This is a genomic window from Vibrio sp. E14 (assembly GCF_020515785.1).
Lineage (GTDB): Bacteria > Pseudomonadota > Gammaproteobacteria > Enterobacterales > Vibrionaceae > Vibrio > Vibrio diabolicus.
Genome location: NZ_JAHPJI010000006.1, coordinates 1 through 57,671 on the forward strand (window position 1 = coordinate 1; position 57,671 = coordinate 57,671).

Sequence of the window (57,671 nt, forward strand, 5' to 3'; positions counted from 1 at the left end):
GCTTCTCAGAGGTTAGCTTAGAGGGACATAAACCTCTGATTACATATACTCCGAAGGCTCGGTAAGGCTACATAGCGGCTGCGGTTATGAACCTTAAGGCTTACGTTGTGTTAACTTACAGATGTACTAGGGGGGCGTTAGCTTCCGAGTTCGTTTCTCCTTCGATTGCATCGCCCCCTGACGTTTACACAAAACGTGATTTAAAAAAGTTCATTTTTTAAGAGAGACGACCGTACCAGTTGCCTGCGTGCGTTCGGATTACGGGTAGACCATCTTTTGCCGCTTTCTTTGCATTTTTCATTGAACAGACAAACCATGCTTTGACTTCAGGTATGCGGTGATAGTTGTCTATCTCGTTAAGTTCAACTTCTGGTAGGATAAAATCTTCAACTAATGTAGTTTGTTCCATGTTGTTATACCTTTGTAATTTTACTTTTGTGGAATAGCAGAGTAAGCAAGCATGTGAACTCTCTCGTTTAGAGGATGACCATTGTGTGCTTTTACCCACTCCCAAGAAACATTCATTGATTCGTTCAGTTCGTCCAATTTCTGCCATAAGTCTGCATTAAGGACGGGTTTTCTGTCACTCCTACGCCAACCATTACGCTTCCAGCAACGTATCCATGTAGTGATTCCATTTTTTACATATTGGCTGTCTGTGTGGACAGTTATAGGGTTATTCGGATATTTCTTATATATGACCTCTAATGCTTTGATTGCTGCCGTTAGTTCCATTCTGTTGCTGGTGGTCTTTCTTTCGTGTCCAGAACGTTCTAGCTCTTTGTCTGCTCTAGTTAGTATGAATGCCCAGCCGCCTAAGCATTTCTGCGTAATACACGAACCGTCTGTGTAGGCGTTAATTACTTCTTTAGCGTTGCTAGTTACTGTTGTTTCCATTTTTCTCCTTACTCTTCTTTGATTCTGCGTAGAGGCGCTTAACCGTTGATTGAGAGATGTTAAGCTTCTTTGCGGTTTTGGATATGGACAGTCCTTCATTCCTTAGCTTTGCCACTTTATCTGCACTTGCTTTGGCAGGACGACCAATAGTTTTACCTTCAGCCCTTGCTCTTGCTTGACCCTCAATTGTTCGTTCTCTAATACGATCTTTTTCAAACTCAGCAAAAGCTAAAAACATTTTCAACATTAACTGACCTTCAGGGCTGTTTAGGTCGTTATGTGGTAAATCTAAACAGTGGATATTGATACCTTTGTCCATCAAAAGCTTGATCGTTTGTTGTACATCTATGTTGTCACGTCCTAAACGGTCTAGCTTTAAGACCACCAGCGTGTCACCTGCAACAAGCTTGTGCTCAATAAGAATCCTGAAGCCTTTACGTTCCAAAGCACAAACACCACCTGATACAACATCTTCAACTACAAAAGCTTCGTTGACTTCATATCCTCTGTCTTTGAAGGCTTGTATTTGGTTCGCTGTTGTCTGCTCTGTTGTAGAGACTCGACAATAGAAATAAGTCCTCGTACTCATTAGCCCTCGCATACCACTCTGAAAAAGTAGTATGGATTTTATGAGCCTAGGTCAAAATGTCAAGAGGGTACTTATGAGACGTTTTTGTCTCATACTATGCGGGTAGGTTCGAAAACGAATGGTTTTGAGCTAGGCGTACCTGTTTAGTCTTTGATACCAATAAAAGCAGAACATTGGTCTTAATGAATTTGTTAGTAAATTACTTGGGCGTAGTCGTTTGGGTATCCCTAATTCACTAGTTAATGGATGTGTGCTCTGTTGCTTAGCATTGAGAGTATTAGTTAGAATGTAAATTTTTCTGTAGGAGCCTCTGTTGTGCAATGGATTATTGATAATAAAGAGTGGTTGTTAAGCGGTATCTTTGTAGCTGTAACGTTAGCTTTGGTTGGATGGTTCTTTTCCGCTCGAGGTAACAAACAAACTCAGAAATCTGGGAATAACTCAACCAATATACAAGTTGGTGGTGACTTGCGGATACGTGGTGGAAAAGATGATAAATAGACAGAACCAAGAAAGTGGGGATGGCTCAACGAACCTTCAAGCTCAGAACATGACTGTCGTTATGGGAGTGGATGAAAAAAGAGCTAGAGAAATTTTTCAGGAGATGAGCCTTCAGCAGAGAAATGATTACTCACAAGAGGCACTTATCGTTGCCACCGAAAGGGTGGAGGTTTTTGAAAATACTTTAATGGAAAAAATGGAGCAAGTTGAAGGAGCTCTGGAGGCATTTGCAGACCCTAGCTTTCAGATCTTATTGGTGGAAGCTCAGAAAACTGCTGCTTCTAGTGAAAGGGTGGCAGACTATGACATGCTGTCTGAACTGTTAATACATAGATTCCAAAAGGGAGAGAACCGTAAAGTTAGAGCTGGTATCAACCGTGCAGTTGAAATTGTTGATGAAATATCGGATGACGCTCTTCGAGGATTGACTGTATTTCATTCAATTTCATACTTTTACCCTGTTACCGCTGAACCAAGTCAGGCTTTAGATGCTCTGGAAAATCTATTTGAGAAGTTATGCGATGGAGACCTACCTAAAGGGGACGAATGGTTGGATCACCTAGACATACTAGATGCCGCAAGATTAAATACATTCATAGGTTTGAAGACGCTAGAACAGTATTATCCGGAGAAGTTGGCGGGATTTATTGATGTTGGAATAAAAAAAGATTCGGATAATCACAACAAGGCTATTGAGATATTAAAGGGCGTTAACTTATCCGAACAAATCTTGGTGCAACACGCTTTTGATAGTGACTATCTAATGTTACCTGTGCCCAACCAAAAGGAAATCGCATCATTGACTATAAACCACAAAGTTATGAGCAATGGTGTGCCCACAGTCATTAAAAACCGAATTTCAGACAATGAAATAGAAGCGTTAAATGCAGTATATAGCTTATACGAGAATAATGCGTCTAAGAGGCAAGCAAACATTGATGCTCTTATGAACGAGTGGGATAAACGTCCACACCTTAAAGCTCTAAAGGATTGGTGGAATGAGTTAGGCGTGAGCGTGCAGATTACTGCGGTTGGAAAAGTATTAGCTCATTCTAATGCTCAGCGTTGTGACAAAACACTGCCTCCTCTTAACTAGATGGTACAAAAAGCTGGTACAGAGTTAAGAATTTAAATATGATTAAGATGTTGATATTAAATGATTTAAATTCGGCAGCTTGCAATCGAGAGTTCGAATCTCTCACTCACCGCCACATTTGAGCCCTAGCAGAAATGCTGGGGCTTTTTCGTATTATGCGATAAGTTCAATCCCAGAGCTGTATATCGTATTGATTCTCAATTACTCGTTGAGTCGGCAACCCCTTCAAAAAGCCTCCTTTTTATTCACCTTTTGTTACACATTTTCCATACAGGTAGTGCGTTTTTATTCGCATGTTGTGATGAGCGTTCCTTATTAAATTTTCCACAAAATCAATTAATTGTTGAAATTAGAACGCTTGTCAAAAAGTCATCAGATATCATGTTTAATAGAGTCTTTTACCTAATGGGATACTCTATTTGTTTGATATAATTTCTGGCAGTTTGTATACCATAATTAAAGAGAGTCTATTCATGTTCCAGAACTTAACGATCAAGCAGAAGATAGTGATTCCGCTGTCACTGATTATTGGATTGTTTATTGTGAGCTCTGTATTAAACGTTATGACAAGTTGGAAACAATCTGAGTTGAGTGAAACACTTAACGAACAGATAGTGCCGAACTTATTAACGATTGAGGATGCTTACCGCGATCTTTACCAAGCGACATCTGCAATTCAAGGTGTTGCTCTTTCTGATACTCAAACCGATATTGACCACCACATCGGTGAATACAAAGACAACGCATACAAAGCGCTGCCACGTATGGAGAAAATGATTGAGCTATCGCAAGCTGGCGTGATGTCTTCTTCACACGGTAATGAAGTGAGAAAGCTTGTCTCCCTAGGTGAAAAATGGTTGGCGAGTTATGAAGCGATGTTGCGTTTACCTCAATCACAATGGCTTGGTTACTACAACGAACACAAACACACCTTTGAAAATCAGTTTATCGAGGTAAGAGCGCAACTTAATGTTGTGAAAGATGCGATAGAAGAAAAACAAAGCCTATTGAAAGATGAAATCTCAGCAGCCGCAACAAGAGCTCAGGTAATTCTTGAAGCGGGCATTGTGATTGTTATTCTGGCCGCTATTGCGATGGCGTTTTTGTTGTTGCAAACCGTCGTGAAGCCTATCAACGATATCAAAAATGCGATGACAGAAATTGCTTCTGGTGAAGGTGATTTAAGCCAGCGAATCGATGTAAAAACACAAGACGAAATTGGCAATTTAGCGAACGCGTTTAATCAGTTTGTGTCTAAAATCCAAGCGACAGTTTCTCAAGTAATTGAAAGTTCGAATACCTTGCGTAATGAGATGGAAAATCTTAGCTCGTTGACCACGACCATCGCGAACTCGACCGTTTCTCAGCAAAAAGACAGCGAGGCGGTAGCAGCGGCAGTGCATGAAATGCAAGTCACCAGCAGAAATGTCAGCGATAGCGCTAACGAAGCTGCGGTTGCGAGCCAAACAGCGAATGATGAACTTACCAATACCAATGTTATTTTGGATCAAACCGTTAGCTCAATTCGTAGCCTCGCAAGTGAAATCGAAAGTGCAAGCCACGTCATTAACACATTGGATCATGATGTGAGTAACATTGCTTCTGTATTGGATGTCATTCGTGGTATCGCAGAGCAAACGAACTTATTGGCGCTTAACGCAGCGATTGAAGCGGCTCGTGCAGGAGAGCAAGGGCGAGGTTTTGCTGTTGTAGCAGATGAGGTTCGCTCGTTAGCCAGTCGCACACAACAGAGTACGGGTGAAATCCAAACCATGATTGAAAAGCTACAATCTGGTGCGGGACAAGCCGTAGAAGTGATGCGTGGTAGCCAAAATAGCAGTGATGAAACAATTCAATCGGCAGGGAGAGCGAGTCAATCCCTTTCTGAAATCTTGAACGCGATTTCACGTATGAACGAGATGAACACACACATTGCAACGGCTGCAAGCCAGCAAAGTACGGTAAGTGACGAAGTAAATAGCAACGTACAAGGCATTGCGGATAGCAGTACATCTATTGTGGAAATCGTAAATCAAGCGCAAGCATCTTTAGCCATGTTATCAGAGCAAACCCAGCGCTTAGATCATCAGGTTAGTCAGTTCAAAGTATAAGCTTGAGAACTGCAGTCTCACTGACGAAATAACCCGCTTCTTAGCGGGTTATTTTTTAGATAAGGGTCGAACCTGACTTTTGAAGGCTCGACTATATTTACATTCCTCTTTTACTTAAATTTGTATACCAGAGGGGCAAATAATCCTAGACAGCGGTGACAAACTCTGTACAGCGTGATGATGCTTTTATCATCACTTTTGCTGCTTTTATCATCACTTTTGCTGCTTTTTAACCATTGCAATTGCTCACAGGAAAGTGTGATTTCCAACCCAAAATCTTCAAATTTGAGAACTTCATTACACCTTTACCATAAACGTTTTTCGTAAGCGTATAGAACTGTAAATTTTGTTGTATGTACAACACTGGGTAATTATCATCCTAATTAATTTGTTCTGGATATACATCCGTTAGTCATCATTAAGTCATTCTAGAAGTTTTTAGCAAGGAATCTTGAAGGCTTGTAGGTAAAAGAGAGAAAAATTCATGAGACGTAAAACCACGCTATCTCTGCTGATTGCGTCGAGCCTTTTTGTGGTTGGATGTCAACCTAGCGAAGAAGGATCGAGTCAAGGTAGTGGTCCTGCGCCCGCAACCGAAGTTGAAGTGTTAACGGTGGAGCCAACTCGCCAAGCGTTAACTGTTGAGTTGCCAGGTCGTAGCCGTGCATTCAAAGAAGCGGAAGTTCGTCCGCAAGTTACAGGCATTATTTCAGAACGAAATTTTGTTGAAGGCGGCCTTGTTGAACAAGGACAGTCCCTATATCAAATTGATGATTCATCATTTCAAGCGGATTTGCTGAGCGCTGAAGCGGAATTAATCCGAGCTCAAGCAGCGGCAGAATCGACCCATGCCACAGTGAAGCGTTACAGAACCTTGATCACCAAAAAGTCCATCAGCCAACAAGATTTGGATGAAGCAGAAGCAGCATACAAGGAAGCGCAAGCACAGGTCCTAGTCGCAAAAGCTAAGATCAATACGGCAAAAATCAATTTAGATTACACGCAAGTGAAAGCTCCGATTAGCGGTGTGATCGGTAAATCGAGTGTGACGGCGGGTGCGTTGGTTACGGCTAACCAAGCAGCCAAATTAGCGACCATTCAGCAGCTTGATCCTATCAACGTTGATATTGTGCAATCATCCGCGCAACTGCTGCGTTTAAAAGCGGCTCTTTCCCAAGGTCATATGCAAGAAGATGACTCTGCGCAAGTTACATTGATGCTTGAAGATGGCAGCACGTACGAACATAAAGGCACGATGAAATTTACCGAGGTCAATGTGAACGAAAGTACGGGTAGCGTGACGCTTCGTGCTGAATTCCCAAACCCTGACGGTTTGTTACTTCCAGGAATGTTTGTTCGTGCGACGGTTATTACTGGTGTTGACCCTGACGCGATTCTGATACCACAAAATACCGTTTCTCGCGATGCGACAGGCAAAGCGACAGTGATGATGGTGAATGGTGAGAACAAAGTTGAAGCGAGACCAGTGAAGACAGCCGAAGCGATCAATAATCAATGGCGTATCATTGATGGTTTGAAAGCGGGCGATAAAGTCATTACTGCTGGGTTACAAAAGGTAGGTCCAGGCAGTCCTGTAACTATCCAAAACGGTGAACAGGAGTAATCATGGCACGATTTTTTATCGATCGTCCGGTATTTGCTTGGGTTCTCGCGATTCTAACGATGTTGGCGGGGGTAATGTCATTATTCAATTTACCCGTCTCGCAATACCCAACGATTTCACCGACAACGATCACCATCAGTGCACGTTATCCAGGTGCATCAGCGAAAACCGTTGAAGACTCGGTAACGCAGGTTATCGAGCAAAATATGACGGGATTAGATTATCTTCGCTACCTATCATCGAGCAGTGATGCATTCGGTAATGCGACAATTACCCTGACGTTTGATAGCGAAGCTGATCCTGATATCGCGCAAGTACAGGTGCAGAACAAGCTGCAATTGGCATTGACATCATTGCCGATGGAAGTACAAAACCAAGGTATCGTCGTGAATAAATCCAACACGGCGTTTCTCATGGTGGTGGCAGTTTATTCTGAAGATCCTGACTTTACAGAAAACGATATCGGCGACTTTGTTGTAACGAATATTCAAGACCCGATAAGTCGTGTAACTGGCGTAGGACAAGTACAGGCGTTTGGTGCGCAGTATGCGATGCGAGTTTGGCTGGATCCATTTAAGCTTACGCAGTTCAACTTGACCGCAATCGATGTAGCAAATGCTATCAGTGAACAGAACGCGCAAGTTTCTTCAGGTCAACTTGGTGCAGCACCTGCGCAGGAAGGTCAGCTGTTGAATGCAACGATTTCGTCTGCAAGTCGTTTGAGCAGTGTGGAAGAGTTCCAAAACATCATTCTTAAGTCTGATGCCAGTGGTTCGAATGTTTATTTGAAAGATGTAGCTCGTGTTGAACGTGGTGCAGAAAGTTACGATATTCGAGGCCAATATAATGGCTTCCCAGCATCGGGGTTAGGTATTTCATTAGGTACTGGCGCAAACGCGCTTGAGACAGCTAATGCGGTGAAAGAGCGTTTAGAACAACTGAGTGCTACGTTCCCAGAAGGGTTGCAGATTGCTTACCCATTTGAAACGACTCCATTCGTCAAAGCCTCGATTCAAGAAGTGGTTAAAACGCTATTAGAAGCCATTCTTCTTGTGTTCTTAATCATGTACCTGTTCTTGCAGAACTTCCGTGCGACGATCATTCCAACGATCGCAGTGCCTGTCGTACTGCTCGGCACCTTCGCTATTTTGTACGCGACTGGATTTAGCGTAAACACGTTAACCATGTTCGCGATGGTTCTGGCTATCGGTTTGCTGGTGGACGATGCCATCGTTGTGGTGGAAAACGTCGAGCGTGTGATGCATGAGGATGGGTTAGAGCCCAAAGAAGCGACCAAAAAATCGATGGGGCAGATCACTGGTGCTCTGATTGGTGTGGGTCTGACGCTTTCTGCGGTATTCGTCCCTATGGCGTTTATGTCTGGTTCTACAGGGGTTATTTACCGTCAGTTCTCGATAACGATTGTGGCGGCGATGACACTTTCAGTTTTGGTAGCGATAATTCTGACTCCAGCATTATGTGCAACATTACTGAAAAAAGGCGATGCTGAGCTTCTAGAAAAGAAAGGCTTCTTTGGCTGGTTTAACCGCAAGTTTGATGCGATGACAGCTGGCTATGAAACCGGCGTTGCTAAACTCCTCAAGCGCACAGGTCGTATGTTGGTTGTATTCTTGGCAATGAGTGCAGGTGCGGGCTGGCTGTTTATGAACCTTCCGACGTCATTCTTGCCGGATGAAGACCAAGGCACGGTATTCTCAATGGCCATTTTGCCGCCTAACTCAACGCAAGAGCAGACGGAAAAAACACTTGAGAAAATGCGCGACTTTTACCTTGTGGATGAGAAAGACAACGTGAAATCCGTCTTCTCCGTTGCGGGCTTTAGTTTTGCAGGCCAAGGCCAAAACATGGGGATGGCATTTATCGGTCTGAAAGATTGGTCAGAGCGTGAAGCGCCGGGTGCTGATGCAGCTTCCATTACGGGTCGAGCGATGGGGTACTTCTCAACCATCAAAGAAGCACTGGTGTTTGCATTTGCACCTCCTGCGATTCAAGAATTGGGTAACTCGACAGGCTTTGATTTCTATCTTCAAGATTCGTTGAACAAAGGTCACGACGCATTAGTCGCTGCGCAAGGTCAACTGCTTGGCATGGCTGCACAAAACCCGAAATTTGTCGGTGTTCGTCCGAACGGCCAAGCAGATGCGCCAATGTACAAAGTGAACATTGACCACGTTAAACTGCGTGCTCTGGATGTTAGCATTAATGACGTCAACCAAATCCTGTCAGCGGCATGGGGCGGGGCGTACATTAACGACTATATTGATCGCGGTCGAGTGAAAAAAGTCATGATGCAAAGTGATGCGGAATACCGTATGCAGCCAAAAGACTTCGATTCGTGGTACGTGCGCAACTCAAAAGGTGAGATGGTGCCTTTCTCTGCCTTTGCGAGCGGAGAGTGGACGTATGGTTCACCTCTTTTGCAGCGTTTTGATGGTTTGCCAGCGATGAATATCCAAGGCGGCGCAGCTCCTGGCGTCAGTACTGGTGAAGCTATGGCAGAAATTGAAGCAATGGTAGAAAAGCTACCAGAAGGCTTCACGGTGAACTGGAATGGTATTTCGTATGAAGAGCGCCTTTCCGGAAACCAAGCGCCAATGTTATATGCGCTGTCTATCCTCGTCGTATTCTTAGTTCTCGCCGCTTTGTATGAAAGTTGGTCAGTACCTTTCGCCGTGGTGTTAGTTGTGCCTCTTGGTGTGCTTGGTGCTGTGCTCGCGGTAATGACGCGAAGTATGGACAACGATGTATTCTTCCAGGTGAGCTTATTAACGACGGTCGGCTTGGCAACTAAAAACGCCATTCTGATTGTTGAGTTTGCGAAAGATTACTACGAGAAAGGTGCTGGCCTTATCGAAGCAACCCTGCATGCCGTTCGTGTTCGTCTGCGCCCAATTATTATGACATCGCTTGCCTTTGGTCTAGGTGTAGTACCGCTTGCTATCAGCTCTGGCGTGGGCTCAGCAGGTCAAAATGCGGTAGGTACTGGTGTACTTGGTGGCATGATCAGTGCGACGATCTTAGGTATATTCTTTGTGCCAATCTTCTTTGTGGTGGTTGAGCGATTGTTTGATCGACGTGCGAGAAAAGAATCGGAGGCAGAGTTGTCTGAGACTAATCCTAAACCGGCTCAGCAAAGCGAGTAAGACTTGGTTGCTGTAACTAAGTTATACTGGTGATAATAAACACGATAAAAGGGCGCTTCGGCGCTCTTTATTTTATGTTTTCACTTGGTGGTTACCGTCTTTGACGCAAACTTGAAGGGGGAGCGTTTTGCCTTATGCAGAATCTGCTTACTCCTTCCGACCGAATGAAAGCCTAAAGAAGAACAAACGACGATGAAAGATCAGAAAATCTCCCCAATTTCCGTTTTGGATCAAAGCCCTATGTTTGTCTGCGGTGTGATGCAGCGAATGTATCGCAACCGTGCTCAAGCTGAGCTCTCTCGGCAAAATTTAATGACACTCGAGATGGCAAGTGCACTGGCCGCTTTGGAAGAGTTTCAACCCATGAGTCAGCAAGCGTTGGCTGACGCGGTTCGAACTGAGCGAAGTGTAGCAAAGCGAATGGTGGATAATTTGGAAAAGCGAGGGTTTGTTCAAGTTTCTAAAAGTAAATCGAATCAGCGTCTCAAAATGCTCAGCATGACAAAAGAGGGGGCAAACGCTTTAAAGCAAGTGCATCAAATCATGACGAACTTACAGAAAGAATTTTTTGCTTGTTTGTCTGAATCAGAAGCGAGTGAGTTTTTTCGTTTGGTAAGAAAGCTCACTTTTGCAAATCACGACCAGTAGCTTATCTTAATACTATCTAGCGCGCCTTTACTTTATCGGTGATCAATTATATTAAGTCGTAAAACTTAAGAAATAGAATGCCCAAAGTACACGTGACGGTAGAAAGTACCGTAGTGAGTGCGATGATATTTGCGGCTAATGTGGCATTGCCTCCCATCGAACGTGCCATGACATAACTGGCCGCTGCCACTGGGGAAGCGTTCATAAAGAAAAGAATACCTAACTCAATTCCTCGAAAACCTACTAAGTAAGCACCAATAGTGATCATTACGGGTGCCACGATGAGCTTGTAACTGCTTGCAAACCAAGATGGACCTTTCTCTTTTCTCATCAAGCTAAAATCGAGTGAGCCGCCCGTACACAACAGCGCTAAAGGTAATGTCATTTTGGACAAGTAGTCCCCTGCATCAATAACAACATTCGGCACTGGAATAGAGAGCAAATAGAAAGCCATCCCTAGGACGATTGAGATTATCAGTGGATTCCTCGTCAGTGTTCGGCCCATCATTTTTGCGGCTTGTGGGACAGAAGTTGCGCCTTTGGGAGATAAGCAAATTACCGCTTGGACGTTGTAAATAAACGTGGTGACCGCGACATAAAGCGCTGCTAACGCCACACCTTGAGAACCATACGCATTGGCAACGTACGCGATGCCAATAATACCTGTGTTTGCTCGAAACCCACCCTGGATAAGAACACCTTGGTCAGGCGATGCTTTGAACAGAAGCTTGACCGAAAGGTAGGTGAAAATGAAAAACGAAATGCTAGCGATGACGCCGAAATTGACAAAGCCACTCGCCGCGGAAAAATCGTGTTCTGAAGCCACAATACTGACAAATAACATCGCAGGTAGCGTAACTTGAAACACCAGTTTGGAGCCTACTTCGATAAAATTATCGTTGATCAGTCCGATGCGTTTGAACACCACGCCAAGTATTAACATTAAGCAGATAGGGCCGGTTATCGACAAAGAGAATTGCAACTGATGTAGAACAGCTTCCATGTAAGTACCCGCAGCAAAAGAAAAATATTCCTGCTGTCTATTAAGCCATAAACTCTGGGAGACAGGACAGAAAAGTGATGAAATTTTCCTCTTTTGTTGTTTCCAGAACCATTTGCATTCCAAGTTATGGACGAGGTCCCAGTTTAACAAAGCTGCACTGGTTCTATGCGCGATATGTTGGTTTACTACTTATCGTGATGCATCCACATGCGTATTAAATAAAAGGGTTGGTCATTGTGGTTATGGATAGGAGTTCATCGATGAAAAGGAAACACAACAAAACCGTACTTTGTGCATTTGTCTCAGGTTCGGTGTTTGGTGCAGCTTTAGTCATTGCGATGTCTTTACCAATGTAATCGTTTCTGTAGGCTCTTTGAATACTCACGCTAATTCAATACAAAAACAGATTGAGTTCAGCTTGATGTACTGTTAGTTTGAAAACATGAAAATACACGTTAGCCCTTCATCAACAACCTTCTTTTGGTGGCGCTCTAAATAGAGCGGCACGGAATAGTCACATTCTTAAGCTGCTGGATGGTAGCTAAGAGTGTTTGATCTTTTTATCTCCAGTAGCGATCTATTAAATACTTGGAGATAAATATGAACACCATTCAAAGTACACCACAGCGTGAAATTATCCTGACCGGCGATCGAGCGACAGGTCCGTTACACCTCGGGCACTATGTCGGTTCATTGCAACAACGAGTCAAATTGCAAACGGAGCATGAGCAAACGATCTTAGTCGCAGACATGCAAGGGTTGACGGATAACGCCCACAATCCATCAAAAGTATCCTCCAATATTCTCAATGTCGTTGCGGATTATTTGGCCGTTGGTATCGACCCCACACAAACCACGATCACGTTGCAATCTCAAATACCAGCGTTAGCAGAGTTAACGATGTATTACAGCAATCTTGTCTCTATTGCGCGTTTAGAGCGTAATCCCACGGTTAAAAATGAGATTCAAAGTAAAGGCTTTGAACGCTCTATTCCCGCTGGTTTTTTAACGTATCCAATTTCTCAAGCTGCCGATATTACGGGGTTCCACGCGACGTTGGTTCCGGTAGGTGATGACCAACTGCCGATGTTGGAGCAAACTAATGAAATCGTAAGAAAAATAAACCACCTGGGTGGAAAAGAGGTTCTTAAAGAGTGCCGTCCTTTACTTAGTGATGCACCTCGTTTGCCGAGTACTGATGACAAAAATAAGATGTCTAAAAGCATGGGGAATGCAATCAACCTAGGGGCGTCTGAAAAGGAGATTTCTGCGGCGGTGAAATCTATGTATACCGACCCCAATCACCTGAAAATTGAGGACCCTGGCCAAGTCGAAGGTAATATCGTATTTACCTACCTCGATGCCTTTCACCCTGATAAAGATTACGTCGAACAGCTAAAAGAGCATTATCGACGAGGTGGGTTAGGTGATGGTTTGACCAAGAAAGTGTTAGAAGAATGCCTACAAGAGATGCTTCGTCCTATTCGAGAAAAGCGTGCCATGTATTTGAATGATAAAGCACAGCTGATTGATATTTTAAAACAAGGTAGTCAGCGTTCTCGTGAGAAAACTGAACAAGTGCTATTTGATGTGAAAGATGTATTTGGTTTGAATTTGTTCTGAATTAAAAGTAGAGAGTTGAACATAAGGCACGACGGCTTATTAGCAACGTGCCTTTTTTAGCTCCCAGTCAGTCAAAGCTGATTGTTAAGAAGAAAAAAATTCACGACGAAAATCCGCTACTTCTTGTTGGTAATAGGTTTGCCATTCCGGTTCTGACAAATTCGAATGGCTTGTGGCTCTCTCTTTTCTGAGTCTGGACTCAAGTTGTTGCAATGCTTGTTGGTAATCTCTGACTTGCTCTTTTTGCTCGGCAATTTGTTGCTCACGAGCGTGAATCTCTTCGCTTTCGTCCTTCGTTAAGTAAGTTTTTTCCAGCTCTGCGATGATGGTTTGGCGATCTGGAAAGCTCATGCTATTGGGTATTAGGGCGACTGCACGCTCATATTTTGCTTGGTCGTTTGTAAGCCCGATAGCCTCTGCATTTTCTTGCCAGTCTATGATGAGTTGCTCAAAAGCTTGCAAAAAGCTTTCTGGACTTTGCGTGTTGAGCTGTTGGGCCTCTAAATTGAAATCGTATAGGGCGAACTCATCCGCGAAAATAACATCAGCCAATTCCCCCCAGATGCTTCTTGCTTCGTTCTTCAGCTGTGCAATACGCGACGCCAGTGATTGTTGCTCATCAAATAACAAATTTCCTACACTCTCTTGCCATTGACTGTTGAGTTGATGGTAGTTCGCCAAAAGCTGAAATCGTGCTGAAGATAAATATGGCTCGAGCAAGGCTAACTGTTCCTCACAGTCGCGGTTCGACATGCACTCATGCCAAAATGACTCAAGCTCTGCGATGAGTTCTCTCCCTTTGAGCAGAGTTAGTCTCTCAGTCGTTATTTGAGTCGCAGAAGGGAGCTCTGCGGTCTGTGGTGAAGCATCTGCACTGGGAGCGATATTGCTTGTTTTTAGTGATGTACTGGGGACGTTCTTATTTTTTGTCTTTGGAGCAGAAGCGGACACGGCCGCTTCTTGCTGCCCATCCTGACTGAAAGTTAAAAACATCATGCCCGCCATAATGGCGGACATGATTATCAACGCGATTTTCTTCATGGCTTGATTGTTGCGCTAACTGGGAAATGGTCAGAAAGATTGTAGTGTTTCCATAAACTCTCTGCGGTTGTGCGCGGCACGTCTACACGGTTGTCATTGAATGATTTCACCCCGTATTCACTACTCACCATAACATAGTCAAGGTATTCCACGTTTTCGCCACCTGATAACGCTTCACCTGCGAAGTTATTGATGCGGGGATCAAAGGTTGACTCCGTGTATCCAGAATACTGAGGCTCTATGGCGCTTAAGTTAGCGATCATTTGTTGGTAGTCACCAGAGAACTTTCTTTTGTTTACGTTAAAGTCGCCGCTGTATACCACAGTTTCGCTTGAAGGAATGTTGAGAGATTTAGCGAGTGCGCGGATTTGTTTGAACTGGCGCTGACGATACTCGCGAGCGGTGTCTGTATCGAAAGATGCGGTATGGGTAGCAAACACATGGTAAGCCTGACCACCTTTAATAATTTCCGCATAATTCACGCCTTTGTCGGCAAAGCAGTCTGTGCCAGAGCAGTCGGGGAAGACATATTGCGCTTCATTCACGATAGGATAGCGACTGACAATGATCACCCCACCATCATGAATATTAACGCCTTCTTTATCTAACATCTTAGTTTGGTACGGATATTCCTTAGCTAACTCACGTAGGAATGCTTCACGACCGCTTGCAAACACTTCTTGCAGCGCTAATACATCATAACCTTTGACGTACTGAGGAATCAGTTCGTAACGATCACCGATGTGCGATGCAATAGCCGTAAGAGCCCAGATGTTGTATGTCATCAACTTAAGGTTTTGTTCTTCGTTATCGACAGATTCATTTACTTTGCTTGGCGTGATGGTGTAATAAAGATCGTCGTATCGAGCGGTACTGTCTGACTTAAATGCCAGTTCGGTTTCTCGGATGCCAAAAGCGTTAGTGTTGGCACGATGAATATTACGATCATCTTTAAGAGATAAATCGACATCGGACGCCGATAAGCCATATTCAATGGTTGAATTATACCAATGACCTTCCATGACCTGATTGAGTGTTATGCTTTCACCTTTAGGGCTAGAAACCACAGTTTCAAAACGGTAAGTTTGGTTTGATTTCACGCCTTCCCAACGATTGAAGCTCAATACAGGTTTGGTTTCCCACGGACCAAGTACTTGCACATGTTGCTGCCACTCTTCTCCGTATTGAAGTAAATCACTGCCTTCGTGCTTTACTTGAATAGTTAAAGGCTGATCAGAGTTATTGGTTAGATAAACATCTGTATCTGCAATGCTTGGCAATGCCACCAAGCCACTTAATAAAAGACCCCACTGCGATAATTTCATCTTATTTTTCCATCATTTGAACTAGAGCAATCATTCTTGTTTATAAATATTACTTGCACGTTAAATATGGATGACATCGAAGCCAGTACTAAAAATTGTTATCAGAATGTGATCTTTATTCAATGGTGAGGAGTCGGGGTAGAGAGTTAATGGTTGCTTAAGCGGTTGTAAATAATAGCGATGGTTAACGAATCGTACTCACTGCAATCAAGTTGTCATCTTCGCTCTATAAGTTGTGCGGCGTCATTCATCCAGCCACATGGCTAGAACTTAAATTGATAGATGGAGCACCATGGCTAGAGCAGTAAATCCAATCGATGAAACCATCATTAAATTACTACAAGACCAAGGTTTGATTAGAAGCGAAGCAGAAGCTCGTTTAAAGAAAGAGGTATACCGCTTACAGCCTAATGAGATTGAAAAAGTCAAAAATTATGCCCAGCACTTTGGCATCAACGCTAAAGAAAAACTCATCGATGAGATCTTAGAGTTGCGCCGGGAAGCGCTCATAAAAAAATGTAGACACAATACGGAGCATGCGAGCCTATCTCTAAAATAGCACGTGATAAAAATATCAATTACTGGTCAAGATTTGATCTTTCAGGCCGATGTATATAAGAGCGCTCAATGATATCGAGCGCAAAAAACAGTGTGTTTTAGAGGTTAAGCTTTCACTTAAGTGAGAGGTTTGGAAAGGCTGCAGGGAGAAAGTGCATGCGTATTAAAGACTTAAGTGTCGTAAAGAAAATATCGGTTAGTTATTTAACCGTTTTTGCCGTGTTTGGTTTAGTGTCAGTAATGTTGGTACAAGGTTTGTTAACACTGAATAAAGACATCTCAGTGCTAACGGATAAAAGCTTACCTTCTGTTGCGATTTTGAAAGGTATCCAAGTTGATATTACTAAAGTGCGCAAAGATGAGTTCTCTTTATTGCCAAACGCAAATCACCCCAAAATTGGTGAGTGGTTAAAAGGCCTCGACCAATGGCGTTCTGATGTGCAGGCTGGTATTGCAGAATACGAAAAGCTCGACCTTAATCAGCGTGAAACGCAGTCTTTTAACGTTTTTAAAGAAACTTGGAATCAATACATCAAGGAAACGAAGACTTACAACGCACTGCTAAGCCAAGGTGATGCTGAAAGTGCAAATGATGTGATTTTATCGAGTTTCGATACTTACTCAAAAGCGTTGAGCAGCTTGGATGATACCCTCGCGTTGAACGATGAGTTGGTGAATTTGATTGGCGAAGAAGTACAAAATGAAGCGGCATTTACACAATACAGCGCTGCTGTTGGTGCGCTTGTCGTCGCATTGGTCATGGTAATGTCTGCCATGTTGCTTTCTCGAGTCATTTGCGGGCCTGTTGATCGAGCATTGGAATTCGCTTCCAAAATCGCCAAGGGTCAATTGAATAATCAAATCGACGAAAGTGAATTGAGCAAGGACGAGTTAGGAACGTTGCTCAAAGAGCTTGTCGGTATGCAAACAAACTTACATTCGCTGGTTTCTGAGATTAATGACTCAACGATTCAGCTAACGGCAGCAGTAGAGGAGGTGAGTGCTATTTCTTCTCAGACCGCTTCTGGTATGCAAAATCAACAAATTGAACTTAGCTCGGTGGCTTCTGCGATGACAGAAATGCAAGCTGCTGTAAGTGAAGTGGCACAAAATACCGAAGTTGGCGCGACCTCCGCTTACTCGGCAACGGAAGTGGCAAAGCAAGGAACGGCGACGTTACAACAAACTATCGCAGTAATTGAGCGTGTATCACATACGATCCAAGAGTCTGATGAACTGGCACGTGAGCTTGAATCTAGCTCAAACAATATCAATGTGGTCGTAGATGTGATCCGCGGGATTGCGGAGCAAACAAACTTGTTAGCACTGAACGCCGCAATTGAAGCTGCTCGGGCCGGTGAACAAGGACGTGGGTTTGCTGTTGTGGCAGATGAGGTTCGTTCTCTGGCGCAACGCACTCAAGACTCCACTTCACAAATTGTGGAAATTGTTAATCAACTACAAGAGAGCAGCAGCAAAATAGGGCATTCAAGCCGTGATTGTCAGGAGGGCATTTCTCAGTGTGTTGAGCAAGTCAATGACGCTGATAGCCAGATAAAAGAAATTGAACATTCTGTCGATAACATAGCGCAAATGAGCACACAAATCGCAACGGCTTGTAGTGAGCAGAATTCTGTATCCGAAGAGCTGAATCGAAGTGTGGAGCATATTAATAGTGCCTCAACAGAGATGGCTGAGGGAGCTTCGCAAACGGCTGTGGCTTGCCAGCAGATCAGTAGACTAGCGCACAACTTGAAAACTCGAATGGGTTCATTCCAGCTCTAGTTGTTGTGTTTCAGCTTTATTCCTAACCTCATTGCTACAAAAAATAAGCCGGACGAAATGTCCGGCTTATTTATTCTCTGCCTATATAAATAAGTTCAGAGCATGCTCAATCTTGGGAGAATATGCTCGCTAGGCTGGAATACCACTATGGAACTTAAAATCTGTATCTGGCGTAGAAATTAAATCTGCCTCAACTCGGCCAAAATAGGCTATGCGTTCGCTGATGTCTTTCCCCGCGATTTGCTCTGCCAATACAAGATAATCTTGATAGTGGCGCGCTTCTGAGCGCAGTAAAGAAACGTAGAATTTTGCGATATCGTCATCCATATGTGGTGCTAGTTTGGCAAAACGCTCACAAGATCGGGCTTCGATGTACGCACCAATGATGAGCTTATCGATCAGCGTTTCCGGTTCATGAGTCTTCATATGCGAAATGAGCCCTTTAGCATAGCGACTTGCTGGAATATTTTTATACTCAATTCCACGACTTTCCATGATCTCTAAAACCTGATAAAAGTGGTGTAACTCCTCTTTAATCAAAAGCACCATTTTATCGATCAAATCTTGGCTGTAAGGTGAGTTGGACTTAGCCATGATCGCTTTGGAAATATTGCTCTTACCTTTTAAAGTTTCTAGTGAGCCTACATTGCGATAAGCAAAATTTTCATAGGGTTTAAACCAGTCAAGCAGAGCATGTGAACTGGATTGGTCAACGGCATACTTACGAATTAAAAACATCGCAGATTGGCCAGCTTTTAGCTCACACAGTAGGTGGTCTAATAAAATGGTTTGAAGATTTTCTGGTTTCTTTGCTTCCTCTACCCATTCATCAGGTGTGCTGCATTGCAGAAATTGGTTAATGGGAGCAAGAAGATCTTGATAGGCGTCTAGATTCATCATTTTAATTTTAGTACTTCACATTCTAATTGGGCATATCCGCTATCTTACGGATAGAAAAAAGGCTGCGATTGCAGCCTTTATTGACCTTAAGTGAATGTTACCACTTTTTCTTCTCGCCGAAGAGTGCTTCCATGTCATTGTCGCGCTCTTTATCGGCGATCTGCTGCATTTCAGCATCACTTTTATCTTGGCGTTTTTTATCTAGGTCGCCCAACATGTCTTCAAGCTTCTGTTTCGCTTGAATCGAGTAGGGGTCGCTCTTTGTACTCAATGCATCGATACCTTTGCGTAGCAGTTGAAGTGCTGTACCAGGTTGACCTCGAGCGATTGAGTCGTTTGCTCTTTTAATGACGTTTTCGATGTTGATACGAATCTGCATCGTTTCTAAACGCGCATTTTCAGCGACATAAGTCTGGGTGTCGATACGGCCTTTATTGTGTTCGTTACGGATAGTATCGCGAAGGCGCTTCACCAACTTAAGCATGACGATGGCTTGTTTATCACTGCTCGGCATTTTGAACGTGGTACTCTCGCCAGTGGGACCATTCTCTTTCAGTTGCTCAATCTGTTGCTTCATGTTTTCGATACGTTGAGCAAGCTGCTTATTCTTCGGGTCAAGCTCATGCATGCTTTCTAGCGCGTCAAGAATACGATTGTTTAGACACAGCAACAGCTCCTTGCTAAAAGGGATATGGTGCGCATGACCAATCAACTCTTCAGTGCCATCAATCAAGGCAACATAGCGTGCGGACTCCTGTCTTTTCGCAGTCTCTACCTTGACCTTATACTGCAACATAATGTTATAGCCTAGGATCAACACCAGTAGGATGGCTACCAAAGCGATTATTAAACCAATATTCATATCTTTGCGTCTGCTTTACTTTTCTACGGCTAGCGTTAAAGAATACATGAATCTTATCTTACTCGGCACCCTATTTGTTTGATTATTTTGTCTCTCCCACGTTTTAGCTACTGATAGAAGTCACATCATAGAAATTCAGTCATTTATTGGCTCAACTTTGTGCATATTGTTTCTATGTTGAGGATTATCAGTATGTGATTGAGGTATAAGTTAGAAATTACTGTTCATTTCGATTTGAACGCGTTATAACTAATTATTATATCGCTCGTCCGAGTGGCCAATAAATTCTCTCATGAACAAGTAAGGGATTACGATGAAACTGCAGCAGCTGAAGTATATTGTTGAGGTTGTAAACCATAATCTGAATGTATCCGCGACGGCAGAAAGCTTGTATACCTCTCAGCCAGGTATCAGTAAGCAGGTTCGGTTGCTGGAAGATGAGTTAGGCATTCAGATTTTTGAACGTAGCGGTAAGCACTTAACACAGGTGACACCTGCTGGTGAAGAAATTGTACGTATCTCTCAAGAAATTCTCGCTCGTGTAGAAAGTATCAAAGCTGTAGCAGGGGAGCACACCCACCCAGAAATGGGGACGCTGAATATCACCACGACACATACGCAAGCGCGTTATGCTTTGCCGGATGTCATCAAAGGCTTCACTTCTCGCTACCCAAAAGTGTCATTACACATGCATCAAGGTACGCCGTCACAAATGTCTGAGGCAATTGCTAAAGGTACGGCGAACTTTGCGATTGCGACAGAAGCGCTTCACTTATATCAAGATGCCATCATGCTGCCTTGTTATCACTGGAACCGTTCAATTGTCGTGCCTAAAGATCATCCATTAGCGAAGAAAGATAAGGTAACGATCAGCGATCTTGCCGCTTATCCATTGGTCACTTATGTGTTTGGTTTTACGGGTCGTTCAGAGTTAGATACCGCATTTAATCGTGAAGGTTTAACCCCGAGAGTGGTGTTCACTGCAACTGATGCGGACGTTATTAAAACGTATGTTCGCATGGGTATTGGTGTCGGCGTAATTGCTAGCATGGCTGTGGATGAAGAGCAGGACAGCGATTTAGTCGCAATAGATGCGAGCCATTTATTCGGGGCTAGTACGACAAGTATTGGCTTCCGTCGCGGCACATTCCTGCGCTCATACATGTTCGATTTTATGGAACGCTTTGCTCCTCATTTAACTCGCCCAGTGGTAGAGCAGGCGATTTCGTTGAAATCTAATGCAGAAATCGAAGAGATGTTTAAAGACATCGAGCTCCCGGTGAGATAACACTTCATTGATGTTTCGATTCCCTCTACAATGCGCTCGTTGTAAGGGGAGTTATGAAAACGCAATTTCAATTTATTAATGACTGCTTATTGGAAAACGAATCGCTATGGCGGTTTGAACCATTTAAAAGTAGCATTCACACCTCATTACCTTGGCAAGAGCAACACCCTCAGTTGTGCCAGTGGTTAGTGTCTCTTTCTCCCTCTCAAATCGAAGAGTATAAAGCGGAACCTGAACTCGCCTTAAAAGCGATAAGCGCGTTCGTGCCTCAACTCGAACAACTCGCTTATCACACGCGTTTAGAGTCTTTAACCTCAAATGGTTTGGCACTCGCTCGTGGTTTAGACAACGGCATTCCCGGACGTAAGCTGGAGCAAATCAGCTCGATGGGTGAAGCTGCAATTCAACAACACTGTGGCGAAGAATGGTTAGAGTGGTGTTCAGGGAAAGGTTATTTAGGACGAATCCTGGCAACACAAACCGATCAGCCTGTGACCAGTTTCGAATATCAACAAGCACTGTGTGATTCAGGGCAACAAGCTGCGAATGAACACCATTGGAAAATGACGTTTATTCAAGGTGACGCGTTTGATAGCAAAGCAAAAGCGGTATTCAAGCCAAAGCAACACGCGGTGGCACTGCATGCGTGTGGTGACCTCCATGTTCGTCTAATGCAGTACGGCAGTGAGAATGGGATTGCTGCGATGACCATCTCACCTTGTTGTTATCACTTGATTCAGTCGGAACAATACGAGCCGATGTCGAAACCGGGGAGGGTTTCTTCTCTCTCATTGTCTAAGCAAGAACTGCGTATCCCGTTACAGCAAACGGTGACAGGGGGGGAGCGTGTACGTCGCCATCGTCAGCAGGAAATGGTGTTTCGTCTTGGCTTCGATTTGATTACTCGACGAGCGTTAGGCATGGCAGAATATCAACCTGTCCCCAGTATTCGTAAGTCGCAATTAAGTGAAGGCTTTGAATCTTTGTGTCGCTGGGCGGCGGAGCAGAAAGGTATCGTTCTTTCTCAAGAAATCGATTTCGATCATTTTGAAAAGTTAAGCGAACAACGCTTCTGGCAAATGGAGAGAATGAGCTTAGTGCAACTGGTTTTTCAACGTCCATTGGAGATCTGGCTCGCATTGGACAAAGCACTTTATCTTGAAGAACGTGGTTATCGTGTTAGATTGTCAGAGTTTTGCCCTAAATCAGTTACACCTAGAAATATTTTAATTTGCGCATATAAGAATTAGTTATTTTTTATAGCTAAACGCTCTATATGAAAAAGCCCACTTACGTGTGGGCTTTTGTAAACAAAACGTGACAAATTGTGTTTTATTTTGTCATTAATTGAACATAGCGATAGCTTGAGTTGGTTCAACGTATTCCAAGTCAAAGCTTTCTGCTACTTCTTTACATGTTACTTTTCCGTGAATAACGTTTAGACCTTCAAGGAAGCCTTTGTCTTCTAGAAGTGCCTCACGGTAGCCTTTGTTTGCGAGTTTCACAATGTAAGGGAGTGTTGCATTGTTCAATGCGAAAGTTGAAGTACGTGCAACCGCACCAGGCATATTTGCTACGCAGTAGTGAACCACTTCATCAACGATGTAAGTTGGATCTGCGTGGGTTGTTGCGTGAGATGTCTCGAAACAGCCACCTTGGTCAATAGCCACGTCAACCACTGCCGCACCAGGTTTCATCTTAGCAATGTGCTCTTTTGTTACCAGCTTAGGCGCTGCTGCTCCAGGAATTAGAACTGCACCGATAACAAGGTCAGCTTCTAGAACATGCTTCTCGATAGCGTCTTCAGTAGAATAAACCACTTTAGCGCGACCTTGGAATTCTTCGTCAAGCTTACGAAGTGTATCTACGTTGCGGTCTAGAATGGTTACGTCAGCGCGAAGACCAACAGCCATACGAGCTGCGTTTGCACCAACAACACCACCACCAACGATGACGACTTTCGCTGGCTCAACACCAGGTACGCCACCTAGTAGCAGACCACGACCGCCGTGTGATTTTTCCAATGTTTGCGCGCCAGCTTGGATAGACATCCGACCTGCCACTTCTGACATTGGTGCTAACAGTGGCAAACGACCCATATTATCTGTTACAGTCTCATAGGCTATACAGACAGCTTTGCTCTTGATTAGCTCATCAGTTTGTGGAAAATCTGGTGCTAGGTGTAAATAAGTAAATAAAATTTGCCCTTCGCGGAGCATTGCTCTCTCTACTGCTTGGGGTTCTTTTACTTTTACAATCATGTCTGCTTGCGCGAATACGTCTGCAGCATGAGGGAGAATGGATGCGCCGACAGCGATGTAATCATCGTCTGAAAAACCAATGCCGGCACCTGCATTGGTCTCAACTAAAACTTGGTGACCATGTGAGATGAGTTCTCTCACGCTTGCTGGGATCATACCAACACGATATTCGTGGTTCTTGATTTCCTTAGGTACGCCAATGATCATCCTGTATCCTCTTTCTATAATGGTTGTATTAACTGTTTGTAGGGTGTTATTGTCGAATTAATAACTAGTATAGTTATAGATTTGTAAAATTTGGCACCAAATATTAAAAAGTTGTAGTATATTTTTTTGCAAGGAAGTAATAAGGTGGAATAAAAAATGGCAGACAACTATAAAAAGCCGTCCAAGGAACTAGACCGTATCGACCGCAACATTCTTAATGAACTGCAGAAAGACGGTCGTATTTCAAACGTTGAGCTTTCAAAACGTGTGGGACTTTCTCCAACGCCATGTTTGGAGCGTGTACGTCGCTTAGAGCGTCAGGGTTACATCACAGGATACACTGCATTATTGAATCCGCAGTTCCTGGATGCGTCACTATTAGTATTCGTTGAGATTACATTAAACCGTGGTGCGCCGGATGTATTTGAGCAGTTTAACTCAGCTGTTCAAAAGCTAGACGACATACAAGAGTGTCATCTTGTATCAGGTGACTTTGACTATCTTCTTAAAACCCGTGTATCAGATATGGGTGCTTACCGCCGACTATTGGGCGATACGTTACTACGTCTACCTGGCGTAAATGACACTCGCACATACGTTGTAATGGAAGAAGTGAAACAATCTAACCAGCTTGTGATCAAAACTCGTTAATTTCTTGCAAAGAAAGCGGTATATGCTTCCGCTTTCGCCAGAGAGTAATTGGGTTTTTCTCTTTGATATGGTTAAATCAATTTACCGAGCGGCTTGATGCCGCTCGGAATGTTTTGCAATTTCCTATTTCATTTCCATATTCAAGTTGATTTATGTTCAAAGAGAACGCAAAGAAAGTCGAAACCATTATCAAAACCAGTGAAGAGCCCCAGTCTTCACGCTTAAATGGCTTCCAACGCTTAAAAGAGTGCTGCTTTATCGTTGGCGTTCTTAGCTCGGTATTGCTTGCGGTTGCACTATTTACCTTCAGTCCGGCCGATCCTTCTTGGTCCCAAACCGCATGGGGAGGGGAGATCGACAATGCTGGTGGCCTTTTCGGCGCTTGGCTTGCGGACACACTATTCTTCACATTTGGCTCTCTCGCTTATCCAATCCCTTTCTTGCTAGCTGCGGCTGCATGGGTGATTTGCCGTAAACGAGGAGAAGATGAGCCAATTGATTTCATGTTATGGGGTACGAGGTTACTCGGCCTTGTCGTCCTTATAATGACTAGCTGTGGTCTAGCCGATATTAATTTTGATGATATTTGGTATTTCTCGTCCGGTGGTGTCGTCGGAGATGTGTTGTCTAGCCTAGCTTTACCTACATTGAATGTACTTGGCACGACATTGGTACTGCTGTTCTTATGGGGAGCGGGTTTTACTCTCTTTACTGGCATCTCATGGCTTAACATCGTTGAGTGGCTTGGAGATCGTGCATTAGCGCTAATTGCGGCGCTTGCAAATAAGATAAGAGGCTCTGAGCAAGAAGTTTTAGAACCTCAGCTAGATGAGTTCGTGGAAGATAAAGTCTCTACGCCTAGACATAACGTAGACCATGACATTGATGATGAGCCGCTTCCTCATTTAACGGCGTTCGATGTCGATGAGCCGAAAGAATCGGCGCCTGCGCATGAATATCCTATTTATATGCCTCAAGCTAAACCTGAGAAGCCAGCGGAACAAATGATGGTGGAACCGACGCCGCCACAACACAAGGCTACGGTTAATGCTGCGCCAGTTTATGCTCAACCTGAGCACCAAACGCAACCTGTCCATGCGGTGAATACTGATAACGTTGATCCGCTTCTGGAGCGTACCAAGCAGCTGAATGTCACGATAGAAGAGCTTGAAGCTGCAGCGCAACAAGCAGATGACTGGGGAACTGAAGAACAGGCAGCCCCATCATTTGCAGACACTTACTCTTCCTATGTAGAGCAACATACAGCTACAGAAGAACCGATCAGTGTTGAACCAGATTATGCGGAGTACGAACAATTTGAAGCAGAGCAAGTACAGCAGCCAAGTATTGAGCATCCTGTGCATGAAGAGCCTGTAATTGATTCCGCTGCGCTAGATAGCATCACGGAGCAAACAGAATCGAGTCAACACATTGAACCTACGATCTCTGATTTTGACGTGTTAGACGATGAAGACGAAGTGGAGTCACAGTCTGTACAACAAGTACAGCCAGCTCCAACAACACCTCATCAGCAAGTGGCAACACCTTCAACAACATTTGAACCTGCACTTCAAAAAGCGGAGGTTGAAGAGGTTCAAGACGGCGACGAAGATGTAGCGGCATTCCAAGACATGGTTTCTAGTGCGCAAGCCAAAGTAGCAGCGACACAGAACCCATTTTTGGTACAGAAAGAAGAAAACCTGCCTGTTCCGGAAGAGCCACTTCCAACGCTCGAGTTGCTTTACCATCCAGAAAAACGCGAAAACTTTATCGACCGTGATGCGCTAGAGCAGGTCGCTCGATTGGTTGAGAGCAAGCTAGCGGACTACAAAATCAAAGCCGACGTGGTGGGGATTTATCCTGGTCCAGTGATCACTCGCTTCGAGCTTGATTTGGCGCCGGGGGTAAAGGTAAGCCGTATTTCTGGTCTTTCAACTGACTTAGCGCGTGCATTGTCTGCAATGGCTGTACGTGTTGTAGAAGTAATCCCTGGCAAGCCTTACATCGGTTTGGAACTGCCAAACATGAGTCGTCAGACGGTCTATTTATCTGATGTAATCAGTAGTCCTCAGTTTGAGCAAGCAACGTCACCAACAACGGTTGTGTTAGGTCAAGACATTGCGGGCGAAGCTGTTGTGGCTGATCTCGCGAAGATGCCTCACGTGCTAGTAGCAGGTACAACCGGTTCTGGTAAGTCGGTGGGTGTGAACGTGATGATTTTGAGCATGCTGTATAAAGCTGGCCCAGAAGATGTACGCTTCATCATGATTGACCCGAAAATGCTAGAGCTTTCTATTTACGAAGGTATCCCTCATCTTCTTTCTGAAGTTGTGACTGATATGAAAGACGCATCAAACGCTCTACGTTGGTGTGTGGGTGAGATGGAACGTCGTTATAAATTGATGTCGGCATTGGGCGTTCGTAATGTGAAAGGCTTTAACGAGAAGTTGAAGATGGCAGCAGAAGCAGGTCACCCAATTCATGATCCATTCTGGCAAGAAGGCGACAGTATGGATACGGAACCGCCATTGTTAGAAAAACTGCCGTACATCGTTGTTGTTGTCGATGAATTTGCTGACCTGATGATGGTGGTGGGTAAGAAGGTAGAAGAACTGATTGCACGCTTGGCACAAAAGGCGCGTGCGGCAGGTATTCATTTAATTCTTGCGACTCAGCGTCCATCGGTGGATGTTATCACGGGTCTGATTAAAGCGAATATTCCAACTCGTGTTGCGTTTACGGTATCGACTAAAACAGACTCCCGTACAATCCTAGATCAAGGCGGCGCAGAATCACTGCTTGGTATGGGTGATATGTTGTATCTACCGCCGGGCTCAAGTCATACAACTCGTGTCCACGGTGCATTTGCATCAGATGATGATGTTCATGCTGTTGTAAACAACTGGAAAGCGCGTGGTAAACCGAACTACATTGAAGAGATCATCAGCGGAGATCAAAGTCCAGAAAGCTTATTGCCAGGTGAGCAAATGGAAGCGGATGAAGATGTGGATCCACTCTTCGATCAAGTCGTTGAGCACGTAGTTCAGTCACGTCGAGGTTCGGTTTCCGGTGTTCAGCGCCGATTTAAGATCGGTTACAACCGTGCCGCCCGTATTGTTGAGCAACTCGAAGCACAAGGTATCGTGAGTGCACCGGGTCACAACGGTAACCGCGAAGTTTTGGCTCCTGCGCCACCAAAAGATTAATGAACTTGTGTTACTCACCTCAGTCCAACAGAGGTGAGTAACTTTAGGTCTTTGACCCTCTGATAGGTATCTGAATGAAAAAACGATTTTCAGCGAAATTTTTCTCAGCGCTAGTTTTAAGCGTTTCTTTCTTCTCAGTTGCGAATGCAGCATCTCCCAAAGACGAACTCAATAAACGTCTCGCAATGAACGAAGGTTTCAGTGCCGATTTCTCCCAGCAAGTGATCAGCCCTGAAGGTGAAACGGTAATGGAAGGTGAGGGCACGGTTGAAATCGCTCGTCCAAGTTTGTTCCGTTGGAGTACGACTTTCCCAGATGAAAACCTTTTAGTATCTGACGGCAAGACGTTGTGGTATTACAGCCCATTTATTGAGCAAGTAAGCATTTACTGGCAAGAGCAAGCGACCGAGCAAACACCATTTGTGTTGTTAACTCGCAATAGAGCAAGCGATTGGGATAACTATAAGATTTCTCAGAAAGGTAATGAGTTTACGCTCATTCCAACGGCAATTGACTCTACTCAAGGCCAATTCCAGATTAATATTGATACAAAAGGTGTAGTGAAAGGCTTTAACGTCATTGAGCAAGATGGTCAGAAAGGGCTGTTTACTTTTAGTAATGTTAAGCTTGGTAAACCAAAGGTAGACAGATTTACATTCACAATTCCAGATGGCGTGGAAGTGGATGACCAAAGGAATTAATTGGTAGTGAGTAATTACACGTTAGATTTCTCAGGGGACGAAGATTTTCGTCCCCTTGCTGCTCGTATGAGACCACAAACTATCGAACAGTATATTGGACAGCAGCATATTTTAGGTCCGGGTAAACCCCTACGCCGAGCGCTAGAGGCTGGACACATTCACTCGATGATTTTGTGGGGACCACCTGGCACAGGTAAAACGACATTAGCGGAAGTGGCAGCAAACTATGCCAACGCCGAAGTTGAGCGTGTATCTGCGGTGACGTCTGGCGTTAAAGAGATCCGTGCTGCGATCGACAAAGCGCGTGAGAACAAAATGGCAGGTCGCCGCACTATCTTATTCGTGGATGAGGTGCATCGCTTTAACAAATCACAGCAAGATGCGTTTTTACCACATATTGAAGACGGTACGGTTACGTTTATCGGTGCGACCACAGAGAACCCTTCGTTTGAGTTAAACAACGCATTACTCTCGCGTGCTCGCGTTTACAAGTTGACTTCTCTTGGCCAGAGCGAAATATCGCTGGCGCTTGATCAAGCGATTAACGACAAAGATCGCGGCTTGGGGAATATACCAGCACATTTCGCCGATAACGTATTAGATCGCCTAGCAGAGCTAGTTAACGGTGATGCTCGCATGTCTCTCAACTACCTTGAGCTGCTATACGATATGGCCGAAGACAATGCGCAGGGTGAAAAAGAAATCACGCTTAAGTTGCTTGCGGAAGTGGCGGGAGAAAAGGTCTCTCGCTTTGATAACAAAGGTGATATCTGGTACGACTTAATCTCTGCGGTTCACAAATCCATTCGTGGTTCAAATCCAGACGCCGCTTTATATTGGGCTGCACGTATGATCGCTGCAGGTTGTGATCCGCTCTACATCGCTCGCCGATTACTTGCGATAGCATCGGAAGATGTTGGCAATGCGGACCCTAGAGCCATGCAAGTTGCACTCTCCGCGTGGGACTGTTTTACACGCGTTGGTCCAGCAGAAGGTGAACGCGCGATTGCGCAGGCGATCGTTTACTTAGCGTGCGCGCCAAAAAGTAATGCGGTGTACGTGGCATGGAAACAAGCGCTCACAGATGCTCATAACTTACCTGAATATGAAGTGCCTCATCACCTTCGAAATGCACCTACCAGTTTGATGAAAGACATGGGTTATGGAGCAGAGTATCGTTATGCTCACGATGAGCCGGGTGCCTATGCAGCCGGTGAGCAATATTTGCCACCAGAAATGGCGGATCGTAAGTATTATCAGCCAACAAATCGCGGTCTAGAAACCAAAATCGGCGAAAAGTTAGATTACTTGGCTAAATTAGACGCAAATAGCCAACAAAAGCGCTATGAAAAGTAGGCGTTTTTGGATACATTTGTTCAGTAAATTTTTTTAACGCGTACGCTTGGAAAGTGCGCGTGATTTCACAACAAAAAGCATAGGATTAACAATGCTGGATTCTAAATTACTTCGTACAGAGCTGGATGAAACAGCTGCTAAACTGGCGCGTCGTGGCTTTAAGCTAGACGTAGAGACTATTCGTAAACTTGAAGAACAACGTAAGTCCATTCAAGTAGAAGTAGAAAATTTACAATCCACGCGTAACTCCATCTCCAAACAAATCGGCCAAAAAATGGCGGCTGGCGACAAAGAAGGCGCAGAAGAGATCAAGAAACAAATCGGTACTCTAGGTAGCGATCTTGATGCGAAGAAAGTTGAACTTGAGCAAGTAATGGCTCAACTAGACGAATTCACGCTTTCTGTACCAAACATCCCAGCAGATGAAGTGCCAGATGGCAAAGATGAAAACGACAACGTTGAAATCTCTCGTTGGGGTGAGCCTAAGACTTACGACTTCGATTTGAAAGACCATGTTGACCTAGGTGAAATGGGTGGCGGTCTAGACTTCGCAAGTGCAGTTAAGATCACTGGCGCACGTTTCATCGTGATGAAAGGCCAATTTGCTCGTCTACACCGTGCAATTGCTCAGTTCATGCTAGATCTTCACACAGAAGAACATGGCTACACTGAAATGTACGTACCTTACCTAGTGAACTCTGACAGCCTATTCGGTACTGGTCAGCTTCCTAAGTTCGGTAAAGACCTTTTCCACACAGAGCCTCTAGCGGAAAAAGTAAACGACGAAGAGCCACGAAAACTGTCTCTAATCCCTACGGCAGAAGTACCTGTAACGAACCTAGTTCGTGACACGATTTCTGACGAAGCGGATCTACCAATCAAGATGACAGCTCACACGCCGTGTTTCCGTTCAGAAGCGGGTTCATACGGTCGTGATACTCGTGGTCTGATTCGTATGCACCAGTTCGACAAAGTTGAGCTTGTACAAATCACTAAGCCAGAAGATTCAATGAATGCGCTAGAAGAGCTAACAGGTCACGCTGAGAAAGTTCTACAACTTTTAGAGCTTCCTTACCGTAAAGTGGTTCTTTGTACAGGTGACATGGGCTTCGGCGCTCGTAAAACTTACGACCTAGAAGTTTGGGTTCCTGCTCAAGAAACTTACCGTGAAATCTCTTCATGTTCTAACATGTGGGACTTCCAAGCTCGTCGTATGCAAGCGCGTTTCCGTCGTAAAGGCGAGAAGAAACCTGAGCTTGTACACACGCTAAACGGTTCTGGTCTAGCTGTAGGTCGTACAATGGTTGCTATCCTAGAAAACAACCAAGAAGCAGACGGTCGCATTGCAATCCCTACAGTACTTCAGAAGTACATGGGCGGCGCAACGCACATCGGTTAGTGCATTAGCCACTAGAACACCAAAACCCAGCCATAGTGCTGGGTTTTTTGTTATTTGCGTCGAGTGAAAATACGTTGTTATGTAATTAGCACACGCAATAGTGAAGAGCTCGCCCAGAATCTGGCAGTACGAGACAAATGATATTTTTCTAAACGGTTTTTCACGTGACAAGCTAATGGCATCATTTGCCCTTGTTGTTAAACGTTATGCCAGTAAATCATCTTTCATTGCTTGTTATTTTTGCGCTTACTTTGCTCGTTAGTAAGAGTGTTATCGCAAGTGAACTTATTCAGCCTCAATACTTAGATAGTGAGCGAACCGATCGCTTTTTCGCGCGCGAAATAGCGCAACCTTCCAAAGAAAATATGCAACTTCGTAACTCACTCGATTGGGGCTATGAACTTGAATTGAAACGTGCATCTGATGAAGAAAAACTAGTATCTAATTGCCAAGACTTAGCTACGGCAAACTCTACGGGCTTTACTGCGGCAAAAGCCTATGAATACGGCGCGTTTAAAGCATATTTAACTCAGTGCCAAACATGGAGTGAGATGGCAAAGTTAGCTGCCTCTAAGCGCTCATTTATATCAGACTTTAAGTTAGACGATACCTTTCCTAATTTCGCTCCAAGTGCACTTGCTTTTGTTATTTCTGACGAAAGTGCAGAGAAAGCAAAGACACTATCAACGTGGGATGAAGCAGACCATATCCAAAGAACTCAGGTCATCAGTGAAGTCAGAGCAGAGTATTACGATTCGACTGATGGCTTTCAGGTTATTACCGTTACCGCAAAAGGTGATTACAACGCTGACGGCATCGAGGATATCGTTATTGAGAAAGAGAATAGTGTACTCAGTGGCTCGTATTCATCTTCACACGGATATGTATTAACCCGTATGTCTGAACAAGCGCTATTTACAGTGTTGGCTGAATGGTAATGAAACGATTGGCGGTCACTTTGGGTTTAAGTGTTGCGATGATGAGCACGTTTGCTGTTGCTAACACCTCGCCCAGAAAAGTCTTTGAATGCTCAGTGAACCAAACTATGAACTTTAGTATTTTTATAGAGCAAGGCAAAGGTGGGATTATCTTTAATGAGTCCATTGAGAATCAAAGCTCTGTTTTACAGCGGATAAGACCTCAAGATTATCGTGTTGAACATTATCATCGAGCGTTGGTAGATGAGAAGTCTTTGGAATTTAGTATTGGTGAGCGCGTCATATTAGTCAGTGAGTACTTTAGTGAGGAGTTTAATGAGGCAGAGAAGATACTCAGTGTTACTTTGAGAGAGCCTGAGCAAACGCAGTATTTTGAATGTGAGGAAGGGAGTATGAGTAACCTTGCATTGCTTTTCCATGAGAGTGCCGAATAATCGATTACAGAGTGATTATTACCAAATCGTAATAGTGTTTTCGAATTTACCCTAATTATCTTGTTATTTGTAGGCGATATAGTCATCCACCTTAACACGGTAAGTAGATTTTTCTCATTCAAGTAACGAGGAGGGCTTGTGGCCGTAGGGTGGGCAAACGACGATAGCGTCAGCCAACAAATTCAACATATCATCGACGAGCGAGTAAAGACAGTCAACTCCGATAACTTTACTGTTCTAATAAATAAAGAGACGGTTTGAGTCTCATACTCAAACCGTTTTCATGTTGAATTGGATTATGAAGCGAAGCAATCTTTACGTTGCAACGCTGCATCAATCGCGTTAACGAGCTTCTCAATATCTTCCGGCTTGCTGATAAATGGCGGCATCATATATATCAGCTTGCCAAATGGGCGAATCCAAACTCCGTGTTCAACAAACAAGGCTTGGATGGTTTCCATATTCACAGGGCGATGCGTTTCTACAACACCAATAGCACCCAACCAACGGGTGTTCTTCACCAAGTCGTATTCTTCAAGTTTTGGTAGTAACTCAGAAAACAACGCTTCGATTTGTTGGGTTTGTTGCTGCCAATTACCTTGCTCAATCAATTCCAAACTTGCGGTGGCAACAGCACAGGCGAGTGGATTCCCCATAAAGGTTGGACCGTGCATAAAACACCCAGCATCACCACCACAAACGGTATCCGCAACGTGTTTGCTCGCCAGAGTCGCAGAGAGTGTCATGTAGCCGCCAGTGAGTGCTTTCCCGACACACAAAATGTCTGGCTGGATATCTGCGTGTTCGCAAGCAAACAGTTTACCGGTACGCCCAAATCCGGTTGCGATTTCATCTGCAATCAATAACAAACCGTGTTTATCACAAAGCCTACGCACACCTTTGAGAAACTCTGGATGGTAGATACGCATGCCGCCTGCGCCTTGAACGATAGGCTCAAGGATCACTGCAGCGAGTTCTTGATGGTGCGTTTCAATCTTATGCTCGAAGTCGGTAAGGTCTTCTGGCTTCCATTCATCCCAAAAGCCACAAGTTGGTGACTCCGCAAAGATATGTTCAGGCAAAAAGCCTTTGTAGAGAGAGTGCATTGAGTTGTCAGGATCGGTAACCGACATGGCCGCAAAGGTGTCGCCGTGATAACCGTGTCGCAAAGTAAGAAACTTCGGTCGGCGTTCGCCTTTTGCATGCCAATATTGCAGTGCCATTTTTAAGCTGACTTCTACGGAAACGGAGCCTGAATCGGCAAGGAATACATGTTCAAGATTACTTGGTGCTAGGGATAGCAACTTCTTACACAAACTGATTGCTGGCTGGTGGGTAATCCCGCCAAACATCACGTGAGAGACCTTATCGATTTGCTGGTGAGCGGCTTGATTTAAGTGCGGATGGTTGTAGCCGTGGATCGTCGACCACCAAGAAGACATGCCATCGACCAGCTCAGTACCGTCTTCCAATTTAATGTGAACACCATTTGCCGATGCCACTGGGTAGCAGGTCAGAGGTGTCAATGTCGAAGTGTAAGGATGCCAGATATGCTGGCGGTCGAAGGCGAGATCCATGTGCGATTCCAATAACAATTAAGATTAAAAAATAAACAGGTGTAAACTTTGTTGTTTTGTGTTGTGTTGACAGTTTATCGAGACTCAGTAGACTGTCAACACAACAACAAAAGTGACTAAAGGAATACACGTGGAAGTTCGTCATAACTGGACGCATGCTGAAGTGCGCGATCTCATGGAAAAACCATTCATGGATCTCCTATTCGAAGCGCAGCTTGTACATCGTCAATATCAACAAACCAACCATGTTCAAGTAAGCACGCTTCTGTCGATTAAGACAGGTGCTTGTCCAGAAGATTGTAAGTACTGTCCTCAGAGTGCTCGTTACACCACAGACATCGAGAAAGAGCGTTTGATGGAAGTAGAACGCGTACTCGATGCTGCGCAAAAAGCCAAAAATGCTGGTTCTACTCGATTCTGTATGGGTGCAGCATGGAAAAACCCGAAAGAGCGTGACATGCCGCATTTGACCGACATGATCAAAGGCGTGAAGGGCATGGGTTTAGAAACGTGTATGACATTAGGCATGCTGACGCCAGATCAAGCAAAGCAATTGGCAACTGCTGGTCTGGATTACTACAACCACAACCTAGATACCTCACCTGAGTTCTACGGCAACATCATTACCACCCGTACTTACCAAGACCGTTTAGATACGCTTTCTCACGTTCGTGATGCTGGTATGAAGATTTGTTCCGGTGGCATAATCGGCATGGGTGAGAGTGCCAATGACCGAGCTGGTTTGTTGGTTGAACTGGCTAATTTGCCAGTACATCCTGAAAGTGTGCCAATCAACATGCTGGTTAAGGTGAAGGGTACACCATTGGAAGAAGTGGACGACGTTGAGCCGTTCGACTTTATTCGTCTGATTGCAATAGCACGAATCATGATGCCTCAATCAGCCGTTCGTTTATCCGCTGGCCGTGAAAACATGAACGAACAAATGCAAGCGCTATGTTTTATGGCGGGTGCAAACTCCGTCTTCTATGGCTGCAAACTTCTGACGACCCCAAATCCTTCTGAAGATAAGGACATGATGCTGTTTAATAAGCTTGGCATTAACAGACAAGAAGTGTCTCAAAAACCTGATGAAATTGAAGAAAACGAGTTGCTGGACCGCGTTGTAGAGCGCGTGGCTGCTCGTCCAACAAAAGACGACCTTTTCTACGATGCCAGCGTTTAAATCTCGTATCGAGTCCGCCCTTGCCGATCGTAAAGCACAGGGGCTGAATCGTTCGATGAATGTGGTGTTTTCCGGCAACCAATCGATTTTGGAATACGAAGGCAGACGCTACATCAACTTCTCAAGTAATGATTATTTAGGCTTGGCCAATGACCAAGCGCTCGTTCGTGCTTGGCAGCAAGGCTTGAGTGTATACGGCAGTGGCAGTGGTGCATCTCCAATGGTCACAGGTTTTAGTGCAGCGCACAGCAATTTAGAAGCGGCACTAACCGAATGGCTGGGTTACGAAAGGGCAGTCCTGTTTGGCTCTGGATTCAGCGCTAACCAAGCTTTGTTATTCACCTTGCTAGAAAAATCAGACGTACTCATCCAAGACCGTTTGAACCATGCCTCTTTGATGGAAGCGGGGGCGTTGTCACCAGCTAAGATGAAGCGCTTCAAGCACAATGACATCGAACACCTGAAGTCGCTGATTAATAGCGAAGACAACCATCTAGTTGTGACTGAAGGGGTATTCAGCATGGACGGTGATTGTGCCCCACTTGCTGATATAGCTGAAGTCGTTCGCAGTCATGATGCTTGGTTCGCCGTCGATGATGCACACGGTATCGGCGTTCTTGGCCAATCTGGTGGTGGTTCTTGCGAGTTGGCAGCGGTTAAACCCGAGATACTGATCGTGACTTTCGGCAAAGCGTTTGGTATGTCTGGCGCGGCTATTTTATGTGACCGCGCAACGGGGGACTTTTTAACTCAGTTCGCTCGTCACCATGTGTATTCCACGGCGATGCCTCCGGCACAAGCCTATGCGCTCACGCATGCTGTCTCGATGGTTCAAGAGCAGTCTTGGCGACGTGAAAAGCTCACAGAGTTAAGTGAAGTGTATCGAGATAGTCTCAGCGACGTTGAGGGCTTTGTTGAGACTCAAACTTCGATTAAGCCGTTTGTGATTGGTGAATCTGATTTGGCTTTGCGAGTAGCAGGTGCTTGTCGCCAAAACGGTATTTGGGTTACTGCTATTCGTCCTCCAACAGTTCCGAAAGGGACGTCTCGTCTGCGAATCACACTCACTGCTAATCACACTGACGAACAAGTTAAAACGCTTTCAATGGCATTGAAGCAAGCATTAGGAACGCCGTAATGGATAATGCAGAGCAAATGAAGTTGGATTGCTTACTGCCTAATAAACAAGCGATCGCCGCTTCCTTTAGTAAGGCGGCTGACACGTACGACAAACATGCCGCTTTCCAGCGTGATGTCGGCCATCGCTTACTAGACAAACTTCCGAATGACTTAACTCATCAACGTGTTTTGGATTTAGGATGTGGTACGGGCTATTTTTCTCAACTTCTTCAAGAGCGTGGCGCTGAAGTGTTTTGTGTGGACATCTCTCAAGAGATGTTAAGCAAAGCTATGGTGCGCTGTGGCCATGAACGAATGAATTATGTGCTAGCCGACGCAGAAAACTTGCCTTTCGACGATACAAGCTTCGACTACGTATTCTCTAGCTTGGCTTTGCAATGGTGTGCCGATTTAAGTTATCCCCTGAGAGAAGTTCGTCGTGTACTAAAAGCTAATGGGAAGGCGGCTTTTTCTACCCTAGCTGAAGGGTCACTGTGCGAGTTGCGAGCATCATGGAAAAAAATTGATGCATATCAACACGTCAATAACTTTCTATCGCTCAATCAGGTAAAAATTGCGTTAGCGCAATCTCGATGTGACAACCATCAACTAGACTTGACCACCATCACAGTTTGGTACGACTCAGCATTTTCAGTTATGCGCGACCTCAAAGGTATAGGTGCAAATCACGTAAGCGGGCGCTCACATGGTTTAACCAGTCGAGAGACTTTGTTGCAAGTTGAGCATGAGTACCAAGCGTTTAAAAATGATCAAGGTCTTCTACCTGCAAGTTATCAGGTTTGTTTTGGAGTAATACATCTATGATTGATGCTTTTTTTATTGCTGGTACGGATACTGATGTAGGAAAAACGGTAGCGTCTAAAGCCATTTTGCAAGCGTTGGCAGCAAAAGGACTAAACACTATTGGTTATAAACCAGTGGCAGCAGGGAGTGATAAGACTGAAGCTGGATGGCGTAACTCTGACGCCTTACATTTGCAAGCGGCCGCGACACTTGATGTCGCTTATGATGATGTGAATCCATACGCTTTAGAATTGCCAGCTTCTCCTCACATCGCGGCAAAACATGAACATGTCGAAATAAAATACGGACTCCTAAGTGAAAAGCTGGCTCAACACAAGCAGCAAGCTGATGTCGTTCTCGTTGAGGGCGCTGGTGGTTGGCGTGTGCCTGTGTCAGATACCGACTGTTTATCTACTTGGGTACAAGCAGAGCAGCTACCCGTGGTCTTGGTGGTTGGTATTAAATTAGGTTGTTTGAGCCATGCTTTACTCACGGCTGAGAGTATTAAAGCGGATGGCTTGAATCTTGTTGGTTGGGTGGCAAACCGAGTTAACCCTGGCACTGAGCACTATGCTGATATTATCGAGATGCTTGAAGCGCGTATCGGTGCGCCTAAGCTTGGCGAAATCCCATACATTCCAAGTGCTAAGCGCAAAGAGCTAGGCAAGTACATTAATGTCGAGCCTTTGCTAAATACTGACTGATTGTGTTTAAAATACTAAAAAAAGGGCTGCGTAATGCAGCCCTTTTTTTATTGGTGTAATCTATAACATCAGATTACTTATCTTGGCTAAGCCCCATCAATGCTTGCTGAGTTTCTGCAACACGCTGAGACATATGATGATCGGTTGAAATACCAAGTTGTTGCTTCGCCTCATCCTCTGAGATGCCTAGATGACAACGTAGTAAATCAATAGCCATTTGATAGTCGTTAGTTTCTACCATGGTTTTTCCCTCAATACATGGAAGTTTTGAGCTTACCTAATGTACCTTTTTAATGTACTTAGAGTGGCTCTGTTTTGTTCATCTCACTTGAATCTAGCATGTCCATGTCGCCGCACAATAAGACCAAAGTCTATAGCGGGGCTAACATACTGTTTTTGGTCTAGTAAAATATTTCTAGCTAAGTTGCCTAGAGGTGATAGATTTAACATCAAGGTCATCCATTGATAGATGAGGTGCGATTCAAAGTGCTTTTCATCACGGTAAGGAATGAATATGAATGGAGGTAATGGCTTTTATCAGAACGTGCCTAGAAATCGCTTGAACATAATCTTTCAGTCTCGAAAACAAATGTTGCAATTTATTGCTTAACCTTGTTTTTATCGCGGATAGACTATATCTATAACGCACGGAGCATGAAACTTAGCGGAATTGGCTTTTACAGCGATTACCACCTGTTCCTTATAACAATCCGTTTTAAAAAAACGATAAGCTTCCTCGGAGAAAAGTAATGAAGCGAATTATGTTATTCCTAGCAACTAACCTAGCTGTCGTGCTAGTGCTTAGTGTTGTTCTGAATATTGTTTACGCTACCACTGGAATGCAACCTGGCAGTCTTTCTGGTTTGCTAGTTATGGCCGCCATATTTGGTTTTGGTGGTGCACTTATTTCGTTGATGATGTCAAAGGGCATGGCACTGCGCTCGGTTGGCGGTATGGTCATTGAAAGTCCGCGTAACGAAACTGAGCATTGGTTAGTCGAAACTGTGGGTCGTCAAGCTCAGCAAGCGGGTATTGGTATGCCAACGGTGGCTATTTATGACTCACCAGATATCAATGCATTCGCGACGGGGGCAAAGCGAGATGACTCTCTTGTCGCGGTTTCCACTGGCCTTTTACATAATATGACTCGTGATGAAGCAGAAGCGGTACTGGCCCACGAAGTGAGCCATATTGCAAATGGTGACATGGTCACGATGACATTGATGCAAGGCGTTGTGAACACGTTTGTTATCTTCCTATCCCGTTTTATCGCCAATATTGTGGCATCGAACGATGATGAAGAAGGTCAAGGTACAAACATGATGGTTTACTTCGGTGTATCTATGGTGCTTGAGCTAGTGTTTGGTTTTTTAGCAAGCTTTATTACCATGTGGTACAGCCGTCATCGCGAATTCCATGCCGACGCAGGTGCTGCTCACTTAGTTGGTAAAGAGAAAATGATCGCGGCATTGGAACGTTTGAAGATGAGTCACGAATCTCAACTTGATGGCACAATGATGGCATTCGGTATCAATGGCAAGCAGTCATTGACTGAGCTACTGATGAGCCACCCTCCGCTAGATAAACGTATTGCAGCGTTACGTAGTCAGCAATACTAGTTGTAAAAACTGACAGCGCACGCGAAAGTAATCGTTAATTTCCTGAAAAGGCTTGGTTTTGACCAAGCCTTTTTTTTTGATCGATTGATCGCTTGCGAGATCCATCACGTATCTACCTACAGAAACAAAGTTATACAAAATTATTTTTGTACAACTTTTAAAGAATGAACTATCTTGTACATATAATAATTTTGTACAACTTGATGGGCATGTAGGAGTAAACACATGGACATACAGTCTGTTGGCAATATCTATCAAAAGCTGAATAAAGCGAACTTACATCTGCTTAAAGACGTATATCACCAAGATGTCGTTTTTGAAGATGCTGCTCATCGTTTAGAGGGGTGGCCTGCACTTTCAGATTACTTCACATCATTATATGCCAACGTCATAAGCTGTGACTTTGTTATCCACGAACATCAACAAGTCGGAGATACTGGCTTCCTAACGTGGACCATGGATCTTCAGCATCCCAAACTTCAAAAAGGTGCACCTATCCTCGTTAATGGTGTGTCGCATCTTAAATTCAGCGAAGGCAAAGTTATTTATCACCGAGATTACTTTGATCTCGGAGAAATGCTTTACGAAAACTTACCTTTACTTGGCTCAGTCGTAAAAACCATCAAGCAGAGGTTAGGACAATGAACAATACTATCTTAATAACTGGCGCTACCTCCGGAATAGGGAAGCAATTGGCTTTAGATTACGCGAACTCTGATTGGAGCGTTATTGCTTGTGGGCGAAACAAAGACGTTCTTGCTGAATTGGGGGCTGCTTCTTCTAATATCCATACATTACAGTTTGACGTGACAAACCATGAACAAACTCAGCATGCGCTGTCCAGTTTGCCTTTCACGCCGAGTACCTGGGTTTTTAATGCAGGGGATTGTGAGTATATGGACAACGGTGTGGTTGACGCGAAACTCATGGCGCGTGTGATGAATGTAAACGTCGTTGGTGTTGCCAACTGCGTAGAAGGTTGCCAACCACACTTAGATAAAGGGCATCGCATCGTTATCGTGGGTTCTATTGCTTCAGAAGTCGCGTTGCCAAGGGCTGAAGCCTACGGCGCTTCTAAGGCCGCTGTGAGCTACTTTGCTCGCACATTAGCTGTTGATTTGAAGAAGAAGGGCATTCAAGTGGTGACCGTGTTCCCAGGCTTTGTGGAAACCCCGTTAACTGACAAAAATGACTTCGAAATGCCGATGATTATTTCTACGCAGCAAGCCTCGAACTCTATCAGAAAACAGTTGGCTGCCAACAAGACTCACATCTATTTCCCCGCGAGGTTTACCAATATTTTACGTTTTATCTCGTTACTTCCATACAGTTGGCAAGCTCGTTTAACTGCTAAACTCGTATCATAAGAAGGAATAAAAATGAAAACAGTAGGAAGAAAGAAGGTAGCGATTGTGGGAACCGGAATTTCTGGCCTTACGTGTGGTTACTATCTACATAAAGAGCATGATGTCACCGTATTTGAAGCTAACGATTACATTGGCGGGCACACCGCGACGGTGGATGTAAAACTCGATGGTAAAGAATATGCGATTGATACGGGCTTTATTGTTTACAACGATCGCACTTATCCTAATTTCATCAAAATGATGAACGAGATTGGTGTCGAAGGGTTGCCAACCCAGATGAGCTTTAGTGTAAGAAACGACGGCAATGGTTTGGAATATAACGGTCACACCGTGTCGACATTATTTGCTCAAAAGCGTAATTGGGTAAATCCTAAGTTCTATCGTTTTATCTTCGAGATCCTTCGTTTCAACAAACTTGCCAAAAGCGTCGCTAGCAAACAATCGAGTCATTCTCAGACGCTAGGTGAGTTTCTTGATGAGCACAACTTCAGTACTTTCTTTTCAGATAACTACATTTTGCCGATGGGCGCTGCAATTTGGTCTTCGACTTTAGCGGACATGCGCGCATTTCCGCTGATGTTTTTCCTTCGCTTTTTCTTAAATCACGGATTGCTTGATGTTACTAACAGGCCGCAATGGTATGTAATTAAAGGTGGCTCTCGTGAGTACATTCCACCTTTGACTCAAGGCTTTATCGATAAAATTCGACTCAATAGTCCGGTAGAAAAAGTGCTACGTAGTGAGAATGGTGTGGGTTTAAAAGTCAACGGTGAAATGCATTGGTTTGATGATGTCATCTTTGCTTGTCACAGTGATCAAGCGATGAACATGTTAGGTGACATTAGCCCAGTCGAGCAAGAGGTGCTGGGTAATATGGCTTATCAAGCGAATGAAGTGGTGCTTCACACTGATACGAGTTTACTTCCAAAGCGTAAAGCAGCGTGGGCTTCGTGGAACTACCTACTGGAGGGCAGTGAAGACGAACAGCAACGTCTCCCTTCGCTTACTTACAACATGAATATTCTCCAACATGTTCAATCTGAGCACACATTCTGTGTCACGCTAAATAGCACTGAGCAGATCGAACCGAGCAAAGTATTACGGACGTTTACCTATCACCATCCAGTGTTCTCCACCGACTCTATCGCTGCACAGCAACGTAAAGAAGAGGTGCAAGGGCTGAACAATACTTGGTTCTGCGGCGCTTATTGGTACAACGGTTTCCACGAGGATGGCGTTCGCAGCGCATTGGACGTAGTGAAAGGGCTTGAAGAGAAATATCGCGTTCAAACTGCTGTCAACTTAGAAAAAGGTGCAGCGTGATATGGATAGCCAAATGAACAGCCAGTTGTTTGTTGGCAACGTTCGACATCGCAGGTTCACGCCGATAAAACATGAATTGAACTACTCATTGTTTATGCCAGCTATTGACGTCGATGAGCTAAAAAAACTAGAGGAAAAAGTTTGGGGTTTTGGCTCTCGTTGGTGGCATTGGGCACGCTTTAAACGCAGTGACTATGTTGGTGAGGGCTGCTTAAAGGTGGCCGTGCACGACAAAATTGAAGAGTTAACAGGTGTTCGTTGTACCGGCAAAGTCATCGTTGTTTGTCATTTGCGCTATTTAGGACTTTATTTTAGTCCGGTGAATTTCTACTACGTTTATAACAAAGAAGGGGAATGGAAATACCTCTTAGCTGAAGTCAGCAATACACCTTGGAACGAGCGTCATTACTACGCAGTCGCTGCTGAGCAAAACGATGAAAACTTTGGATGGGAACAAGAGAAAGCCTTTCATGTTTCTCCGTTTAATCCAATTGACCAACAGTATCACTGGAAGATTAAACCACTGACGGACAAGTTAAGGATTCATCTTGAATGCCACAAAAGCGAAAAGCACTTTGATGCGACGATGACAATGAAAGCTCAAGTGTTTTCGAGCAAAAGCTTATCGAAGTGTTTGATCGTTACGCCAATACAGACGGTAAAAGTAATGGTTGGTATTTATTGGCACGCATTAAAACTTTGGGTGAAAGGCGCGCCTTTTTATTCTCATCCTAAATATTCAACACACGACGAAATAGAAGCCGACACTAAAAAAACAGACAAAAAAAATAAAAAGCACAAGGAGAATTCTGCATGTTAAATACCAGTTCTATGATATTGCCGCGCAAATTGACGACAACACAAAAGGCGGCTCGCGGAGTTATTTTTCAATGTCTGCAAAAAATGGAAATCGGCTGCTTAACTGTTATTGAAAGCTTTAAGACGGAAACGAAAGAAAGAAGCGAGCGCTTTAATGCGCCCAACGGTGAATACAGCGGTCAGCCTGTTGTGGCGACGATTGAGGTAAAGCATCCTGGCTTTTACTCGCGAATCTTGCAAGGTGGCAGCATTGCGGCGGGTGAGGCTTATATGGATGGTTGGTGGGACAGCCCGGATCTAACCTCGTTAATGAAACTTATGGCTCTCAATATGCGAGCGCTAGATAAACTTGAAGAGAAAGGAAGTTGGCTGACTAAAATACTGTACAAGTTCAGTCATTGGGCCAACCGCAATTCTCAAGAGAACTCTCGTAAAAACATTCATGCGCATTACGACTTGGGCAACAATTTGTACGAGTCATTTTTAGACGACAACATGCTGTACTCATCGGCCTTATATGTGCAAGACAACGATACTTTGGAACAAGCGCAAATCAACAAAATGGATCGTTTGTGCCAGCAACTTGAGCTTCAACCATCCGATCGAGTGATTGAGATCGGTACAGGGTGGGGGGCTATGGCCATTTACATGGCAGAGCAATATGGTTGTCATGTAACGACAACGACGATTTCTGAAGAGCAGCATGCTTACGCTGAACAAAAAATTAGAGAGCGAAATTTGGGCGACAAGATCACTCTATTAAAACAAGACTATCGAGACCTTTCGGGTCACTACGATAAGTTAGTCTCGATAGAAATGATCGAAGCGGTTGGAAAACAATTTTTGCCTTCCTACATCAAGCAATGCCAATCATTACTCAAGCCGGGTGGTTTAATGGCAATTCAAGCCATCACTATCGCTGACCAGCGTTATGATTACTACAGTAACAACGTTGACTTTATCCAGAAATACATCTTTCCAGGTGGGTTCTTACCTTCGGTTACATCTTTAACTCAAGCTGCGACCAAATACAGTGACTTGGTGGTGAGAGACTTATTTGATATTGGTCTGGACTATGCGAAAACCTTGAGCGAGTGGCACTCTAGATTTAATCAAGCTGAAGATCACGTACGCTCTCTCGGTTATGACGACCGCTTTGTCCGCATGTGGCGCTACTACCTGAGCTATTGTGAAGGTGGGTTTTTAGCTCGAAGTATCAGTGCCGTTCACATGACATTCCAGCGACCTTAAACCGTTATGAAGTTGCTGATTGCCTCTACATGGTTCCAGCTCTGTTGGTTCTCTGCAGTGCTTGGGACCTATCAATGGCAGTGGCTAACACTGATCTTAACATTTATTACTCTTGTCTATTGTTGGAGGACGGACGCTTCTGCCTTGAAGCACATCGCGAGTATCGTTTTGGCGGGTGTAGTGCTCGATACGCTCAATCAACAGTTTTCTGTTTTTGTCTTTCCAACACAATGGTTACCCATTTGGTTGTTGTGCCTTTGGGTTCTGTTCTCTTGGTATGCCTATCAGCTCAAGCCTGTTTTGTACCGTTTCCCAAAAATCTACGTATCAATTGTAGGTGGCGTTGGAGGAACCGTCAGTTACTACGCCGGTTACAAGCTCCAAGTCGTTGAATATGGATTTAATACCAGCGTTACGTTGGTCATTCTATTTGCTGAATGGTTTGCCATGACGCTTTTGATACTCAAGGTATACGGATATGAAAAGCTTGAAGAGAGATTTAACCCAGATGCTGATTAAGGTAGTTGCTTCTCTAGTAGTTATGGGCTCCTTTGCTCTACAAGCTCAGCCAGTTGGAAACAGTGAAAACGCAGATAAGCTGAGTTGGAAGGGGTGGAAAACTGTCGGTGAGGCACAACTCACATGGTTCATCTTCGATATATATCAGTCTCGACTAAGAGCACCCGATGGAAAGTTCATTGTAAATGGCGATGTATCACCACACCCTCTGGCATTGGAAATTAACTATCAAAGAGACATCAGCAAGCAGCAGTTGCTTGATGTAACTGATGAGCAATGGGCAAAGCTTGGTTTTGCTGAATCATATCGAAAAAGTTGGATCAGTGAACTAAACCGTATGTTCCCTGATATAAAAAAGGGGGATGAGCTTACTTACTTAACCGATGGTAAAACTGGTCAGCTTCTTTACCGACAAGCTGGCATTGCACAAATTAAGACAGTCGGCTTCGTTCAAGATGAGCGAATGAACGATGCGTTTTTGTCTATATGGTTGTCACCTAATACAGAGTTCCCGAAACTTCGAAAACAATTAATAGGGCAGGTTAGATAGTGCTTAAACGAATTTTAAAATCAATCGCCTTGGTCGCTGCGGCCTTACTTTCAGCATGCTCAGCGGATATCGATCATTATCAATCTTCTACACCGACTTTTGATTTATTCGGCTATTTTGAAGGCGATACAAAGGCGTGGGGGATGGTCCAAGATTACACTGAACAACAAACTCGTCGTTTTGAAGTCGACATCGTGGGTACTGTGGAAGGTAACACGTTGACGCTGGTGGAAGACTTTGTGTTTGATGATGGAGAGGTTGACCAGCGAATTTGGGTTATTACCAAATTAGAAGATGGACGCTATGAAGGTAAAGCAGAGGATATTATTGGTGTAGCCACAGGGATTGAGCAAGGCAATGCGTTGCAGTGGCAGTATGAGTTTGAGTTGCAAATGGATGACTCAACAGTAGCGGTCGCTTTTGATGATTGGCTTTATCGTCAGGACGAGAAGCATGTTTTCAACCTCACCAAAATTAAAAAGTTTGGTATAGAGGTCGGGACAATAACCTTATTCTTCCAAAAACAGCCATAATAGTTGAGGGATTTATCCTCTTGCATTACTACCAAATAACCGAAATTATTTCTTCCTAACTAAAAAGGTTGACGCTTTCACGTCAACCTTTTCAATTGCAGATCATCAAGGTGTGATTACAGCTTATCTGTCAGCTCAACCGCTTGACCAATGTAGTTCGCTGGCGTCATCTCTTTCAGACGTGCTTTCTCGTGCTCAGGGAGCTCAAGACCGTCGATGAAGTTGCGCATTGCTTCGCCATCTACACGCTTACCACGAGTTAGCTCTTTTAGTTTCTCGTATGGCTTCTCGATGCCGTAACGACGCATAACTGTTTGTACTGGCTCAGCTAGTACTTCCCAGTTCTTGTCTAGTTCAGCAAGAAGTGCTTCACGGTTTACTTCTAGCTTGCTGATACCTTTTAGCGTAGAAGTGTAAGCGATGATTGCGTAGCCAACACCAACACCAAGGTTACGTAGAACCGTTGAGTCAGTTAGGTCACGTTGCCAACGAGAGATAGGCAGCTTTTGTGCTAGGTGGCCGAATACTGCGTTCGCAAGACCTAGGTTACCTTCAGAGTTTTCAAAGTCGATTGGGTTAACTTTGTGCGGCATTGTTGAAGAACCGATCTCACCAGCAATGGTTTTTTGCTTAAAGTGGCCTAATGCAATGTAACCCCAAACGTCACGATCGAAGTCAATCAGGATAGTGTTGAAACGAGCGATAGCGTCGAACAGCTCAGCGATGTAATCATGCGGCTCGATTTGTGTTGTGTAAGGGTTCCAAGTTACGCCTAGAGACTCTGTAATGAATTCTTCAGAGAACTTGTGCCAATCTAGCTCTGGGTAAGCAGAAAGGTGTGCGTTGTAGTTACCTACTGCACCGTTGATTTTCGCTAGGATCTCAACGTTTTCGATTTGCTTGAATTGACGCTCCATACGGTACGCCACGTTTGCCATTTCTTTACCCATTGTAGATGGAGAAGCAGGCTGGCCGTGTGTACGAGATAGAAGAGGAATGTCGCGGTATTCAACTGCGAGTGCTTTGATAGCGTCAATTAGGTTACGGATTTCTGGAAGAATCACTTGCTCACGTGCTTCTTTTAGCATTAACGCATGAGAGGTGTTATTGATGTCTTCAGAAGTACATGCAAAGTGGAAGAACTCATTAACAGCGTGCAGTTCAGGAACGTCTGCTACTTTCTCTTTTAAGAAGTACTCAACCGCTTTAACGTCGTGGTTAGTTGTACGCTCGATTTCTTTAATACGGCGTGCATCTTCTTCAGAGAAGTTAGCAGCAAGGTCGTCTAGGAATTGGTTAGCTTCTGCGCTGAATGCTGGCACTTCTGCAATTTCAGCAGTAGCCGCTAGCTTCTGTAGCCAACGAATTTCTACGATAGTACGGTATTTTAGTAGACCGTACTCGCTGAAAATTTCGCGTAACGCAATCGTCTTACTTCCGTAACGGCCGTCTACTGGTGAAACAGCAGTCAATGCTGACAGTTCCATGATGTTCTCCTGAATTGGGTTTCTAAATTTCGTGAGCGTTATACCAATAACTGTGGCAATTGTCACGAATATTGCGCAAACGTTTGCGCGGGGTTTGTTTTATTCGAAAAAAAGTAGCTCGCGATAAACGCGAGCTAGCAGAGTATTCTACATTCTGGCTAACAGGATTTGAGCCTGTTCGACCATTTTCTTTCGGCCAAAAATTAGATGACGACGTTTACCGCCTACTTGGCGCCACAGAACAGCACTACGAATGCCAGATAGCAGTAGAGCACGGACTTTGTGTTGGCTGGTCGTTTGTTGCAGTACAGAAGGCGTGCCTGTTACTTGAATGCGTGGTCCAATAGGGCTAACAACATCCAAGTAGATGCTCGCTAAATTGCTGATCATTTGATCATCTAGCAGTTCAAAATGCTCTGACTGGCGCTTGGCCATCTGGATACGGTCACCAAGCTGGGACATGGCATCGTTGCGAGCGCTTAACTTACGCTCTAGCGCCATTAAGCTAATGATGTAACGAGTGATCTCACTGCCTGATGGGGTGCTATCAATCCCTTTAACCAGACACTCTAGACCGAGCTTTAGATCGGCTTCGCGACCGAATACGCCAACGGTGTTAGCAGGGTTTGTGTTCAAAATAGCGTTAATTGATGTTTCAAAAGCATCTTGATCACAATGCCCGTTTCTCGCAACTTGTTGAACCAAAGCGACAGCTTGGCAAATACCAGCGAAAGCGATAGTACGGTCATAAAGTGTATTCGCCACGTAACGACTCCTAAGCTTGAGAATATTTAATGCGTTGCTCGATGATGCCGCCACCTAGACATACGTCATCTTTATAAAACACTGCTGATTGACCAGGCGTCACTGCAATTTGTGGTTCATCAAAGATCACTTTAATGTTTTCATCATCGATCGGGATGATTGTACAAGGAATATCTTCCTGACGGTAACGAGTTTTCACTGTGCACTTCATAACATCGCGAATTGGCTCACGATCTACCCAGTGAAGTTGTGACGCAAGTAGACCTTCTGATTTTAGCATCGGGTGGTCTTTACCTTGGACTGCGATTAGCACGTTACGCTCTAGGTCTTTTTCACCAACAAACCACGGCTCTTCGTTACCACCGCCGCCTTTACGGCCACCGATGTGTAGACCTTTACGCTGACCTAATGTGTGGTACATCAAACCTTGGTGTTGACCGATCACTTCGCCTTCTGGCGTTTCGATATTACCAGGTTGAGCAGGAAGGTAACGACCTAGAAAGTCGGTAAATTTACGCTCACCGATGAAACAAATACCTGTCGAGTCTTTCTTCTTCGCTGTTACTAAACCTTGCTCTTCCGCAATACGGCGTACTTCAGGTTTCTCTAAATCACCAACAGGGAAGAGGCTACGGCCAATTTGTTCGTGGCTTAGTGTATATAGAAAGTAGCTCTGGTCTTTGTTGCCATCTAGGCCACGCAACATCGCTGGTTTCTCACCGTTATCCGGGAAAGAGCGACGTACGTAGTGACCCATTGCAATGTAGTCAGCATCAAGCACTTCATCAGCGAATTCTAGGAATGCTTTGAACTTGATTTCTTTGTTACAAAGAATGTCAGGGTTCGGTGTACGACCCGCTTTGTATTCAGCAAGGAAGTACTCAAATACGTTATCCCAGTATTCGGCAGCAAAGTTGATGGTGTGTAGATGAATGCCTAGCTTGTCACATACTGCCTGAGCATCAGCAAGATCTTCTGCTGCTGTACAATATTCTTCGTTGTCATCTTCTTCCCAGTTCTTCATGAACAGGCCTTCTACTTGGTAGCCTTGTTGCTTGAGAAGATACGCAGAAACAGATGAATCAACGCCGCCGGACATACCGACGATGACTTTCTTTTGGCTGTTATCAGACATTACTAAACACCACTTAAATAAACGGGATGCAGATTCTATCAGAATCCACAGACCGGTGACAGATCCGAGATCGAAATCACAATTCGTTTCGCTGCATTTTTCTTCAACAGAAATTCGAACGGGCAATTTCGCAAGTATAGAAGAGGTATATATGGCATAGTTGGCAAAAATCCAAGAGGAAAGTCCAAATGACCGAAGAAAACCAGTTTATGCAAGAAGCCGAGTTGATTGAAATTGTTGAAAACCAACTTGAGGACGGCAATCCATTAAAAGTTAAAGAGACGCTAATGCGCTTAATGATGACAGGGACACCTAGAGAAGAAGCGGTTGCAATGATGGCATGTGCCATGTCGATTGAAATTTTCGATGTGATGAAAAATGAAGGTGAGTTCAACCTAAAGCGTTACTGCGAGCACCTTGAGCAACTGCCAGATCTAAGTTTTATGGAAGGTGAATAAGGAGTCTAGAAGAAAAAAGTGGCTAGCAAACGTTTGCTATAATTGCTTTTATTGCCGCTTTATTATTAGCGGTATAGAATCCGTTCTCCTTTTCATCCCCTTACTCAGACTGACAATATGAAATTTCCTGGACAACGCAAATCGAAGCACTATTTTCCTGTTCATGCTCGTGACCCGCTGGTGAGCCAAGCACAAGAAAGCAAGAAGATGACGCGCACTCACATCATTGGTATTGACCAAACTTTGGTTGATATTGAAGCTAAAGTTACAACGGATGTGATTGAAAAGTACGGTCTGAGTAAAGGTCACTCTTTGGTTATTGATGACGAAAGAGCAGAAGAGTTGTACCAGCAACTTAAAGAAGAGAACTTAATTACCAATGAGTATGCGGGTGGCACAATTGGTAACACGCTACACAACTACTCTGTGCTAGCAGATGATCGCTCTACGCTGCTTGGAGTGATGAGCCAGGATATCAAAATTGGCAGCTATGGCTACCGTTACCTTTGTAATACATCAAGCCGCATGGACTTGAACTATCTACAAGGTGTTGATGGCGCTATCGGTCGTTGTTTCGCTCTTATCACTGAAGATGGTGAACGTACTTTTGCGATCAGTGAAGGGCAAATGAACCAACTGCATCCTGATAGCATTCCAGAAAAAATCTTTAAAAATGCATCGGCGCTTGTACTAACGTCATATTTAGTACGCTGTAAAGAAGGCGACCCAATGCCTGAAGCAACAATGAAAGCGATTGAGTACGCGAAAAAGAATGATGTACCTGTTGTTCTGACTCTTGGGACGAAGTTCGTTATTCAAGATGACCCGAAATATTGGCAAGAATTCATTCGAGATAACGTTTCAGTCGTTGCGATGAATGAAGATGAAGCAGAAGCTCTGACGGGTGAGTCAGATCCACTTGCTGCATCTGATAAAACACTGGAGTGGGCAGATCTAGTATTGTGCACCGCGGGGCCTGTAGGCCTATTTATGGCGGGTTATACGGAAGACAGCGCGAAGCGCGAAACTTCTTTACCATTACTTCCGGGGTCAATCGCTGAATTTAATCGCTATGAATTTAGTCGTCCGGCGAAAAAAGATACATGTGAAACACCAATAAAAGTGTACTCACATATCTCGCCATATATGGGTGGTCCAGAAAAAATCAAGAATACCAATGGTGCAGGTGATGCTGCGTTATCTGCTGTTCTTCATGATATGGCGGCAAACAAATACCATAAAGAAAATGTGCCTAATTCAAGCAAGCACAGTAACGAATATTTAACTTACTCTTCTTTTTCTCAAGTATGTAAATACGCAAACCGTGCGAGCTACGAAGTTCTCGTGCAACATTCTCCACGTTTGTCACGTGGGCTTCCTGAGCGAGAAGATAGCCTAGAAGAAGCATACTGGGAACGTTAATACACAGTAGTTTAATTAACCATTCTATAACTAAAGTAAAAGGCGCATTAAAAAATGCGCCTTTTTTATTTGGATCATTACAAATAAAAAAGGCTCCCAATAGGAGCCTTTTAAAAAATAGCGCGAATTTAGATCAGGAAATCATCCAGAGATTTACCTGCATCAAGTTGCTCTTGAATTGCAGAAGGTGTACGACCTTGGCCTGTCCAAGTCTTCTCATTACCGTTTGAGTCTGTGTATTTGTATTTAGCTGGACGAGGTGCACGCTTCGCTTTGCCTTTCGTCTTAGTTTCGCCAGATAGCGCAGTAATAAGCGCTTCTACGTCAATACCGTCTTGAGCAATTTTCTCTGCGATCTCTGCTAGCTTAGCTTCTTGCTCAGCTTGTGCTGCACGTTCTGCTTCTTCTGCTTCACGACGCTCTTCTACGACAGTAGTTAGTTTATCTAGAGCTTCTTCCAATTGTTCTAGAGTCAGCTCACGAGAAAATGCACGAAGGCTACGGATATTTAGAAGGGTTTTAGTCAGCTCTGACATAACGATTCCTATTAAAAGGTTAATGTGTTGGGCACTTTTTATCGTTACGATTAAATAATGCCAATCTATAAATAAACAAAGAGTCCTTATATTTAACTTTATCTTTTCCTTATGTGCAAATACTAAATCAAGATTTTGTTTAAATTTAGCTATTTTTTTAAAGCAATAAATATTATTACACTCGAAATAAATCTTATTAGATGAGAATTGAAATCAACACTCGTTATTGTATAGAGATAGAGCCAGCTTGGTTTTTATAAAAAAAGTTGAGTTATTACTTAAAAATATGAAGCGTCCATCTTTGATGGAGTGTCATATATCCTTAATTTATTGATACAAGATAAACCATGATATTTTTAAGGTAGTAATAATGTTTCATAAATAACAAAATTGATGTGATTTCAGTTGCACAAAACTAACTTGAAGTAGACAAGGTTTATAAATTATCTCAGTCATTATTTATTTGTTTAATTTAGTTTGATGTGTTGCATTGACTCTCATCATAAGTACAATGGCTGCTACCTGATGCAATATTGCAGACAATTTGTTGTTAATTTGTACAGTTAGTGGTTAATTGTTTGTTGTTGCCGTAGAGGCGCGGTCTCGAAGAGTAGCTATTATTGGGGTGATGCCAATGAATAATAGTGGAAGGCGAAGATTGCCGAAGTAAGTAACTCATCAAAGTTACTTGCTGGGGTTGTATCTGAAAGGAACAACACTGCCATAGTATATATTCACATTAAACTATGGAGCGCTACTGTAGGGTTGGGTGGAGTGTTCGCTTCCCTGTCGCTAAGTTCAACATGAGCACGTATCGTATGCTACGTGACTTGTCTGCAGTAGATCTCTAGCCAAACTTTGGTTTTTGAAGATCATGAATTTAATAGATTTTTCTAGTTCTCCTGTTTCATTATTGCCACCTATTGTCGCTTTGACTTTGGCGATTCTGACTCGACGTGTATTAGTTTCCTTAGGTGTAGGTATCGTGCTGGGTGCGGTTCTACTTAATAGCTGGTCTATCGGTGATACCGTTAGTTACGTGAGCTCTCAAGTTTCTTCTGTCTTTATTGAAGATGGCGGAATTAACACTTGGAACATGAGCATTGTTGGTTTCCTAATCTTATTAGGTATGACAACTGCATTATTAACGCTATCTGGTGGTACTCGTGCATTTGCCGAATGGGCACAATCTCGAGTGAAGAGTAAACGCGGCTCCAAACTTCTTGCTGCCTTTTTAGGCGTATTCATTTTTGTCGACGATTACTTTAACAGTCTTGCTGTTGGTGCCATTTCTCGTCCAGTAACCGATCGTTTTTATGTGTCTCGCGCGAAGCTTGCATACATTCTAGACTCAACTGCTGCACCAATGTGTGTGATCATGCCTGCTTCTAGCTGGGGTGCTTACATTATTACGATTATCGGCGGTATCTTAGTCTCACATGGGATCACTGAGTATTCGGCTCTTGGCGCGTACGTTCGTCTTATTCCAATGAACTTCTACGCAGTTTTTGCACTGCTTATGGTGTTTGCTGTGGCGTGGTTTGGCCTCGATATCGGTAAGATGCGTGAGCATGAAATCTCTGCATCTCAAGGCCGCGGCTTTGATAAAGACAAAGAAAACGACTCGCAAGAAGCGCATGATCTAAACGAAGAGCTAGATATCCGTGAAAGCGAAAAGGGTAAAGTGTCAGACTTGGTACTTCCTATCGTGACGCTGATTATTGCGACTATCGCTTCTATGCTTTACACGGGTGGCCAAGCATTGGCTGCTGACGGCAAAGAGTTTGCGCTTCTAGGTGCGTTTGAAAATACAGATGTAGGCACATCACTAATCTACGGTAGCTTGCTTGGCTTAGCTGTCGCATTATTTACTGTTGTGAAGCAAGGTCTTCCAATGGGTGAAATTGCACGCACACTATGGATTGGTGCTAAGTCTATGTTTGGCGCGATTCTAATCCTAGTATTTGCCTGGACTATCGGTTCGGTTATCGGTGATATGAAGACGGGTTCTTACCTTTCTACAATGGCTCAGGGCAATATCAATCCAAATTGGCTACCGGTTATCCTATTCTTGTTGTCTGGTCTAATGGCATTTTCAACAGGTACTTCTTGGGGTACGTTCGGCATTATGCTTCCAATCGCGGGTGATATGGCTGGTGCAACCGATCTTGCGCTAATGCTCCCAATGCTAAGTGCAGTTTTAGCCGGTGCCGTTTTTGGTGACCATTGTTCACCTATCTCCGATACCACTATTCTGTCGTCGACTGGTGCACGTTGTAATCATATTGATCATGTATCGACCCAGTTGCCTTATGCATTGTCCGTGGCGCTAGTTTCCTGTGTTGGCTTCATTACTTTGGGGATGACTGCGTCAATTGCATTCTCATTCATCGCTGCATCAATCACATTTATTATTGTATGTGGAGCACTTTCTTGGTTGTCGAAGTCTAAAATGGCATCGTGCCAAAATGTCTAGTACAGCTCAGTGTTTTTAATAAAGAGGAAGCTCCGCTAAATTTAGCGGAGCTTTTTTTTAACGCGATTTAGGTGAGGGGGGCAATCGCGTTTTTGGGGATAATCGTTTCGTGTTAAAAGCGAGCTATTTGTGTTCTGAGCACTCCTTTCTGTGCTGTGATAGAAAATCTATCAACCGACTTCTTCTTAGCTCTAAGCAAAGACTATGCCTGGTTTAACTTGTTGATTTTAAAGACGGTAATGTCAAGAGGTTTATGATGAGGGGCTAAGTAAATGATATATGATGATTTGTCTGTTACACAGTGTCACGTTACACCTGTACAGCAACTAAACATTTAAGTTGTATTTCTTTATTAGACGATAAAGCGTTGTTCTTGAAATACCAAGATGACGTGCAGCCGCACTCATGTTGTGCTTATTTTCTTCGATAGCTTGCAGTAGGTAGTCGAGATCAATTTGGTCCACTGAAGGGAGTAATTGCCTTTCATTATTATCAAGGCCCAAGTCGGCGACGAGAAGCGTGTGATCTTCACACATGACAATCGCTCGTTGGATTACATTTCGCAGTTCTCTTACGTTACCAGGCCAACGATGTTTGAGGAGCTTGGCTTTCACTTTATCCGACATTTTTTGTACCTGACCATGAGACAAATCTGTTAAGAAGTGTTCTGATAACATAAGGATATCTTTCCCACGCTTTCTCAGTGGAGGAATGGTTAATGGCAAGATATTAAGCCGATAGAATAAATCTTCACGGAATCCACCTTGTACAACCTCATTTTTCAAATCCACGTGGCTCGCAGCAATGACTCTACAGTCCACGTCAATGAATTTATCAGCGCCGACTTTATGGATTTGCTTACTCTCTAAAAAGTGCAGAAGGTGGATTTGTAGATCCGGCGGCATATCACCAATCTCATCTAGGAATAGGGTACCTTTATGCGCTTTTTGAATAAAACCGATACGATCTGAAATCGCTCCTGTAAATGCTCCTTTTTCGTGACCGAAAAGTTCGGACGCAATAAGACCACTTGGAATTGCGCCGCAGTTAACTTCAACAAAAGGTGCCGAGTGTCTGTTCGACAACTGATGAATAAGACGAGCACAGAGACCTTTGCCCACCCCTGTTTCACCCTGAATGAGTACTTCAGCATCACATTGAGCGTACTTTTGGATTGCCGTGCGAAGTTCTTGGATACATGCACTATTGCCGATTAATGGGTATAGTGTTGTATCGCTGAAATCCACAGCTTGTTTGTTACTACCGTTACGCAGTTTCATGGTTAATCACTATTTTTTGCCCCACTCAAATAATAGTTTTGAATGAGTCGTCTCAAACGTGAGTGGATGTCTCTTTATTGAGAATGATGTCAATTACTAAGGGCGGTGAGATCTAAATAGTTGTTTTGATGAAAATTCATACTATTCTTCTTTTTCTTTAAGAATAGGGTTGAATAGAAACCTAATTTCTACCCATATACTCAACTGAAATTAAATTTAAATCCTTTAAAATCAAGTTATTATAAAAAATAGCCAGAAAATGTTAAATTCAGTATTGAAAAATATAGAATCCTTGGTTAGTGTGGTTACTAACGAAGCAACTCAATAGAGCCTTAAATAAGTATGCGTAATTTTGTAATGAACATTCATCACCATCATCACCCAATCTAGTCTTTCGGGCGATGTACGCATACCCGGGAGGCAGGAAACTCCCGGAGGTGAAATCAAAGTAAAAGCAGATTTTAAACCCTCGGGAGACTCCAATCTCTCGAGGGTTTTTTAGTTTTATTAATTCAAAAATTACTTAGATATCAAAATCTTGCACAGGGAAAAAGCAATGCAAACACAACGCTTAAGAATCGCAATTCAGAAAAAAGGTCGCCTTAGCAAAGAGAGCCAAGCTCTGCTAAAACAGTGCGGCGTAAAATTTAATGTAATGGGTGAGCGTTTAGTGGTTCACTCGGAGAACATGCCAATTGATTTGCTTTTGGTTCGTGACGATGACATCCCTGGCTTGATCATGGATGGTGTTGTTGACTTAGGTTTCATTGGTGAAAATGAATTGGAAGAAGTTCGTCTTGATCGCAAAGCTCTGAGTGAACCATGTGAGTTTGTACAACTTCGTCGACTTGACTTTGGCGGTTGTCGCTTGTCTATCGCTATCGACAAGGATGAAGAGTACAACGGTCCACAAGACTTAGCCGGTAAGCGTATTGCCACAACTTACCCTCAACTCCTAAAAGCTTACATGGATGAAGCAGGCGTTCCATTCTCCACATGTATGCTAACTGGCTCTGTAGAAGTTGCACCTCGCGCAGGTCTAGCTGACGCTATTGCTGATTTGGTATCGACTGGCGCAACGTTAGAAGCGAATGGCTTAAAAGAAGCGGAAGTGATCTTTAAATCTAAAGCGACGCTGATTCAACGTATCGGTGAGTTTGATGCAGACAAAACAGCACTGATTGAAAAACTACTGACTCGCATGCAAGGCGTACAACAAGCGAAAGAGTCTAAGTACATCATGCTTCACGCGCCAGCTGAAAAGCTCGATCAAATCAAAGCACTACTTCCTGGTGCTGAGGATCCTACGGTTCTTCCTCTTTCTGCAGATAAGCAGAAAATGGCTGTTCACTTAGTGAGTTCTGAAAACCTGTTCTGGGAAACCATGGAACAGCTAAAAGAGTTAGGTGCTAGCTCAATCCTAGTGCTACCAATTGAAAAAATGATGGAGTAAACATCATGAGAACAGTCGTTTGGCAATCTTTAAGTGAAGAGCAGCAAGATTCGATCTTAGAACGTCCTGCTATTGTAGAAGGTGCAAATATCACTGCAGCAGTGTCTGAGGTTATCGCTAAAGTTAGAAATGAAGGCGACTCTGCTCTCAACGAGCTGACAGAAAAGTTTGATCGCGTTAAACCTGAGTCCATTCGTGTTTCCTCTCAGGAAATTAAAGCCGCTTCAGAGCGCTTGTCTGAATCAATGAAAAACGCATTAGAGCAAGCTTATGCCAATATTTCTAAATTCCACAAAGCGCAAAAGCCACAGCCAATTAAAGTTGAAACTCAACCGGGTGTGCTTTGTGAACAGGTAACACGTCCAATTCAAAAAGTGGGTTTGTACATTCCTGGTGGTAGCGCGCCATTGCCATCGACGGTTTTGATGCTGGGCGTGCCTGCGAAAATTGCTGGCTGTCGTAAAGTTGTGCTTTGCTCTCCGCCTCCAATCGCTGACGAGATCCTTTACGTAGCAAAATTGTGTGGCATTGATGAAGTGTACAACGTCGGTGGTGGTCAAGCTGTTGCTGCAATGGCATATGGTACAGAGACCGTATCAAAAGTTGATAAGATTTTTGGCCCGGGTAACGCTTACGTGACGGAAGCAAAGCGTCAGGTGAGCAATGATTTCCGTGGCGCAGCGATTGATATGCCAGCGGGTCCTTCGGAAGTTCTTGTGATTGCGGATGAAACAGCGGACCCAGATTTTATTGCGGCGGACCTTCTAAGTCAGGCAGAGCATGGACCTGACTCTCAAGTTGTACTTGTGACGCCATCAGCCATTATTGCAGATCAGGTGACAGATGCCGTTCGTCGTCAATTGAAAGAGTTGTCTCGTTCAGAGATTGCAGAAAAAGCGCTCGCATCGAGTTTAATCATTATTGCTGAATCGATCACCCAAGCAATCTCTATTTCTAATTATTATGGTCCTGAGCACTTAATTGTTCAGACTAAGAACCCTCGCGAGCTTCTTCCTCTATTAGATAACGCAGGTTCGATCTTCCTTGGTGATTGGTCGCCTGAATCTGCAGGTGATTACGCATCGGGCACTAACCACGTTCTTCCTACTTACGGTTATACACG

General features: G+C 44.0%; 52 protein-coding genes, 1 riboswitch and 1 other annotated feature (1 of these 54 running past the window's edge). Of the genes, 36 read left to right on the top strand and 16 right to left on the bottom strand.

Features of this window, described 5'->3' with window-relative positions; all coding sequences use genetic code 11:
* Positions 1 to 217: 217 nt before the first annotated feature.
* The 3 genes from LIX84_RS16345 to LIX84_RS16355 are packed head-to-tail and all read right to left on the bottom strand — an operon-like array spanning position 218 to position 1,486.
* Entirely contained in the window at positions 218 to 409 is a 192-nt protein-coding gene (locus tag LIX84_RS16345) for a hypothetical protein (protein ID WP_005495802.1), read from the bottom strand.
* A gap of 20 nt (positions 410 to 429) precedes the next feature.
* Entirely contained in the window at positions 430 to 897 is a 468-nt protein-coding gene (gene rnhA / locus LIX84_RS16350; protein WP_005495799.1) for a ribonuclease HI, read from the bottom strand.
* The gene (locus LIX84_RS16355; protein ID WP_226421758.1) at positions 878 to 1,486 is read right to left on the bottom strand and encodes a recombinase family protein; all 609 of its coding nucleotides are present in this window, start codon (positions 1,484 to 1,486) and stop codon (positions 878 to 880) included. Before LIX84_RS16355 ends, rnhA begins: the two co-directional genes overlap by 20 nt.
* A gap of 315 nt (positions 1,487 to 1,801) precedes the next feature.
* On the opposite strand from LIX84_RS16355, the gene LIX84_RS16360 reads away from it, so the two are divergent.
* The 6 genes from LIX84_RS16360 to LIX84_RS16385 all read left to right on the top strand — a co-directional run bounded on the left by LIX84_RS16360 (position 1,802) and on the right by LIX84_RS16385 (position 10,630).
* Entirely contained in the window at positions 1,802 to 1,987 is a 186-nt protein-coding gene (locus tag LIX84_RS16360; RefSeq protein WP_226421759.1) for a hypothetical protein, read from the top strand.
* A complete protein-coding gene (locus tag LIX84_RS16365) occupies positions 1,977 to 3,083 on the top strand; it encodes an LPO_1073/Vpar_1526 family protein (RefSeq protein WP_226421874.1) in 1,107 nt (368 codons plus the stop codon). Before LIX84_RS16360 ends, LIX84_RS16365 begins: the two co-directional genes overlap by 11 nt.
* A 473-nt stretch (positions 3,084 to 3,556) precedes the next feature.
* Positions 3,557 to 5,194 (top strand): methyl-accepting chemotaxis protein, encoded by a 1,638-nt coding sequence (locus LIX84_RS16370; RefSeq protein WP_054867757.1) that lies wholly within the window; start codon positions 3,557 to 3,559, stop codon positions 5,192 to 5,194.
* 484 nt (positions 5,195 to 5,678) lie between these two features.
* Positions 5,679 to 6,818, top strand: coding sequence for an efflux RND transporter periplasmic adaptor subunit (locus LIX84_RS16375; protein ID WP_005390787.1), 1,140 nt, complete (start codon positions 5,679 to 5,681; stop codon positions 6,816 to 6,818).
* Between the two features lie 2 nt (positions 6,819 to 6,820).
* Positions 6,821 to 9,982: an efflux RND transporter permease subunit gene (locus tag LIX84_RS16380; RefSeq protein ID WP_226421760.1), complete on the top strand. Its 3,162-nt coding sequence runs from the start codon at positions 6,821 to 6,823 to the stop codon at positions 9,980 to 9,982.
* Positions 9,983 to 10,174: 192 nt separating this feature from the next.
* Positions 10,175 to 10,630, top strand: a complete 456-nt coding sequence (locus LIX84_RS16385; protein ID WP_012841967.1) for a MarR family winged helix-turn-helix transcriptional regulator — start codon at positions 10,175 to 10,177, stop codon at positions 10,628 to 10,630.
* Positions 10,631 to 10,676: 46 nt separating this feature from the next.
* On the opposite strand, the gene LIX84_RS16390 is transcribed toward LIX84_RS16385, so the two are convergent.
* Positions 10,677 to 11,633 (bottom strand): AEC family transporter, encoded by a 957-nt coding sequence (locus LIX84_RS16390; protein ID WP_145474265.1) that lies wholly within the window; start codon positions 11,631 to 11,633, stop codon positions 10,677 to 10,679.
* 600 nt (positions 11,634 to 12,233) lie between these two features.
* Here LIX84_RS16390 and trpS point away from each other — a divergent pair.
* On the top strand, positions 12,234 to 13,256 hold the full coding sequence (gene trpS, locus LIX84_RS16395; protein WP_226421761.1) for a tryptophan--tRNA ligase: 1,023 nt from the start codon (positions 12,234 to 12,236) through the stop codon (positions 13,254 to 13,256).
* Positions 13,257 to 13,340: 84 nt separating this feature from the next.
* On the opposite strand, the gene LIX84_RS16400 is transcribed toward trpS, so the two are convergent.
* Positions 13,341 to 14,297: an ATP-dependent dsDNA exonuclease gene (locus tag LIX84_RS16400; protein ID WP_226421762.1), complete on the bottom strand. Its 957-nt coding sequence runs from the start codon at positions 14,295 to 14,297 to the stop codon at positions 13,341 to 13,343.
* A complete protein-coding gene (locus tag LIX84_RS16405; protein WP_226421763.1) occupies positions 14,294 to 15,622 on the bottom strand; it encodes a sphingomyelin phosphodiesterase in 1,329 nt (442 codons plus the stop codon). The genes LIX84_RS16400 and LIX84_RS16405 overlap by 4 nt, the downstream gene beginning before the upstream one ends.
* A 292-nt stretch (positions 15,623 to 15,914) precedes the next feature.
* On the opposite strand from LIX84_RS16405, the gene LIX84_RS16410 reads away from it, so the two are divergent.
* Together LIX84_RS16410 and LIX84_RS16415 are read left to right on the top strand one after the other, a co-directional pair.
* Positions 15,915 to 16,181, top strand: coding sequence for a hypothetical protein (locus tag LIX84_RS16410; protein WP_012841963.1), 267 nt, complete (start codon positions 15,915 to 15,917; stop codon positions 16,179 to 16,181).
* 155 nt (positions 16,182 to 16,336) lie between these two features.
* Complete coding sequence (locus tag LIX84_RS16415) at positions 16,337 to 17,965, top strand: methyl-accepting chemotaxis protein (protein ID WP_226421764.1); 1,629 nt, start codon at positions 16,337 to 16,339, stop codon at positions 17,963 to 17,965.
* Positions 17,966 to 18,094: 129 nt separating this feature from the next.
* On the opposite strand, the gene miaE is transcribed toward LIX84_RS16415, so the two are convergent.
* Entirely contained in the window at positions 18,095 to 18,865 is a 771-nt protein-coding gene (gene miaE / locus LIX84_RS16420; protein ID WP_114322503.1) for a tRNA isopentenyl-2-thiomethyl-A-37 hydroxylase MiaE, read from the bottom strand.
* Positions 18,866 to 18,962: 97 nt separating this feature from the next.
* The gene (locus tag LIX84_RS16425) at positions 18,963 to 19,727 is read right to left on the bottom strand and encodes a hypothetical protein (RefSeq protein ID WP_006742886.1); all 765 of its coding nucleotides are present in this window, start codon (positions 19,725 to 19,727) and stop codon (positions 18,963 to 18,965) included.
* A gap of 313 nt (positions 19,728 to 20,040) precedes the next feature.
* Between LIX84_RS16425 and cysB the strand changes: the two genes are divergently transcribed.
* Positions 20,041 to 21,015, top strand: coding sequence for an HTH-type transcriptional regulator CysB (gene cysB / locus LIX84_RS16430; protein ID WP_006742885.1), 975 nt, complete (start codon positions 20,041 to 20,043; stop codon positions 21,013 to 21,015).
* A 53-nt stretch (positions 21,016 to 21,068) separates the two neighbouring features.
* A complete protein-coding gene (locus LIX84_RS16435) occupies positions 21,069 to 22,265 on the top strand; it encodes a methyltransferase (protein ID WP_226421765.1) in 1,197 nt (398 codons plus the stop codon).
* A 93-nt stretch (positions 22,266 to 22,358) separates the two neighbouring features.
* Here LIX84_RS16435 and ald read toward each other — a convergent pair whose 3' ends face one another.
* Entirely contained in the window at positions 22,359 to 23,483 is a 1,125-nt protein-coding gene (gene ald / locus LIX84_RS16440; RefSeq protein ID WP_005378241.1) for an alanine dehydrogenase, read from the bottom strand.
* Between the two features lie 156 nt (positions 23,484 to 23,639).
* On the opposite strand from ald, the gene lrp reads away from it, so the two are divergent.
* The 7 genes from lrp (at position 23,640) to LIX84_RS16475 (ending at position 32,168) form a co-directional block, all read left to right on the top strand.
* The gene (gene lrp, locus LIX84_RS16445; RefSeq protein ID WP_005378234.1) at positions 23,640 to 24,134 is read left to right on the top strand and encodes a leucine-responsive transcriptional regulator Lrp; all 495 of its coding nucleotides are present in this window, start codon (positions 23,640 to 23,642) and stop codon (positions 24,132 to 24,134) included.
* A 152-nt stretch (positions 24,135 to 24,286) separates the two neighbouring features.
* Complete coding sequence (locus LIX84_RS16450; RefSeq protein WP_226421766.1) at positions 24,287 to 27,340, top strand: DNA translocase FtsK 4TM domain-containing protein; 3,054 nt, start codon at positions 24,287 to 24,289, stop codon at positions 27,338 to 27,340.
* Between the two features lie 74 nt (positions 27,341 to 27,414).
* Positions 27,415 to 28,041: an outer membrane lipoprotein chaperone LolA gene (lolA, locus tag LIX84_RS16455; RefSeq protein ID WP_226421767.1), complete on the top strand. Its 627-nt coding sequence runs from the start codon at positions 27,415 to 27,417 to the stop codon at positions 28,039 to 28,041.
* The gene (locus tag LIX84_RS16460; protein WP_031780168.1) at positions 28,042 to 29,397 is read left to right on the top strand and encodes a replication-associated recombination protein A; all 1,356 of its coding nucleotides are present in this window, start codon (positions 28,042 to 28,044) and stop codon (positions 29,395 to 29,397) included.
* Between the two features lie 91 nt (positions 29,398 to 29,488).
* Complete coding sequence (gene serS, locus LIX84_RS16465; protein WP_167426732.1) at positions 29,489 to 30,796, top strand: serine--tRNA ligase; 1,308 nt, start codon at positions 29,489 to 29,491, stop codon at positions 30,794 to 30,796.
* A gap of 206 nt (positions 30,797 to 31,002) precedes the next feature.
* A complete protein-coding gene (locus LIX84_RS16470) occupies positions 31,003 to 31,734 on the top strand; it encodes an ATPase (RefSeq protein ID WP_226421768.1) in 732 nt (243 codons plus the stop codon).
* A complete protein-coding gene (locus LIX84_RS16475) occupies positions 31,728 to 32,168 on the top strand; it encodes a hypothetical protein (RefSeq protein WP_226421769.1) in 441 nt (146 codons plus the stop codon). Before LIX84_RS16470 ends, LIX84_RS16475 begins: the two co-directional genes overlap by 7 nt.
* Positions 32,169 to 32,464: 296 nt before the next feature.
* Here LIX84_RS16475 and bioA read toward each other — a convergent pair whose 3' ends face one another.
* Positions 32,465 to 33,745 (bottom strand): adenosylmethionine--8-amino-7-oxononanoate transaminase, encoded by a 1,281-nt coding sequence (bioA, locus tag LIX84_RS16480; RefSeq protein WP_226421770.1) that lies wholly within the window; start codon positions 33,743 to 33,745, stop codon positions 32,465 to 32,467.
* A gap of 130 nt (positions 33,746 to 33,875) precedes the next feature.
* Here bioA and bioB point away from each other — a divergent pair, with 130 nt between their 5' ends.
* The 4 genes from bioB to bioD are packed head-to-tail and all read left to right on the top strand — an operon-like array spanning position 33,876 to position 37,555.
* On the top strand, positions 33,876 to 34,928 hold the full coding sequence (gene bioB, locus LIX84_RS16485; RefSeq protein ID WP_047008583.1) for a biotin synthase BioB: 1,053 nt from the start codon (positions 33,876 to 33,878) through the stop codon (positions 34,926 to 34,928).
* Positions 34,915 to 36,066: an 8-amino-7-oxononanoate synthase gene (gene bioF, locus LIX84_RS16490; RefSeq protein ID WP_226421771.1), complete on the top strand. Its 1,152-nt coding sequence runs from the start codon at positions 34,915 to 34,917 to the stop codon at positions 36,064 to 36,066. The genes bioB and bioF overlap by 14 nt, the downstream gene beginning before the upstream one ends.
* Positions 36,066 to 36,872, top strand: coding sequence for a malonyl-ACP O-methyltransferase BioC (bioC, locus tag LIX84_RS16495; RefSeq protein WP_152812426.1), 807 nt, complete (start codon positions 36,066 to 36,068; stop codon positions 36,870 to 36,872). Before bioF ends, bioC begins: the two co-directional genes overlap by 1 nt.
* Positions 36,869 to 37,555: a dethiobiotin synthase gene (gene bioD, locus LIX84_RS16500; protein WP_168187814.1), complete on the top strand. Its 687-nt coding sequence runs from the start codon at positions 36,869 to 36,871 to the stop codon at positions 37,553 to 37,555. Before bioC ends, bioD begins: the two co-directional genes overlap by 4 nt.
* Positions 37,556 to 37,628: 73 nt before the next feature.
* On the opposite strand, the gene LIX84_RS16505 is transcribed toward bioD, so the two are convergent.
* The gene (locus LIX84_RS16505; RefSeq protein WP_005378215.1) at positions 37,629 to 37,796 is read right to left on the bottom strand and encodes a hypothetical protein; all 168 of its coding nucleotides are present in this window, start codon (positions 37,794 to 37,796) and stop codon (positions 37,629 to 37,631) included.
* 508 nt (positions 37,797 to 38,304) lie between these two features.
* Between LIX84_RS16505 and htpX the strand changes: the two genes are divergently transcribed.
* From htpX to LIX84_RS16550, 9 genes are all read left to right on the top strand, one after another.
* Positions 38,305 to 39,174, top strand: a complete 870-nt coding sequence (gene htpX, locus LIX84_RS16510) for a protease HtpX (protein WP_005390832.1) — start codon at positions 38,305 to 38,307, stop codon at positions 39,172 to 39,174.
* A 225-nt stretch (positions 39,175 to 39,399) separates the two neighbouring features.
* Positions 39,400 to 39,819, top strand: coding sequence for a nuclear transport factor 2 family protein (locus LIX84_RS16515; RefSeq protein WP_226421772.1), 420 nt, complete (start codon positions 39,400 to 39,402; stop codon positions 39,817 to 39,819).
* Positions 39,816 to 40,541: an SDR family oxidoreductase gene (locus tag LIX84_RS16520; RefSeq protein WP_150918416.1), complete on the top strand. Its 726-nt coding sequence runs from the start codon at positions 39,816 to 39,818 to the stop codon at positions 40,539 to 40,541. The genes LIX84_RS16515 and LIX84_RS16520 overlap by 4 nt, the downstream gene beginning before the upstream one ends.
* A gap of 12 nt (positions 40,542 to 40,553) precedes the next feature.
* Positions 40,554 to 41,864 (top strand): NAD(P)/FAD-dependent oxidoreductase, encoded by a 1,311-nt coding sequence (locus tag LIX84_RS16525; RefSeq protein WP_161443072.1) that lies wholly within the window; start codon positions 40,554 to 40,556, stop codon positions 41,862 to 41,864.
* A 1-nt stretch (position 41,865) separates the two neighbouring features.
* The gene (locus LIX84_RS16530) at positions 41,866 to 42,684 is read left to right on the top strand and encodes a DUF1365 domain-containing protein (RefSeq protein WP_226421773.1); all 819 of its coding nucleotides are present in this window, start codon (positions 41,866 to 41,868) and stop codon (positions 42,682 to 42,684) included.
* Positions 42,678 to 43,934: an SAM-dependent methyltransferase gene (locus tag LIX84_RS16535; RefSeq protein WP_226421774.1), complete on the top strand. Its 1,257-nt coding sequence runs from the start codon at positions 42,678 to 42,680 to the stop codon at positions 43,932 to 43,934. Before LIX84_RS16530 ends, LIX84_RS16535 begins: the two co-directional genes overlap by 7 nt.
* Before the next feature lie 6 nt (positions 43,935 to 43,940).
* On the top strand, positions 43,941 to 44,453 hold the full coding sequence (locus LIX84_RS16540) for a DUF2878 domain-containing protein (protein ID WP_226421775.1): 513 nt from the start codon (positions 43,941 to 43,943) through the stop codon (positions 44,451 to 44,453).
* On the top strand, positions 44,413 to 45,003 hold the full coding sequence (locus LIX84_RS16545) for a chalcone isomerase family protein (RefSeq protein WP_226421776.1): 591 nt from the start codon (positions 44,413 to 44,415) through the stop codon (positions 45,001 to 45,003). Before LIX84_RS16540 ends, LIX84_RS16545 begins: the two co-directional genes overlap by 41 nt.
* Positions 45,003 to 45,536, top strand: a complete 534-nt coding sequence (locus LIX84_RS16550) for a DUF3833 domain-containing protein (protein WP_371343673.1) — start codon at positions 45,003 to 45,005, stop codon at positions 45,534 to 45,536. Before LIX84_RS16545 ends, LIX84_RS16550 begins: the two co-directional genes overlap by 1 nt.
* A gap of 116 nt (positions 45,537 to 45,652) precedes the next feature.
* Here the strand turns inward: LIX84_RS16550 and purB are convergent, their stop codons facing one another.
* The 3 genes from purB to mnmA form a co-directional block, all read right to left on the bottom strand.
* Complete coding sequence (gene purB / locus LIX84_RS16555; protein WP_005390853.1) at positions 45,653 to 47,023, bottom strand: adenylosuccinate lyase; 1,371 nt, start codon at positions 47,021 to 47,023, stop codon at positions 45,653 to 45,655.
* 147 nt (positions 47,024 to 47,170) lie between these two features.
* Complete coding sequence (hflD, locus tag LIX84_RS16560) at positions 47,171 to 47,788, bottom strand: high frequency lysogenization protein HflD (RefSeq protein ID WP_226421777.1); 618 nt, start codon at positions 47,786 to 47,788, stop codon at positions 47,171 to 47,173.
* A 10-nt stretch (positions 47,789 to 47,798) separates the two neighbouring features.
* On the bottom strand, positions 47,799 to 48,923 hold the full coding sequence (mnmA, locus tag LIX84_RS16565) for a tRNA 2-thiouridine(34) synthase MnmA (protein WP_005390857.1): 1,125 nt from the start codon (positions 48,921 to 48,923) through the stop codon (positions 47,799 to 47,801).
* 188 nt (positions 48,924 to 49,111) lie between these two features.
* Between mnmA and LIX84_RS16570 the strand changes: the two genes are divergently transcribed.
* Together LIX84_RS16570 and LIX84_RS16575 are read left to right on the top strand one after the other, a co-directional pair.
* Positions 49,112 to 49,381 (top strand): hypothetical protein, encoded by a 270-nt coding sequence (locus LIX84_RS16570; RefSeq protein ID WP_005390859.1) that lies wholly within the window; start codon positions 49,112 to 49,114, stop codon positions 49,379 to 49,381.
* 117 nt (positions 49,382 to 49,498) lie between these two features.
* Positions 49,499 to 50,803 carry an inosine/guanosine kinase gene (locus tag LIX84_RS16575; protein ID WP_005390861.1) on the top strand — a complete coding sequence of 435 codons (1,305 nt, stop codon included), beginning with the start codon at positions 49,499 to 49,501 and terminating at the stop codon, positions 50,801 to 50,803.
* A 128-nt stretch (positions 50,804 to 50,931) separates the two neighbouring features.
* Here the strand turns inward: LIX84_RS16575 and LIX84_RS16580 are convergent, their stop codons facing one another.
* A complete protein-coding gene (locus tag LIX84_RS16580) occupies positions 50,932 to 51,339 on the bottom strand; it encodes an H-NS family histone-like protein (protein WP_005390863.1) in 408 nt (135 codons plus the stop codon).
* Positions 51,340 to 51,921: 582 nt separating this feature from the next.
* A riboswitch (Lysine riboswitch) is annotated at positions 51,922 to 52,104 on the top strand.
* A 109-nt stretch (positions 52,105 to 52,213) separates the two neighbouring features.
* Between LIX84_RS16580 and tet(35) the strand changes: the two genes are divergently transcribed.
* The gene (gene tet(35), locus LIX84_RS16585) at positions 52,214 to 53,815 is read left to right on the top strand and encodes a tetracycline efflux Na+/H+ antiporter family transporter Tet(35) (RefSeq protein ID WP_226421778.1); all 1,602 of its coding nucleotides are present in this window, start codon (positions 52,214 to 52,216) and stop codon (positions 53,813 to 53,815) included.
* A gap of 326 nt (positions 53,816 to 54,141) precedes the next feature.
* Here tet(35) and LIX84_RS16590 read toward each other — a convergent pair whose 3' ends face one another.
* On the bottom strand, positions 54,142 to 55,095 hold the full coding sequence (locus LIX84_RS16590; protein WP_005390867.1) for a sigma-54 interaction domain-containing protein: 954 nt from the start codon (positions 55,093 to 55,095) through the stop codon (positions 54,142 to 54,144).
* Positions 55,096 to 55,460: 365 nt separating this feature from the next.
* Positions 55,461 to 55,598, top strand: a sequence feature (His leader region).
* A 53-nt stretch (positions 55,599 to 55,651) separates the two neighbouring features.
* On the opposite strand from LIX84_RS16590, the gene hisG reads away from it, so the two are divergent.
* Both hisG and hisD read left to right on the top strand, forming a co-directional pair.
* Positions 55,652 to 56,548, top strand: a complete 897-nt coding sequence (gene hisG, locus LIX84_RS16595) for an ATP phosphoribosyltransferase (protein WP_226421779.1) — start codon at positions 55,652 to 55,654, stop codon at positions 56,546 to 56,548.
* A 5-nt stretch (positions 56,549 to 56,553) separates the two neighbouring features.
* Positions 56,554 to 57,671, top strand: the 5' portion of a protein-coding gene (hisD, locus tag LIX84_RS16600; RefSeq protein ID WP_226421780.1) for a histidinol dehydrogenase. The gene runs 175 nt beyond the window's last position; 1,118 of the gene's 1,293 nt are visible here — the first part of the coding sequence; the start codon lies at positions 56,554 to 56,556; its stop codon lies off the right edge, out of view.

Excerpts from the sequence above, each read along its gene's own strand:
- LIX84_RS16345 (WP_005495802.1), bottom strand. The coding sequence starts at position 409 with ATGGAACAAACTACATTAGTTGAAGATTTTATCCTACCAGAAGTTGAA.
- rnhA (WP_005495799.1), bottom strand. The coding sequence starts at position 897 with ATGGAAACAACAGTAACTAGCAACGCTAAAGAAGTAATTAACGCCTAC.
- LIX84_RS16355 (WP_226421758.1), bottom strand. The coding sequence starts at position 1,486 with ATGAGTACGAGGACTTATTTCTATTGTCGAGTCTCTACAACAGAGCAG.
- LIX84_RS16365 (WP_226421874.1), top strand. The coding sequence starts at position 1,977 with ATGATAAATAGACAGAACCAAGAAAGTGGGGATGGCTCAACGAACCTT.
- LIX84_RS16370 (WP_054867757.1), top strand. The coding sequence starts at position 3,557 with ATGTTCCAGAACTTAACGATCAAGCAGAAGATAGTGATTCCGCTGTCA.
- LIX84_RS16375 (WP_005390787.1), top strand. The coding sequence starts at position 5,679 with ATGAGACGTAAAACCACGCTATCTCTGCTGATTGCGTCGAGCCTTTTT.
- LIX84_RS16380 (WP_226421760.1), top strand. The coding sequence starts at position 6,821 with ATGGCACGATTTTTTATCGATCGTCCGGTATTTGCTTGGGTTCTCGCG.
- LIX84_RS16385 (WP_012841967.1), top strand. The coding sequence starts at position 10,175 with ATGAAAGATCAGAAAATCTCCCCAATTTCCGTTTTGGATCAAAGCCCT.
- LIX84_RS16390 (WP_145474265.1), bottom strand. The coding sequence starts at position 11,633 with ATGGAAGCTGTTCTACATCAGTTGCAATTCTCTTTGTCGATAACCGGC.
- trpS (WP_226421761.1), top strand. The coding sequence starts at position 12,234 with ATGAACACCATTCAAAGTACACCACAGCGTGAAATTATCCTGACCGGC.
- LIX84_RS16400 (WP_226421762.1), bottom strand. The coding sequence starts at position 14,297 with ATGAAGAAAATCGCGTTGATAATCATGTCCGCCATTATGGCGGGCATG.
- LIX84_RS16405 (WP_226421763.1), bottom strand. The coding sequence starts at position 15,622 with ATGAAATTATCGCAGTGGGGTCTTTTATTAAGTGGCTTGGTGGCATTG.
- LIX84_RS16410 (WP_012841963.1), top strand. The coding sequence starts at position 15,915 with ATGGCTAGAGCAGTAAATCCAATCGATGAAACCATCATTAAATTACTA.
- LIX84_RS16415 (WP_226421764.1), top strand. The coding sequence starts at position 16,337 with ATGCGTATTAAAGACTTAAGTGTCGTAAAGAAAATATCGGTTAGTTAT.
- miaE (WP_114322503.1), bottom strand. The coding sequence starts at position 18,865 with ATGATGAATCTAGACGCCTATCAAGATCTTCTTGCTCCCATTAACCAA.
- LIX84_RS16425 (WP_006742886.1), bottom strand. The coding sequence starts at position 19,727 with ATGAATATTGGTTTAATAATCGCTTTGGTAGCCATCCTACTGGTGTTG.
- cysB (WP_006742885.1), top strand. The coding sequence starts at position 20,041 with ATGAAACTGCAGCAGCTGAAGTATATTGTTGAGGTTGTAAACCATAAT.
- LIX84_RS16435 (WP_226421765.1), top strand. The coding sequence starts at position 21,069 with ATGAAAACGCAATTTCAATTTATTAATGACTGCTTATTGGAAAACGAA.
- ald (WP_005378241.1), bottom strand. The coding sequence starts at position 23,483 with ATGATCATTGGCGTACCTAAGGAAATCAAGAACCACGAATATCGTGTT.
- lrp (WP_005378234.1), top strand. The coding sequence starts at position 23,640 with ATGGCAGACAACTATAAAAAGCCGTCCAAGGAACTAGACCGTATCGAC.
- LIX84_RS16450 (WP_226421766.1), top strand. The coding sequence starts at position 24,287 with ATGTTCAAAGAGAACGCAAAGAAAGTCGAAACCATTATCAAAACCAGT.
- lolA (WP_226421767.1), top strand. The coding sequence starts at position 27,415 with ATGAAAAAACGATTTTCAGCGAAATTTTTCTCAGCGCTAGTTTTAAGC.
- serS (WP_167426732.1), top strand. The coding sequence starts at position 29,489 with ATGCTGGATTCTAAATTACTTCGTACAGAGCTGGATGAAACAGCTGCT.
- LIX84_RS16470 (WP_226421768.1), top strand. The coding sequence starts at position 31,003 with ATGCCAGTAAATCATCTTTCATTGCTTGTTATTTTTGCGCTTACTTTG.
- LIX84_RS16475 (WP_226421769.1), top strand. The coding sequence starts at position 31,728 with ATGGTAATGAAACGATTGGCGGTCACTTTGGGTTTAAGTGTTGCGATG.
- bioA (WP_226421770.1), bottom strand. The coding sequence starts at position 33,745 with ATGGATCTCGCCTTCGACCGCCAGCATATCTGGCATCCTTACACTTCG.
- bioF (WP_226421771.1), top strand. The coding sequence starts at position 34,915 with ATGCCAGCGTTTAAATCTCGTATCGAGTCCGCCCTTGCCGATCGTAAA.
- bioC (WP_152812426.1), top strand. The coding sequence starts at position 36,066 with ATGGATAATGCAGAGCAAATGAAGTTGGATTGCTTACTGCCTAATAAA.
- bioD (WP_168187814.1), top strand. The coding sequence starts at position 36,869 with ATGATTGATGCTTTTTTTATTGCTGGTACGGATACTGATGTAGGAAAA.
- LIX84_RS16505 (WP_005378215.1), bottom strand. The coding sequence starts at position 37,796 with ATGGTAGAAACTAACGACTATCAAATGGCTATTGATTTACTACGTTGT.
- htpX (WP_005390832.1), top strand. The coding sequence starts at position 38,305 with ATGAAGCGAATTATGTTATTCCTAGCAACTAACCTAGCTGTCGTGCTA.
- LIX84_RS16515 (WP_226421772.1), top strand. The coding sequence starts at position 39,400 with ATGGACATACAGTCTGTTGGCAATATCTATCAAAAGCTGAATAAAGCG.
- LIX84_RS16520 (WP_150918416.1), top strand. The coding sequence starts at position 39,816 with ATGAACAATACTATCTTAATAACTGGCGCTACCTCCGGAATAGGGAAG.
- LIX84_RS16525 (WP_161443072.1), top strand. The coding sequence starts at position 40,554 with ATGAAAACAGTAGGAAGAAAGAAGGTAGCGATTGTGGGAACCGGAATT.
- LIX84_RS16530 (WP_226421773.1), top strand. The coding sequence starts at position 41,866 with ATGGATAGCCAAATGAACAGCCAGTTGTTTGTTGGCAACGTTCGACAT.
- LIX84_RS16535 (WP_226421774.1), top strand. The coding sequence starts at position 42,678 with ATGTTAAATACCAGTTCTATGATATTGCCGCGCAAATTGACGACAACA.
- LIX84_RS16540 (WP_226421775.1), top strand. The coding sequence starts at position 43,941 with ATGAAGTTGCTGATTGCCTCTACATGGTTCCAGCTCTGTTGGTTCTCT.
- LIX84_RS16545 (WP_226421776.1), top strand. The coding sequence starts at position 44,413 with ATGAAAAGCTTGAAGAGAGATTTAACCCAGATGCTGATTAAGGTAGTT.
- purB (WP_005390853.1), bottom strand. The coding sequence starts at position 47,023 with ATGGAACTGTCAGCATTGACTGCTGTTTCACCAGTAGACGGCCGTTAC.
- mnmA (WP_005390857.1), bottom strand. The coding sequence starts at position 48,923 with ATGTCTGATAACAGCCAAAAGAAAGTCATCGTCGGTATGTCCGGCGGC.
- LIX84_RS16570 (WP_005390859.1), top strand. The coding sequence starts at position 49,112 with ATGACCGAAGAAAACCAGTTTATGCAAGAAGCCGAGTTGATTGAAATT.
- LIX84_RS16575 (WP_005390861.1), top strand. The coding sequence starts at position 49,499 with ATGAAATTTCCTGGACAACGCAAATCGAAGCACTATTTTCCTGTTCAT.
- LIX84_RS16580 (WP_005390863.1), bottom strand. The coding sequence starts at position 51,339 with ATGTCAGAGCTGACTAAAACCCTTCTAAATATCCGTAGCCTTCGTGCA.
- LIX84_RS16590 (WP_005390867.1), bottom strand. The coding sequence starts at position 55,095 with ATGAAACTGCGTAACGGTAGTAACAAACAAGCTGTGGATTTCAGCGAT.
- hisG (WP_226421779.1), top strand. The coding sequence starts at position 55,652 with ATGCAAACACAACGCTTAAGAATCGCAATTCAGAAAAAAGGTCGCCTT.